This window comes from Streptomyces sp. NPDC037126, from assembly GCF_055605965.1.
This window is the reverse complement of sequence record NZ_JBVJTD010000022.1, coordinates 92,985-147,986: the sequence shown is the minus strand read 5'-3', so window position 1 is coordinate 147,986 and position 55,002 is coordinate 92,985. Positions and strand designations below refer to the sequence as shown.

The window sequence follows — 55,002 nt, the reverse complement described above, 5'->3', positions numbered from 1 at the left end:
CTGCGCGAGCAGGGCCGGACCGGCGGGCATCCGGGCCCGCTCACCGAAGAAGTCGACCTCGACGCCGGAGGCGGACAGGTCCCGGTCGGCGACCAGGCAGACCAGGCCGCCCTCGCGCAGCCGCCGGGCCAGGGTGCCGAAGGCGGAGCCGCCGCTGTGCGGCAGGACCTCCATGCCGAGGCCCTCGCGGTAGGCGACGAACCGGTCGTAGAGCGTCTCGGGCTTCAGCCGCTCGGCGACCGTCGTGAACGGCGTCTGCAGCTTGGTGGTGACCCAGGCCCCGGCCAGGTCCCAGTTGGCCAGGTGCGGCAGGGCCAGGATCACGCCCTGGCCGGAGGCGAGCCCGTCGGTCAGGAAGTGGATGTCCTTGGGGTCGAAGCCCGTCTTCACGCGCTCGGCGCTCCAGGCCGGCAGCCTGAAGGACTCCATCCAGTAGCGCAGGTACGAGCGCATGCCCGCCCGCGAGAGCTCGGCGAGGCGCTCGGGGCCGGCGCCGGGCACCACGCGCGCGTAGTTGGCCTCCAGGCGCTGCACACCCTTGCCGCGCCGCTTCCAGGCGAGGTCGGCGATGCCGCGGCCGAGGCGGACCGCGACGGGTTCGGGCAGCTTCTTGACGGTGCTCCAGCCGAGGCCGTAGAGCGCGTCGGTGAGCCGGTCGGCGGTGGTCACTTCGTCGCCTCGCTCCCCCGCGACGCGTCGTCCCGCGCGGCCGCGGCCTCCGCCTCCGCGGACTCGCGGCGCACGGTGACCACGCGCTGGACGAGCGTGACGAGACTGCCGGCGGCGACGATCCACAGGGCGACCGGCAGCAGCCACTGGATGCCCGGCACACCGAACTTGTGCAGGCCGGCGAAGCCCGCGGCGACCAGCGAGATCACCAGCCGCTCGGCGCGCTCGACGAGCCCGTTGACGGCGACCGGCAGCCCGATGGACTCGCCGCGCGCCTTGGTGTACGACACGACCTGGCCGCTGGCCAGGCAGAAGATGGAGACGGCGCACAGGGCGTTGTTGTCGCCGTTGCCCGCGTACCAGAGCGCGAAGCCGCCGAAGATGGCGCCGTCGGCGACCCGGTCCAGGGTGGAGTCCAGGAAGGCGCCCCAGCGGCTGGAGCGGCCCAGCTGGCGGGCCATGTTGCCGTCGACCAGGTCGGAGAAGACGAACAGCGTGATCACGACCGTGCCCCAGAAGAACTCGCCCATGGGGTAGAAGACCAGCGCGCCCGCCACCACACCGGCGGTGCCGATGAGCGTCACCGTGTCGGGGCTCACGCCCCGCCGGATGAGAAACGCGGCGAACGGTGTGAGGACACGCGTGAAGAATGCACGCGCGTACTTGTTCAGCATGGCCTTCCCGACGGTCGGTGTCGCCGCGGCCCCTGGTGGTCGCCGGCTGGCCCATCGTAGCCACGCGCGCGTGTGCGTGACGGGCGGGCACCCACAGGCCGTGCCGGGAACCGGTGCGCGCCCCTGTGCGCGGGGCGCACGTGGCGCGATCGGGTCCGTCGTATGGACGCAACGTGACGGGAGTGGAAAGCTCGAAGGACCGCGGGCGTCGCCGGAGCCGCCGCAGCACGCGGGTCCGCACGTCCGCCCCCAGTGACCTCACCGTGTACGGGAGGCAGGATCATGGGCGACAAGACACAGACACACCCCGGGGCCGCCGGCAGGGCTCTGGCGGCCGACCAACCCGCGTCCGTACGGAATGTGGTGCTGGTCGGCCACTCCGGATCGGGCAAGACGACCTTGGTGGAGGCCCTCGCGCTGACCGCGGGGGCGGTGAACCGGGCGGGCCGCGTCGAAGACGGCGGCACCGTCTCGGACTACGACGAGATCGAGCACCGGCAGCAACGCTCCGTACAGCTCTCCCTGGTGCCGGTCGAATGGGACGGCATCAAGATCAACCTCCTCGACACCCCCGGGTACGCGGACTTCGTCGGGGAACTGAGGGCCGGTCTGCGCGCGGCGGACGCGGCCCTCTTCGTCGTCTCGGCCTCGGACGGCGTGGACGGCTCGACCAGGATGGTGTGGGAGGAGTGCGCGGCCGTCGGCATGCCCCGGGCGATCGTGATCACGCACCTGGAGGCGGCGCGCGCGGACTTCGAGGAGATGACCCGGGTCTGCGCGGAGGCCTTCGGCGGCGACGACCCCGACGCGGTGCTGCCGCTGTACCTGCCATTGCGCGGGCCGGAAGGCCCTGACGGCCACGCGCCCGTGACCGGTCTCGTCGGGCTGCTGTCGCAGAAGCTGTTCGACTACTCGGCCGGGGAGCGCAAGGAGTCCGAGCCCGGCGAGGACCAGCTGCCGGACATCGAGGAGGCCCGCAACCGGCTCATCGAGGGGATCATCGCGGAGAGCGAGGACGAGACCCTCATGGACCGCTACCTCGGCGGTGAGCAGGTCGACGTCAAGACCCTGATCCAGGACCTGGAGCGGGCCGTGGCGCGCGGCAGCTTCTTCCCCGTCCTCGCGGCCGCCCCGGCCGGGGAGGGCGCACGGCAGGGTCTCGGCACCGTGGAGCTGCTGGAGCTGGTCACCGGCGGGTTCCCGACCCCGTTCGAGCACCCGATGCCCGGGGTCACCACGATCGACGGCAAGCAGCGCGAGCTGAAGCCGTGCGACACCGACGGCCCGCTGGTCGCCGAGGTCGTCAAGACCTCCTCCGACCCCTACGTCGGCCGGATCTCGCTGGTCCGGGTGTTCTCCGGCACGCTGCGCCCCGACCGGACGGTGCACGTCTCCGGGCACGGCATGACCGACCGGGGCCACGAGGACCACGACGTCGACGAGAAGGTCGGCGCGCTGTCCATGTCGTTCGGCAAACAGCAGCGGCCGGTCACGCACGCGGTCGCCGGCGACCTGGTGTGCGTGGCCAAGCTGGGCCGCGCGGAGACCGGGGACACCCTCTCGGCGAAGGAGGACCCGCTCCTGATGGAGCCCTGGCAGATGCCCGACCCGCTGCTGCCGCTCGCCATCCAGGCGCACAGCAAGGCCGACGAGGACAAGCTCTCCCAGGGCCTGTCCCGGCTGGTCGCCGAGGACCCGACGATGCGCCTGGAGCAGAACCAGGACACCCACCAGGTGGTCCTGTGGTGCCTGGGCGAGGCGCACGCGGACGTCGCCCTGGAACGGCTGCGCAGCCGCTACGGCGTCCAGGTCGACGTGGTGCCGCACCGGGTCTCGCTCCGCGAGACGTTCGCGACGAGGGCGGCCGGGCGCGGACGGCACGTGAAGCAGTCCGGCGGGCACGGCCAGTACGCGATCTGCGAGATCGAGGTGGAGCCGCTGCCGGGCGGTTCGGGCATCGAGTTCGTGGACAAGGTGGTCGGCGGCGCGGTGCCCCGGCAGTTCATCCCGTCCGTGGAGAAGGGCGTGCGGGCACAGGCCGCCAAGGGGGTGGCCGCCGGGTATCCGCTCGTGGACGTGCGGATCACGCTCCTGGACGGCAAGGCCCACTCGGTGGACTCCTCCGACGCCGCTTTCCAGACCGCGGGCGCGCTCGCGCTGCGCGAGGCCGCGACGGACGCCCGGATCCATCTGCTGGAGCCGGTCGCCGAGGTGACCGTGCTGGTCGGCGACGACTACGTGGGCGCCGTGATGAGCGACCTGTCGGGCCGGCGCGGCCGGCTGCTCGGCACCGAACAGGTCGGCTCCGGGCGGACCCTGATCCGCGCCGAGGTGCCCGAGTTCGAGATCGGACGGTACTCGGTCGACCTGCGCTCGCTGTCGCACGGCACGGCCCGCTTCGACCGGGCCTACGCCCGGCACGAGCCGATGCCCCCGCAGATCGCCGAACGCATTCGCGAACAGGCCGGGGACAACCCCTAGTTCCGCCGCTCCCGGGCGGGCGGCTTCGGCCGTCCGCCCGCGCACTGTCGGTGACGGCGGATACGCTGATCACCTGATCACGTCGTGCCGCAGCCGTCCGGTATCGGCACGACGACCGGTCCAACAGGTGTGCGGAGCAGGGAAGTCGGGAAGGCCGCAGGAGCGACGCGGGCGGCGATGGGGGCGGGAATGTCGTTTGGAACGGAGTGGGACGGGCCCCAGGTGCCCGTCTCGGGCGACGAGGGGCAGGCGGCGACCTCCGCGCTGGCGTCCGCCGCGTACCGGGACAACCCGATCGTGGAGATCAAGAAGGCCGACAACGAGTGGCACCAGTCCACCGTCAAGGCCGGCAAGATCGCCCTGTTCCGGCCCAACCTCGGTGAGGCGTTCGCCCGGGCCGTCGTCGACCGCATGCTCTCCCCCGGCCGCAAACCCCTCATCCAGTCCTTCGGCTCCGAGCCGCAGTTCGTGGTGGAGCACTGCATGGCGGCCAACAACATCCGCCGTGAGCGGGACAACCGCCTGACCATGGTGACGGTCCTGTGCGGCCTGCTCTTCCTGCCCGGACTCATCGTCTGGCTGCTCGTCTTCCAGCTGCGCACCTTCGTCGCCAAGCGGGACGACAAGCGGGCCGGGACGCTGGCCAGTGCCCTGCTCCTCGGCGTCGGCGTGCTCGCCGCGCTGTTCCTGATCAAGATGCCGTTCACCGGTTTCTGGGCCTGGTACGCGCGCGGGGCCGTGGTGCTGCCCGTGCTGGGCTGGTTCTGGGCCAAGCGGGTCTGCGAGCGGGCCGCGGTCGATCTGCGGGCCCGCTGGGACGGCCTGCTCTCGGGCACCAGCGTCGGCGCCAAGGTCCCCGAGGCCGTACCGCGCGGCCCCAACCAGACGGCGGCCGAGCAGCTGCGCCAGTCGCTGGCGCGGCTCAGCGCCGAACAGCAGTCCAACTCGGTCTTCTACGCCGGGCCCAAGGGCATACTCGGCATGGGCACCCGCTGGGGCTCCTGGCAGCTCGCCGAGGATCTGGTGCCCGCCGACCCCACCCGCGAGATCCACCCCTTCCGCAGCTGGGACGTCATCCGCGCGATCCACGACCAGCTCGCCCTGCTGGAGCGCGGCCCGCTGAACACCGGCGGCTTCCCCAAGCCGTCGATACGGCACTGGATCGTCACGCCGATCGGCGAGAAGGCCGGGGCCGTGTCCCGGCCGGAGGGCACCGACGTGGAGGCTTTCCAGGTCAAACCGCACGCCATACAGGAGATCTGCAACAAGCAGCAGTTCGGCAGCGGTGACCGGCACTACCTGGGCGTGCAGTGGACGCTGTGGGACGGGCAGCTGGTCATCACCATGCTGATCACGGTGACCGTGCTGCACGAGACGTTGCGCATCGAGGTCACGGGGCATGCGCTGGGGCCGGTGAACCCGCTGTTCACCACCAAGCCGGAGGCGCCGACCAAGGAGGTCTCCAAGTCCCTCAAGCCCTGGGAGACCCGCACGGTCAAGCTGCCCCTGGTCGGCACCGACGAGGTGGTGCGCCTCGCCGCGCGCGCCCCGCTGACCTGGTACCCGCCGCTGCTCAACTGGCTCGGCGGCTCGATCGCCCTGCCGGAGCCGTTCGGTCTGCGGCACGCGTGGGCCGACCAGCCGTGGCGGCACCGCTTCATGGCCGACGACGCGCTGCGCGCGGCCACGCCGGTGCTGCGGGTGGTGCACTCGTCCGCGATCCGGGTCCTCAAGGAGAACGGGGTGGACACGGAGAAGTTCGGCACCCGCTCCTCGTTCCTCAGCGGCGCGGTGCAGGACCCGACGCCGAGGAAGGCGGATCTGTACGACGCGTGAGGGGCGCCCCGAGCCGGGGGCGCCCGCCCGGGACCGTCACGCGGACCAGGCCTCGGCCAGCATCTTCCTCGTGTCGGCCAGGAGCTGCGGCAGCACCCTGGTGTGGCCGACGACCGGCATGAAGTTCGTGTCGCCGCCCCAGCGGGGGACGATGTGCTGGTGCAGGTGGGCGGCGATGCCGGCGCCCGCCACGGAGCCCTGGTTCATGCCGATGTTGAACCCCTGTGCGCCGGAGGCGGTGCGCAGGGCGGTCATCGCCTGCTTGGTCAGCTCGGCCAGTTCGGTGGTCTCCGCGGCGGTCAGGTCGGTGTAGTCGGCCACGTGCCGGTACGGCACGGTCATCAGATGGCCGCCGTTGTACGGGTAGAGGTTGAGGACCGCGTACACGTGCTCGCCGCGCCGGACGATCAGTCCGTCCTCGTCGGACTTGGCCGGTATCGAGCAGAAGGGGCAGCCGTCGTCGGCCCCCGGGCCGGTCGGCTTGTTCTCACCCTGGATGTAGGCCATCCGGTGGGGCGTCCACAGGCGCTGGAACGCGTCCTGCGTCCCCACTCCGATCTGCTGCTCCGGCTCACTCGTCATGCTAGGCAGCATATGGCTTGGCGCCCCCGTACAGGGCAGGGCCCCCGGCGCGAGGAACTCGCCGGGGGCCCTGCCGTGCGGTCGGCGCTCAGTCCCTGACCGTCACCGCTCAGACCTGGACCCGGTCCGCCACGACCTGCGCGATCTTCGCGATGGCCTCGTCGAACGGGATGCCGTTCTCCTGGGAGCCGTCGCGGTAGCGGAAGGACACCGAAGCGTTCGACATGTCCTCGTCGCCCGCGATGACCATGAAGGGCACCTTCTGCTTCTGGGCGTTGCGGATCTTCTTCTGCATGCGGTCCGAGGAGGAGTCCACCTCGACGCGCAGGCCCTGCTTCTTCGCCGCGGCGGCGAACTTCTCCAGGTACTCCACGTGCGCGTCGCCGATCGGGATGCCGAGCGCCTGCACCGGGGCCAGCCAGGCCGGGAAGGCCCCCGCGTAGTGCTCCAGCAGGACGGCGAAGAAGCGCTCGATGGAGCCGAACAGCGCGCGGTGGATCATGACCGGGCGCTGCTTGGAGCCGTCGGGGCCGGTGTACTCCAGGTTGAAGCGCTCGGGCAGGTTGAAGTCGAGCTGGATGGTCGACATCTGCCAGGTGCGGCCGATCGCGTCCTTGGTCTGGACGGAGATCTTCGGACCGTAGAAGGCGGCGCCGCCCGGATCCGGGACGAGGGGCAGGCCCTGCTTCTCGGCGACCTGGCGCAGCGTCTCGGTCGCCTCCTCCCAGACCTCGTCGGAGCCGACGAACTTCTCCGGGTCCTTGGTGGACAGCTCCAGGTAGAAGTCGGTCAGGCCGTAGTCGCGCAGCAGGCCGAGGACGAAGGTGAGCGTCTTGTCCAGTTCCTCGGACATCTGCTCACGGGTGCAGTAGATGTGCGCGTCGTCCTGGGTGAAGCCGCGGGCACGGGTCAGGCCGTGCACGACGCCGGACTTCTCGTACCGGTACACGGTCCCGAACTCGAAGAGGCGCAGCGGCAGTTCGCGGTAGGAGCGGCCGCGCGCGTCGAAGATCAGGTTGTGCATCGGGCAGTTCATGGGCTTGAGGTAGTAGTCCACGCCCTCGTCGAGCTGCATGGGCGGGTACATGCCGTCGGCGTACCAGTCCAGGTGCCCGGACGTCTCGAAGAGCTTCCCCTTCGTCGCGTGCGGGGTGTAGACGAACTCGTAGCCCTCCTCCTCGTGGCGGCGCCGCGAGTAGTCCTCCATGACCCGGCGGACGATGCCGCCCTTGGGGTGGAAGACGGCGAGGCCGGAGCCGATCTGCTCCGGGATGGAGAAGAGGTCCAGCTCGGAGCCGAGCTTGCGGTGGTCGCGCTTCTCGGCCTCGGCCAGGAAGTCCAGGTACGCCTTCAGCTCGTCCTTGGACGGCCAGGCGGTGCCGTAGATGCGCTGGAGCATGGGGTTCTTCTCGCTGCCGCGCCAGTAGGCGGCCGCGTTGCGCATCAGCTTGAACGCCGGGATGAGGCGGGTCGAGGGCAGGTGCGGACCCCGGCAGAGGTCCTTCCAGCACAGCTCGCCGGTCTTGGCGTCCAGGTTGTCGTAGATCGTCAGCTCGCCGGCGCCGACCTCGACGTCCGCGCCGTCGTCGTGCGACGCGGAGCCCTTGAGGCCGATCAGCTCCAGCTTGTACGGCTCGGCGGCTAGCTCCTCGCGGGCGGCGGCGTCGGTGACGACGCGGCGGGCGAACTTCTGCCCGCGCTTCTGGATCTCCTGCATCTTCTTCTCGATGGCCTTGAGATCCTCGGGCGTGAACGGCTTCTCGACGTCGAAGTCGTAGTAGAAGCCGTCCTTGACGGGCGGGCCGATGCCCAGCTTGGCCTCGGGGAACAGCTCCTGCACGGCCTGCGCCATGACGTGCGCGGTGGAGTGGCGCAGGATGTTCAGGCCGTCCTGGGACGAGATCTCGACACCCTCGACCTCATCGCCCTCGGCGAGCTCGTACGCGAGGTCCTTCAGCTCGCCGCTCACGCGCGCGGCCACGATCGAGCGCTCGCCCGCGAAGAGGTCGGCGGCCGTAGTGCCCGTCGTCACCACACGTTCTTCCCGCTCGGAATCGCGTTGGATGATCACACGGACGTCTGACACCGGTCTCTCCTGACTGAAGGTGGGGTGCGGCGCCATACCAGGAGCGCGCGCACAGGCGATCGTACCGACCCGACGGCTCCGACCGCGAAACGGTAACCCTCCGTCCCCGTCCCCCTACACCTTCAGTCCTCGTCGCCGTACGCCTCCTCGCAGGCCTCCTCGAAGAAGTCGAGGTTCTCCTGCAGGGACTTCATCAGCCGGTCCCGCTCGGCCTCGTCGACCTGCACGGGGACGACCCCGGAGGCGCCGGTGAGCCTGCGGAAGCCGCCCCGGCGCTCCAGCCTGCCGTGCACGCGCACGGGCAGGCCGACGAGGTGGGCGTGGCCGGCGATGCGGTAGTCCTCCTCGTCCAGGGTGACGCGCACGTGCGGGACCTCGGCGCCGGCGAGCACGCGCAGGCGCACGGTGCCCTCGCCGCCGGGGCCCGACCTGCGCATGCGGACGACGGCGCCGGTGACCCGGACCGGCACGGAGGGCTCCTCGTGCAGGTAGCGGACCGCGGCCTCCCGCAGGAAGGGAAGGTCGCCGGGCGAGAACTCGACGGGTTCGGCGGAGGGCGCGCAGCCCTCGGGGACGCCGGCGCCGGGTGCCCAGGCGACGGCGACGCGGGCGCCCTCGGTGCCCCGCACCAGCGCGCTGAGCGCCTCGGTCAGCTCGCGGCTGACGCCGGCCTCGACGGCCCCGTCGAAGGCGTCCATGCCCCCGGTGGCCCGCCGGTAGTCGATGGCCTCGCGGACGGCGTACAGGGCCTGGTGGAGGCGGACGGCGAGCGGGCGGCCGGTGGGCACGGGCACGAACGCGGTGAGCCGCCAGCCCTCGGCGGCGGGACCGACGAGGACGTCCTCGGTCAGCGCGGCGGCGGACCGGCGGTGCCGGGCGCCGTAGTAGCCGGCACGCGCGCGGGTGGCGAGCGCGGCGGCGAGCAGCATCCGCCGGGCGGCCCCGCGCAGTTGCTCGTCCCGGACCCAGGGCGCGGCGCCGACCGGACCGCTCGGGGTGTCGCGCCACCAGCGGATCTCGTCGCTGGGCACGGCGAGGGAGATCAGCACCTCGCGGGCGGCGGGGGTGTCGTTGCGGGCGAGCGCGTCGAGGGCCTCGCCGAGCAGGTCGTCGCTGTCGGGGAAGGCGCGGCTCTCCGGCACCAGCAGGCTGGTGCCGCCGCCCGGACCCGGTGGGGTCCAGCGGCCGTAGCGCCCGGGGGCTCCGCCGCGCCGCTGCCAGCCGTGCCGGCGCAGCAGGGCGCCGAGCACGGCGGGGTCGACCTCGGCGGGCCCGGGCGGCCGGTTCCAGGGCAGTTCGTCGGGGTGCGGCCGGACCTGGCGCACCGGCTCCTCGTACGGACGGCTCCTCATGGCCTGCCTCCCGTCCCGACCCGCGTCATGATCTCGCACAGCGCCCGGTCGTCGAAGATGCGCGAGGTCGGTATCCGCACGGTGGTCCGGTGCCGGCCGGTGACCGGCTGCCCGGCCAGGTTGACCCAGTAGCAGCAGTGCCTGAGGTCGAGCCGGTCGTGGCTGGCGCGCAGCCAGTCGTCCTGGGAGCGCGGGACCAGCATGACGACCAGGATCTTGTGCACCGAGACGGGCGTGCGGGCGAGCTTGCGCAGGTGGTCGTTGTCGAGGGTGAAGGAGAAGGAGCGGCCCGGCGGGCTGGGCGCGACCTGGTAGGTGCACTTCAGCTGCACCTTGATCGTGACCTCGTCGTCGACGGTGTGTCCGGGCGCGCTGTGGCTGACGTGCCAGTCGATGCCGTTGTCCGGGAAGGGCTGGGACAGCGAGCAGCCGGCCGCGGCGGCGACCGCGTGCAGGTAGCCGACCTGCAGTGTCTCCATGCAGGCGGTGGTGGCGAGCGTGCCGCGAAGAGGGCCCGTGCGATCGGGCAGCAGCCCGCCCCGCTCGGGCTGCGCTATGGCCATGACCAACAGCCTTCCAAGCCAAGAGTTTCCCCGCTGCGGGCTGCTGAACTGCAAAGACCCGCACTCCTGTTGTGTCCTTCCGGCGTACGGCGCAAACGGCCCGGGTATCACCAAACAGGCAGAAGACGGAACGTCACCTGCCGAAGGTGAACGAGGAGTTGGGTTGGGATGACGACCTGGTACGAGGGGCCGCTGGCCGCCTTCGACACGGAGACGACGGGCGTGGACGTCGAGACCGACCGGATCGTGTCGGCCGCCGTCGCCGTCCAGGATGCGCCGGGGACCCGGCCGCGGATCACCCGCTGGCTGGTGAACCCGGGCGTGCCGGTGCCCGAGGGCGCGACCGCGGTGCACGGTCTGACGGACGAGCACCTGCAGCACAACGGGCGCTGGCCGGCGCCGGTGGTGTACGAGATAGCCGAGCACCTCGCGGAGCACGCGGCGATGGGCCGCCCGCTGGTGGTGATGAACGCACCGTTCGATCTGACGCTGCTGGACCGGGAGTTGCGCCGGCACCGGGCGTCCTCGCTGGACCGCTGGTTCGAGTCGGTGCCGCTCAGGGTGCTGGACCCGCGGGTGCTCGACAAGCATCTGGACCGCTACCGCAAGGGCCGGCGCACGCTGACCGACCTGTGCGCGCACTACGGCGTGACGCTGGAGGGCGCGCACGACGCGGGTGCGGACGCGCTGGCCGCCCTGGAGGTCGTACGGGCGCTGGGCCGCCGGTTCGCGACCCGCCTGGAGCGCCTCTCGCCGGCCGAGTTGCACACGCTTCAGACCAACTGGCACGCGGCGCAGGCCCGCGGGCTCCAGGCCTGGTTCGCGCGCAGCGGCTCGGCGGAGATCGTCTCCACGGACTGGCCGCTGCGGCCGGAGCTGCCCGCGGCGGCGTAGGGACCGGGGGCGCCTGCCTCGACAGGCGCCCGGTGTCACGGGGCCGGCGTCACCAGGGGCCTCCACCCCGGCCCGATGCCGGTGGGGCCGGCGTCACCAAGAGCCTCCGCCCCCGCCACCGCCGCCCCCTCCGACAAGAGGCGGTCATCGGGCCGAGGGCGTAGCCGCAGGTGAAGGCCGCGGTGGCCGTGGAGCCGCGCCGGGCGGCGACGGTGGAGTCGGCGACGGCCCTGTCCCAGGCGTACGCCGCGTCCAGGGCCACCGCCCACGCGGTGTACAGCTCCATGCGGTCCGCATCGAGGGGCTCGTCGTCGCCCTGGCGGGCGGCCGGGTCCAGGAGGTGGCGCCGCAACGCCTCGGTCTGGAGCCACAGTTCGGTGCCGCGGGGGGTGCGGGCGTGCAGTTCCCAGGAGCGCAGCCACAGCGCGAGGCCGGCGCCGACGGCGATCGCGCCCGCGAGGAGCACCGGCCCGCCCGCCGCTTGGCGACCGCCGCCGAGCCAGGCTCCGACGGCCGTCGTGACGAAGCCGAGCAGGGTGACGCCGATACCGACGGCGCGTCCGGTGCGGGCGAGGCGCGCCGCGGTGGCGTCCCACAGGCCGCTGTTCTGAGGCGTCTTCGGCCCCTCGTCAGGGTCCGGACCGCCCTGGTTCTCGCGCTGTTCCCGGTCCTCACGGACATCGCCCCCTCGTGTCGCGGGAGCCTCCGCGGCCCCCGCGAAGATCGGCAGCGTATCCCGGTGCCAGGGGAACAAGAAGAGCCGGTCCGCGCGATGCGGACCGGCTCTTTGCCCGGTGGGCGATACTGGGTTCGAACCAGTGACCTCTTCGGTGTGAACGAAGCGCTCTCCCACTGAGCTAATCGCCCGGGAACGCACTGAACAATACAGGCCCCGGCACGGTTCCTTCAAACCGCTTCCAGGTGACGCAGCAGCCCGCGCCGTCCGGCCCGCATCATCAGCCCGTGGTTGGCGCGGAAGAGCGGGCGTCCAGGCACAGCGAGCCGCCTGAGCAGCGGCTTGAGCACGTCGACCTCCTGGTCGTAGCGGGCCAGGGTGCCACGGCCGCGGGGGGCGACCGTCCAGCGCGCCCAGCCCTCGATGTCTCCGGACATGACGACCTCCAGGATCCCGGCGGCAGGCTCGCGGCGGGTCTCCCGTGCGGTGAAGGTCATGGCGTAGGGCAGTACGGACCGGATGGTGAGCACGCCGGTGGAGTCGTCGAGCCGGGTGACCGAGCGCACCTGCGGCCACCAGAGCGGATATTCCTCGGCCCGCTCGAGCGCCGCGTACACGGCGGCCGGCGGGACGGGCAGGGACCACTCGGTGCGGAAGCGGTAGTGCGTCCAGTCCATGGGCAGAGTGTGCCCGGGCCGAGCGGCCGGTCTGAGTACGCGTACTCATGTGCCGTGCCGTGACCCGGGCCACACTCGGCGGGGGGAGCGCCACCGCCCGTGCGCCGGTGCTCCCCCACCCCATCCGCTGTCGTGATCGGCCGTCAGGTCCGTGGAGGGCCCGCCCGGGTGCGGCCGGAGCGCCGCGCCGCCACGAACGAACCGGAATTCCGAGCCACTCGCTTCCGGCCTCGGTGGCGGCGCCCGCCCGGAAGTGATGCGGACTCAGATTAGCTGTCCGCAGGCGAGTTGAGACCGAACGGAATTCCTCTCTTGTCGTACTTCCTGAGAAACCGGAAGGCATTCCGGTAAAACGTCCGGGGATTTCGCATGCGCCGGTACGCACGAGTTGCCGAGGCCCGGTGAGATGGCGATCGCCGACCGCGGATCGGGGCTCCGATCGGCCGGCCCGGCCGGTGCGCGCCCCACGGCCGGATACCGCCGCTCGACCGCCTCGTTCCGTCACCGCGGAAACGGGCCGGTCGGCCGCCCCGCGCACCGCTCCGCCACCGCGGCGAACCGACTCGGCGCGGGCTGCGCGATCCGCCCTCCCCCGCTGCCGCGGACCCGCGGAACGCCAACGGCCCACCTGCGTTCTCGCAGATGGGCCGTTGTCCGGGTGGGCGATACTGGGTTCGAACCAGTGACCTCTTCGGTGTGAACGAAGCGCTCTCCCACTGAGCTAATCGCCCGGGCGCAGGAAGAACATTACCCCATGTCAGGGGGTACCTCCGACCACGGGCCTGACGGGCGGGCGGACCTCGGGGCGTGGCTCACCGGTTCCCGATCCTCCAGGGCATGACCAGGCCGAACTTCGAGACGTAGATCGCGACCAGGACCACGACGATCACCAGGCCGATCACGGTCAGGGTGATGTTGCGGCGGCGCACCTCGGGGTCGAGGGCCCGCTCGGCGGCCTCGGTGACCTTGCGCTTGGTCCAGCGGAGCACGAGCTGGCCCCAGACGAACTCGGTCGCCCAGATCGCCATGCCGCCGAAGATCACCACCCAGCCGGGTCCCGGCAGCGGCAGCATGATCACGCCGGCGACGACGACCGCGAGACCGGCGACGAAGACGCCGACCTGCCAGCTCAGGTGCAGGAGCCGGCGCGCCTTGACGAATTCCGGCGCCCGGGAGCCGAGCCCGCGCCTGTCCTCGCGCCCGGGCCCACGGCGGGGGCCCGGCTGCTCGCCCGCTTCCGGCTCGCCCGCCGCCACGGCGCCCTCACCCGGCTCGTCACTCCCCGTATTCATACAGACAAACCCTACCGGAGTGAATCAGGTCACTGAAATGGTCGTAGATCCGGTACGAGTTCTCGGCCGGAAGAGTTACGTAAAGACACGCAAAACCCTCAGAGGGGTTTACAACGGCACCGTAGGTGGCATGTCGATTTCGCCGACGTGCGAATCCCCGAGCGCACACTGAGCGAAAGGCCCTGGCGCTTATGAACACCACGGTCAGCTGCGAGCTGCACCTGCGCCTCGTTGTGTCGAGCGAGTCCTCCCTGCCTGTCCCCGCAGGCCTGCGGTACGACACGGCCGACCCCTACGCCGTGCACGCCACCTTCCACACCGGAGCCGAGGAGACCGTCGAGTGGGTGTTCGCCCGCGACCTCCTCGCCGAAGGGCTGCACAGGCCCACCGGCACCGGCGACGTCCGCGTCTGGCCATCGCGCAGCCATGGTCAGGGCGTCGTCTGCATCGCCCTCAGCTCCCCGGAGGGGGAGGCCCTGCTGGAGGCCCCCGCGCGGGCCCTGGAGTCCTTCCTGAAGCGAACCGACGCCGCCGTGCCACCCGGCACGGAACACCGGCACTTCGATCTGGATCAGGAGCTCTCCCACATCCTGGCGGAGAGCTAGGCCGCGGCCCTTTGGAGCAGCCCGGCGCCGTCCACTCGGGGAGACGGCTCGGGCCAAGACAACCGCATAAGGCACAGGCCGGCGCCGTCACCGTGAGCGCTCACGGGACGGCTTCGGTCTGTCCGTGTGAGCACCGGGGCGTCCGGGGCCCTCCGTCGGCTTCGGGAACCGCGCGGCGCACGGAGGCGTTCTAAGGGTTGCGGCGGTCGGGCAGGGGCCGGTGCGCTGGGCGCGGTTGTCGCTACCATCGGCCAGCATCGGCGGGCGCCCGCCCGACCCTCAGGCCAGGGAGCGAAACGTGCTGATCACCCACGACACCCGGTGCGCCCTCGACACCGTGGTGGATCTGGTGAACACCGCGCCGGAGGACGAGACGGCGGCGGACGGACTGTCCGATGTCCCGGCTCTGATGGATTTCGTAGGAACGCACGAGATCAGCGATGTCGGGATGCTGTCGGAGCTCGACCTCTCGGCGGTGCGCCGGATCCGGGGACGGTTCGCGGCGATCTTCGCGGCCCCCGATGCCCGGTTCGCGGCCGGTCTGATCAACGAGCTGGTCGCCGCGGCGGGCACCACCCCCCGCCTCACCGACCACGACGGCTACGACTGGCACGTGCACTACTTCGCGCCCGGTGCCTCCGTGGCGGACCATCTCGCCGCCGACTGCGGGATGGCGCTGGCCTTCTTCGTGGTGGCCGGGGAGCAGGAGCGGCTGCGGCGCTGCGAGGCCCCGGACTGCCGGCGCGCCTTCGTGGACCTCTCCCGCAACCGCTCGCGCCGCTACTGCGACAGCCGCACCTGCGGCAACCGGCTGCACGTGGCCGCCTACCGGGCCCGGCGCAAGGAAGCCACGGGCTGAGCGGGGGACACCGGGGCGACGCCGGTCCCGGCGGGTGGCGCCGGGACGGACGTGTACGGCTCACAGCAACAGCAGGTCGTGCAGCGCAGCCATGAGCAGCAGACACCCGATCACCGCAAGGAAGATCATCAGCGGTGGCTGGGAAAGGGCGAAGAGGCATCCGCGCGGCTCGTCCTTCGGCGGCGCGGCCTCGCTCTGTTTCGTGTCCAGCATCTCGCGGCCGATGATGGCGCACCCCGCACCCCGTCCGCGATCAACACACTCGGATCTTGCGGGAGTTCGCCGAATCCGCGAGGTCTCGTCCGGGTGGTGATCGATTCGGGACGTCCGCGGACTCCCTGTGTCGTTTCAGCCAGTCATGTGATCGTCATATGCCGTGCTTCTTGAGGATGGCCTCGATGTCGCTGAAGTCCTCGCCGGAACCGGCGGAGCCGGTGGAGCGGGGTCCGGCGGCGGGCCGGGTCGCGGGGGCGGCGGAACCTCTGGTCGCGGGGGCCGGGGCCGGCCGCAGCGACGGCGCCGGGGCCGCGGGGGCCACCGCGTCCGGCCGCGTCTTCCCGGCCGCCCCGCCCTCGGAGCCGGCGCGGGCACGGCGGCGCTCCACGGCGCGGGTGCCGGCGAACAGCAGCCAGGCCGCGCCGAGCACCCCGAAGCCCGCCCAGGCGGTGGGGCTGAAGGCCGTGTCCGCCAGCCAGCCGACCACGCCGGTCATCACCAGGCCGATCGGCACCAGCGAGTAGGCGGCGATACGGGCCGCCGACAGGAAACGCCTGCGGTAGGCCGTCACCACGGCTATACCCAGGCCCGCCGCGGACACGGCGGAGCAGACGGTCTCGGCAATCATCCGGTCCTCCTGGCGGCCTCGGTCGGGTGGGCGGGAGCGGGAACCCGCGGAGCACAGCACACCCGGCCGGGGCCGAGGTGCGGCACTTCGTCCCTTCCATCCTGCACCGCCCGGACCACGCGAGGCCATGCCCGGAGCGGGACATCAGGGAGATCTCCGGGTCGCCTCCTCCCGAGGTGCCGGCCCGAGGTCCCGATTGGGTCACCCGCCTGCGGCCTGGAAGACTGGGGGCATGAACGACTCCTCCCCCGCGGCCGCCGACGCCCTCGTCCTCGACATCTGGTGCGAACTGCAGTGCCCCGACTGCCGCACCGCCCTGGACGACGTCCGCGCCCTGCGCGCCCGCTACGGCGACCGGCTGGAGCTGCGACTGCGGCACTTCCCGCTGGAGAAGCACAAGCACGCCTTCGCCGCCGCCCAGGCCGCCGAGGAGGCGCTGACGCAGGGCAGGGGCTGGCCGTACGTGGAGGCCGTGCTGGAGCGGGTCGGGGAGCTGGACCGTCAGGGAGAACCCCTCCTGGTGGAGGTGGCCCGCGAACTCGGTCTGGACGCCGAGGAGTTCGACACCGCGCTGATCGACGGCCGGCACATCCTGATCGTCGACGCCGACCAGGCCGAGGGCAAGGCGATCGGCGTCACCGGCACGCCGACGTACGTCATCGGCGGTGAGCGCCTGGACGGCGGCAAGAGCCAGGAGGGCCTGCGCGGGCGCATCGAGGAGATCGCCGACCGGCTGCTGGGCGGGCAGGACGCCTGAGCCGGGCGACCGGGACGCCCTACAGGAGGGGCTTGGCGAGCGCGTGGGTCACCGTCTCGTAGCCGAGTGACTCGTACAGCCGCTCGGCCGCGGTGTTGCCCGCGAACACGTTGAGGCCGAGGACCGGCCGGCCCGCCTCGACGGCCTGGCGCTCCGCAAGCAGCATGAGCGTACGGCCGTGCCCCCGGCCGCGGTGGGCCGTGTCGGCCTCGACGTCGAACACGTACGCCTTGGCGTCCTCCAGGGCCACCCACAGGGTGCCGACCGGGGTTCCCTCGTGTTCCAGGACACTGAAGAGCATGCCCTCGGTCGCGACTCCCGCGGGCAGCAGCCGCGCGTGGTCGCCGCGGGACTTGGCGCGGGCGGCCTCCTCCGGGACGCCCCGCTCCATCCACACGCGCGCGTACCGCTCGCTCTCCCGCTCCTCCCACGCGTCGTACTCGGCGGGGCTCATGGGCCGCGCGTGACTGCCCGGCGGCAGCTCGGGCGGGGTGGGTCCGAGGCTCTTCCGCATGCCGCGGTTGCGCGGGACGTAGCCGAGGGCGGCGAACAGCCGCAGCGCGGCCTGGGCCGAGGCGGGGACGACGGTCTCGATCTGCCGGCAGCCCCAGCCGCGGGCCACCTCCTCGGCGGCGAGCGCGGCGACCGTGCCCCGGCCGCGTCGCCGGTCGGGCTCGGCGATCCGCAGGTCGTGGATGCGGGCCACCGAGCCGCCGAGGGACGGCGACGTGCCGAGCCGGATCTCGCCGACGGGACGGCTGTTCACACACACCTGGAACCGGCGCGAGCGGGTCCCGTCGGGCTGCTGCTGAAGCGGCTCGGCCGGCCGCAGGGTCGTGGTCATCACTGGAGTTCTACCCCCGCCGACCGGCCCAGTCAGCCCGTTTTCCGGGCTCAGGGATCCAGGTCCCGACCGAAGTGCTCGTCGAAGATCCGCATCGCCTTGGCGGTCACCGGGCCCGGGGCGCCGGGCAGTTCGCGTTCGTCGACCCGGTGCACGGCCTGGACGTCGCGCAGCGTGGAGGTCAGGAAGATCTCGTCCGCCCCCGCCAGCACGTCCAGGGGCAGGTCGGTCTCCTTGGCGCCGGTCCACTCGACGGTGAGGGCACGCGTGATGCCGGGGAGGCAGCCGGAGGCGACCGGCGGGGTGTGGATCTCGCCGTCGAGGACGACGAAGACGTTCGAGCCGGTGCCCTCGCAGAGCCGGCCCACCGTGTTGCCGAACAGGGCCTCGGACGCGCCGTGTTCGTAGGCGCGGGCCAGGGCGACCACGTTCTCGGCGTACGAGGTCGTCTTCAGGCCGGTGAGCGCGCCGCGCTCGTTGCGGGTCCAGGGCACGGTGATCACCGCGGTGGTGTCCGGGCGGCGGGCCGTCTCCCCGAGGGCGACCACGAGGGTCGGGCCGTGCTCGCCACGGTCGGAGCCGAGCGGGCCGTGGCCGCCGGTGTAGGTGACGCGCAGCCGGCCGAGCGGCATCGGATTGGCCTCCAGGACCGCGGCGCAGGCCTCGCGGACCTCGTCGTGGTCGGGGTCGGGCAGGCCGAGGCCCCGGGCCGAGCGGGTCAGCCGGTCCAGGTGCCGGGTGAGCGCGAAGGCCCTGCCGCCGACCGCCTTCAAGGTCTCGAAGATTCCGTCGCCGACGGTCAGCCCGTGGTCGAAGACGGAGACCCGGGCCGACTCCACGTCCCGCAGCCCGCCGTCCAGCCAGATCTTCATGTGAGCGCCCCTTCGTCGCTGTCCGTCCCACCGGCCTCGTGTTCCCCGTACGTCCCCGACGCTACCGCGAGCAGCCGGGACGCCTTCAGCTCGGTCTCCCGCCACTCCCCCTCGGGGTCCGAGCCCCAGGTGATGCCGGCGCCGGTGCCGAAGCGCAGGGCGCCCGCGGCGCGGTCGATCCAGAAGGTGCGGATGCCCACGGCCAGCTCGCCGGTGCCCCGGTCGGCGTCGACCCAGCCGATGCCACCGCAGTACGGGCCGCGCGGTGCCGTCTCCAGTGCCTCGATGATCCGCAGGGCGCTCGACTTCGGCGCGCCGGTGACGGAACCGGGCGGGAAGGCGGCCGCCAGCAGGTCCGGCCAGCCGGCGCCGGGGCGCAGCTCGCCGCGGACCGTGGAGACGAGGTGGACCAGACCGGGGTGCTTCTCCACGGCGCACAGGTCCGGGACGGACACGCTGCCGGTGGCGCAGACGCGCCCGAGGTCGTTGCGGACCAGGTCCACGATCATCACGTTCTCGGCGTAGTCCTTCTCCAGGAGGTCCGCCTCGGTGCGCCCGGTGCCCTTGATGGGGCCGGACTCCACGCTCCGGCCGGAGCGGCGCAGGAACAGTTCCGGGGAGGCGGTGGCGATCTCCACGCCGTGCTCCGGCAGCCGGATCGTTCCCGCGTACGGCGCCGGGTTGCCGCGGGCCAGCAGGGCGGTCAGGGCGTCCACGTCGGCGTCCGGGGGCACCGGCGCGCCGAGCACCCGGCAGAGGTTGGCCTGGTAGACCTCGCCGGCCGCGATGTGGTCGCGGATCCGGCGGACGGCCGCCGTGTACGCGGCCCGGTCCAGGGAGGACGTCCAGTCCCCCACGGCGGGGCCCCGCCAGGCGCCGGGCACGGGGGCGGGCACCGGCGCCCGGCGCACGTCAGCGAAGCGGGCGCAGGTCAGGCGGCCCTCGAAGTCGGCGCACACGGCCCAGAAGCCGGTGGAGTCCAGGGCGGCCGGATCGCCGGTGACGTCGAGGAGGCCGGTGGCGAGACGGTCGCCGAAGCGGGCCAGGGGAGGCAGGCCGTGAGGGTGGTGGAGCACGTGGTCGAGTCTAGGTCGGGTGTCCGGGAGGTGGCCCGGGGATGTCCCGGCGGCGGCCCCGGCCGGGAGGTCCGCCGGGTGCACCGCAGCACGCTGCGCAAACGCGTTTTTGTACTGGCCGGGGAATCCGCTAGAGTTCAACACGTCGCCGGGACGCGGAAGCGGACCGAAACGACAGGCGGACGTAGCTCAGTTGGTAGAGCGCAACCTTGCCAAGGTTGAGGTCGCGAGTTCGAGCCTCGTCGTCCGCTCGAAGGAAGAAGGGGTCGTCCCGATCCCCTACACTCCTGGTGGAGTGGCCGAGAGGCGAGGCAACGGCCTGCAAAGCCGTCTACACGGGTTCAAATCCCGTCTCCACCTCCAAGGACGATTAGCTCAGCGGGAGAGCGCTTCCCTGACACGGAAGAGGTCACTGGTTCAATCCCAGTATCGTCCACTGGATCTTCTCGAAGATCCACGGGTCTCGTAGCAGATCCACACCCGCGCGATTAGCTCAGCGGGAGAGCGCTTCCCTGACACGGAAGAGGTCACTGGTTCAATCCCAGTATCGCGCACTGTCTGTGATTCGTGGATCACAGCCGCGGACGATTAGCTCAGCGGGAGAGCGCTTCCCTGACACGGAAGAGGTCACTGGTTCAATCCCAGTATCGTCCACACACCGAAGCCCCCGGTCCTGCGACCGGGGGCTTCTTCGTGCCGTCTCAGCTGGAGAAGAGCATGTGGGTGAAGCTCCGGTGGCCGTGGTGACCGTGGCCGTGGCCGCCGTGGTGACCGCCGTGCGGGGCGCCCCAGGCGGGCGCGGGCGGCGCGGGGTACGCCTGCGGGGCGGGGTACGCCTGCGGGGCGGGCTTGGACCACTGGGACTCCAGCTGGGTCAGCGCCTCCAGCTCGCCGTAGTCGAGGAAGATGCCCCGGCAGCCACTGCACTGCTCGATCTGGATGCCGTTGCGGTTGTAGGTGTGCATGGGCGCATGGCACTTCGGACAATGCATCGTCGGCTCAACTCCTCGCCGGTCGGTCCTGCTTCGTGTTTCCCCAGGACAGACTCCGTCCCGGGGCGGGCGGTTGCACACGGAGGCCGGAAACCCTGATTCAACTGGCGGGCGACGGCACGGACGTCATCCGGGCGCAGGCGTCGACGACGGCCTGCTCGACCTCGTCCAGCGGGCGGTCGCCGGCGAGCGCCTTGGTGAGCGCCAGGGCGGCCGTCTGCACGGTGAGCGCGCGGGCCGCGACGTCCAGGGCGGGCCAGGGGTCGCCGTCCCCGGGGACGGCCGGTCCGCCGGCCCGCCGGTAGGCGGCCAGAAAGCGGGTCCACTCGTCGGGCGGGAGGAGCCCGCAGGCGAACCACGCGGCGGGGCGCGCGAGGTCCCAGGCCGGGACGCCCACCCCCAGGTCGTCCACGTCGATCAGCTTCCACGGGCCCTCGGGCGCCGGGTGCCGGACGAGCTGGCCCAGATGCAGATCGCCGTGGCAGAGGGTCCCCGGGCCGGGCATCGGGGCCTGCCCGCGAGCCCAGGCGGGGAGGGCGGCCCACGCCCGGCGGACCGGCCGGGCCGCCTCGTGGGGCCGGACCACCATGGCCTCGTCGAGCCGCCGCACGGCACGGGCGGCCTTGGCGGGGCCGCGCATCGGGGGCAGGCCGGGGGGCGGGGCCGTGCGGTGCAGCCGGGCGAGCAGCGTGCCGGCGGCCTCCCAGGGCGCCGCGTCCGGGTCGTCCGGGTCCACGGGGGTGCCGTGCGGCCACAGGGTCACCAGGCGGCCGTGCAGCGGGACGGGGGTGGGGTCGAGCGGGGGCAGGAGGATGCCCGGGAGCCGGGCGGCCGTGCCGAGACGGAGGGCCAGGCCGGCCGGGTCGGTGCCGGGGGCGTGGGCCTTCGCGACGGTGTCCGCGTGACGTACGACGGTGGCGTCGGGGCGGTCGGCGAGGGTGGTGTCACCGCAGTCGCAGGGGGCTGCGGTGACGCGTCGCGGGTGGGCCGCGGCGGCGGCCTTCGCGGCCAGCGCGGGGAGGAGGGTCACGGGGGCCTCGGTGGTCGGGGTGTCCGGAGGAGCGTACGCCTGGGCGGTGGGGCTGGGGGCGGGGGCGGGAGCGGGGCGGCGGTGCGGGGACCCGGGGGGTCAGGGGTGCGCGGTGTGGTGGCTGGACGGGGGTGGGGGCGCGGGGAACCGGGGTTGCGGTGGTGCGCGGTGCGGTCGCTGGACGGGGGTGGGTGTCGCTTGCCCGCGCTCGCGGGGTGCCGCAGCGCCCACCCGTGCCGCCCCCGCGGCACGAGTGCCCGCAGTGCGGGCGGGCACTGTGTTGTCGGGTGGGCGCCGCTCCAGCCGCAGGACCGGCCGCAACGAGGGCTGACCCTGTGCTGCCGGGTGGGCGCTGCTCCGGCGGCGGGACCGGCCGCGGCGAGGGCCGGCACTGTGTCGTCGGGTGAGCGCCGCTCCAGCCGCAGGACCGGCCGCAACGAGGGCTGACCCTGTGCTGCCGGGTGGGCGCTGCTCCGGCGGCGGGACCGGCCGCGGCGAGGGCCGGCACTGTGTTGTCGGGTGAGCGCCGTTCCAGCGGGGGGCCGGGGGCTTGCGGGACGCTGCGGCGGGCGGGCTGGAACGGGGCAATGCCGGCGCAGCTCCCCAGCTGCGCCGGCATTTGTGCCGTCCGCCGTACCCCCGTCCCCACGGGGTTTCATGGATGGATGTCCCCGCCCGGACCGCTCTTCCGGGCCTGGGGTCGCCGCTCAGCGCCCCAGCATCGCACCCACGGACGACGCCTGTGTGGCCACCGTCTCCCAGCCGTCGAAGACGAGCAGGAGCAGGGCCGCCAGGGGAAGGGCCATGAGCGTCGCCACCAAGGGGTGGCGGCGACCCGTGCGGCGGGGGGCGAACGCGGTGCGTCGCGGTGCCGTGTGGGCCATGGTCCCTCTCCTGACCGTTCGGTTGTCGTCTGCAGCGGCAGGTGCCTGACCTCGGGGGACGAGTGCTGCACCCGCCGCTTGACCTCAAATCTAGGCGTGCGGGCGGCGACGGTCGTCATGCCTTCGTACCGATTGCCGGGCCTCCCGGAGGATGAGCCATGACCTGCGGAGTACTCCCCAGGGTGGAGACACGGTCCCGGGTCTCAGGGACATCCCCGAGGGGCCGTCCGCCGTGTCCGTCATTTCCGAACCATCCGGCGGTCCGGACCGAGTGACTTCGATCACTCAGCCGGGGCCCGGGACGGTGGCCGGGCGCGCTTCCGGAGCCCCCCGGCGCGGGGTGCCGCGGGCCGTCCGGGAGGGCCCCGCGGGAGGACGGTGCGGTCGCGGTCGTACGGCCATGGCGAGATCAACCCCCCTGTGTGGTCGGCGGGTTGAGGGCGACGGTGCGTCAAAGACACCGCCTGGGGTGGCTTCCTGACCGTGTTTCACCTCGTTCGGGCGGTGCGCACAATCCATCCGGCCGAGAGGGCGCGGCCTCTGCGCGCAGGCGGCTCGGGAAACGTAAGCTGTGCCCCGTCACAGGGACCGGGCAGCGGGGATGAACATGGCGATGATGCGCCTGAGGCGCGAGGACCCGCGCGTCGTCGGCTCGTTCAGGCTTCACCGACGGCTCGGCGCGGGCGGGATGGGCGTGGTCTACCTCGGCTCCGACAAGAAGGGCCAGCGGGTCGCGCTGAAGGTGATCCGCCCCGACCTCGCCGAGGACCAGGAGTTCCGGTCCCGTTTCGCGCGCGAGGTCTCGGCGGCCCGGCGCATCCGGGGCGGCTGCACGGCCCGGCTCGTGGCGGCGGACCTGGAGGCCGACCGGCCCTGGTTCGCCACGCAGTACGTGCCCGGCCCCTCCCTGCACGACAAGGTCGCCGACGAGGGCCCGCTCGGCGCGGCCGACACCGCGGCGGTCGGCGCGGCCCTGTCCGAGGGGCTGGTCGCGGTGCACGAGGCCGGTGTCGTCCACCGGGACCTGAAGCCCTCGAACATCCTGCTGTCCCCCAAGGGGCCACGGATCATCGACTTCGGCATCGCCTGGTCCACCGGCGCCTCCACGCTCACCCACGTGGGCACCGCCGTCGGCTCCCCCGGCTTCCTCGCCCCCGAGCAGGTGCGCGGCGCCACGGTCACCCCGGCGACGGACGTCTTCTCGCTGGGCGCGACCCTGGCCTACGCCTCGACCGGCGACTCCCCCTTCGGGCACGGCAGTTCCGAGGTGATGCTGTACCGGGTGGTGCACGAGGAGCCGCAGCTGTACGGCGTGCCCGACGCGCTCGCGCCACTGATCCGGGCCTGCCTGGCGAAGGACCCCGAGAACCGGCCGAGCACCCTGCAACTGTCGCTGCGGCTCAAGGAGATCGCCGCCCGCGAGGCGCAGGGGCTGGCCGACGTACGGCCGCCCGCGCCGCGGGTGTCGGAGGCGGACCGGCCCACCGGGCGGCTGGTCGACACCTACCCCGATCAGCAGCGCGTCCAGCGGCGCACCTCCCCCGGCACCCCGGTGCCGCGCTCCGGTGTTCCGTCCCGGGGCGGTGTGCCCTCGCGGGGCGGCAGTTCCTCGCGCGGCGGGGGTGTCCCTTCGCGCCCGGGTGGGGCGCGCTCCGGCAGCGGCAGTCGTCCCGCCCCGCGCGGCGGTGCCCGTCGGCCGGCGCCGCGCACGACGGGGGGCGGGCGACGCCCGGCCAATCCGCGGCTGTTGCGGCAGCGGCTGTTCGTGTTCGTGGTGGTGACGCTGCTCGTGGCGCTCGGCATCGCGGTGGCGCAGGGCTGCCAGGGCCCGGCCCGCGGCCTCGGCGGCGACGGTGTGCAGAGGCAGCAGCAGACGCGGGTGGGTCACCGCGCGGAGGCGGCCGAGGCGGCCCGGGCGCAGGTGTCCGGCCGGTCCGCACCGGCGCGGGGTCCCGGCGCCGAGGGGTAGGAGCCCCTCCGGGGTTCAGGGCTGGGGCCGGCCTCCGGCGACGGCGTAGAAGGCGACCGCGGCGGCCGCGCCCACGTTGAGCGAGTCGACGCCGTGGGACATCGGGATGCGCACCCATTCGTCGGCGGCGACCAGGGCCTGGGTGGACAGCCCGTCACCCTCGGCGCCGAGCATGAGCGCCACCCGGTCCATCCGGTGCGGGGCGGCCTCGTCCAGGGTGCGTGCCTTCTCGTCCGGGGTGAGTGCGAGGAGGGTGAAGCCGGCCTCGCGGACCTGCTCAAGACCCTTGGGCCAGGTGTCCAGGCGGGCGTACGGCACCGAGAACACCGCCCCCATCGAGACCTTGACGCTCCGCCGGTACAGCGGGTCGGCGCAGTCGGGCGACAGCAGCACCGCGTCCATGCCGAGGGCCGCAGCCGAGCGGAAGATGGCGCCGATGTTGGTGTGGTCGTTGACGGACTCCATGACCACCACCCGGCGGGCGGAGCGCAGCAGTTCGGTGGCGGTCGGCAGCGGCTTGCGCTGCATGGAGGCCAGGGCGCCGCGGTGGACGTGGTAGCCCGTGACCCGCTCGGCGAGCTCCGGGGTGACGGCGTACACCGGGGCCGGGAGTTCGTCGATGACGTCGCGCATGACGTCGAGCCACTTGGCCGAGAGCAGCATGGAGCGCATCTCGTAGCCGGCTTCCTTGGCCCTGCGGATGACCTTCTCGCCCTCGGCGATGAACAGGCCCTCGGCCGGCTCGCGCTTGCGGCGCAGGTCGACGTCGGTCAGGCCCGTGTAGTCACGCAGGCGGGGGTCGTCGGGATCCTCGACGGTGATGAGATCGGCCACAGGGTGATACTGCCTTGTCCTGGGTGTGGTGCCAACGGCTGGGTACGGGTGCGTTACCCCGGGTTACGCGTGATCAAGGGGTGGGCTCGGGGCCTGCCTTCACGACCTCGCCGATGACGATGACGGCAGGGGGCCGCACGTCCTCGGCGCGCACGGTCTCGGCGACCGTGGCGAGGGTGGCGTCGACGCGGCGCTGTGCGGCCGTCGTGCCCTCCTGCACCAGGGCGACCGGGGTCGCGGGCGGCCTGCCGTGTGCGACGAGCGTGTCGGCGATCTTCCCGATCTTGTCGACGCCCATCAGGACCACGAGCGTGCCGGTGAGCTTCGCCAGCGAGGGCCAGTCGACCAGCGAGCGCTCGTCGTCGGGCGCGACATGGCCGCTGACGACGGTGAACTCGTGTGCGACGCCCCGGTGGGTGACCGGGATGCCGGCGGCGCCCGGCACCGAGATCGAGCTGGAGATGCCCGGGACGACCGTGCAGGGGATGCCGGCCTCGGCGAGCGCCTGGACCTCCTCCATGCCGCGGCCGAAGACGAACGGGTCGCCGCCCTTGAGCCGGACGACCGACTTGCCCTGCTTGGCGTGCTCGATCAGCGCGTTGTTGATGGCCTCCTGGGCCATGTAGCGCCCGTACGGGATCTTCGCCGCGTCGATCACCTCGACGTGCGGCGGGAGTTCGGCGAGCAGGTCGCGCGGGCCGAGCCGGTCGGCGATGACGACGTCCGCCTCGGCGAGGAGCCGGCGGCCGCGGACCGTGATCAGATCCGGGTCGCCGGGGCCGCCGCCGACGAGGGCGACGCCGGGGGTGCGGGTGCGGTGGTGCGGGGCGACGAGGGTGCCGTCGCGCAGCCCCTCGACGACCGCGTCGCGGATGGCCGCCGTGTGGCGGGGGTCGCGGCCACGCGCCTCGGTGGTGAGGACGGCGACCGTGACGCCCGCGCTGGTGCCGGTGGCCGGGGTCCACGCGGTGGCCCGGTCGGCGTCGTCGGAGCGGACGCACCAGACCCGGTGGCGCTCGGCCTCGGCGGAGGCGGCGATGTTGGCCTCGGCGTCGCTGGTGGCGATGAGGGCGTACCAGGCCTCGGCGAGGTCGCCGTCCTGGTACGGACGCCTGACCCAGGTGATCTCGCCCGCGTCCGCCATGGCCTCCACCGAGGGGGTCGCCCCGGGGGACACGAGCACGACCTCCGCGCCGGCCGCGATCAGCGCCGGGAGACGGCGCTGGGCCACCTGGCCGCCGCCGACGACGACCACACGGCGGCCGGAGAGGCGGAGGCCTACGGGGTAGGCGGGGTGTTCGGCCATGGCTCCTCCGGGGGCGTTGTGGTGGCCCTGACGTGCGGATTTTACGTGGGCGTCGGTGCGGACGGGGCGGGTGGTCGCGGGCTGAGACGGGTGGCCGGGTGCACGCCGCCGGGTGGTCGCGCCCACCCGACGGTGCGCACGACCACCCACGGTGCCGGTGCGGCGCCGATGCCCCCGGCGCCTACTTCTCCGTGACGCCCGCCGAGTCGAACGTGGCCACCTCGTGCATCGCTCTGGCCGTGCTCTGCACCAGCGGCAGGGCCAGGAGTGCGCCGGTGCCCTCGCCGAGGCGGAGGTCGAGGTCGACCAGGGGGCGCAGGCCCAGCTTGTTGAGGGCCGCCACGTGCCCCGGCTCGGCGCTGCGGTGGCCGGCGATGCAGGCCGCGAGCACCTCGGGGGCGATGGCGCGCGCGACGAGGGCCGCGGCACCGGCGCTGACGCCGTCCAGGATCACCGGGGTGCGCAGGGAGGCGCCACCCAGCAGCAGGCCCACCATCGCCGCGTGCTCGAAGCCGCCGATCGCGGCCAGGACGCCGATGGGGTCGGCCGGGTCCGGCTGGTGGAACTCCAGGGCGCGGCGGACCACGTCGGTCTTGCGGGCCAGCGTCTCGTCGTTGATGCCCGTGCCGCGGCCGGTCACCTCGGCCGGGTCGGCGCCGGTGAAGACGGAGATAAGCGCCGCGGACGCCGTGGTGTTGGCGATGCCCATCTCACCCGTGAGCAGCGCCTTGTTGCCGGCCGCCACCAGGTCGCGGGCGGTCTCGATGCCGACCTCGATGGCCGCCTTGGCCTCCTCGCGGGTCATCGCGGGGCCGGTGGTCATGTCGGAGGTGCCGCCGCGGATCTTGCGGGGCAGCAGGCCGGGGGTGGCGGGCAGGTCGGAGGCGACGCCGACGTCCACGACGCACACCTCGGCGCCGACCTGGTTGGCGAAGGCGTTGCAGACCGCTCCCCCGCCGAGGAAGTTGGCCACCATCTGGGCGGTGACCTCCTGCGGCCACGGGGTGACGCCCTGGGCGTGGACGCCGTGGTCGCCCGCGAAGATCGCGACCGCGGCGGGCTCCGGGATCGGCGGCGGGCACTGCCGGGACAGCCCGGACAGCTGCGCGGAGATGATCTCCAGCATGCCGAGCGCGCCGGCCGGCTTGGTCATGCGCTTCTGGCGCTCCCAGGCCTCGCCGAGGGCCTTGGCGTCGAGCGGGCGGATCTGTGCGACGGTCTCGGCAAGCAGGTCGTGGGGTTCCTCTCCGGGCAGGGCGCGGCGGCCGTACGTCTCCTCGTGCACCACCCAGGACAGGGGGCGCCGCTTGGACCAGCCGGCCTGCATCAGCTCGGGCTCGTCGGGGAATTCGTCGACGTACCCGACGCACAGGTAGGCGATGACCTCCAGGTGCTCGGGCAGGCCGAGGGCGCGGACCATCTCGCGCTCGTCGAAGAAGCTGACCCAGCCGACGCCGAGGCCTTCGGCGCGGGCGGCGAGCCAGAGGTTCTCGACCGCGAGCGCGGCGGAGTACGGCGCCATCTGCGGCTGGGTGTGGCGGCCCAGGGTGTGCCGGCCGCCGCGGGTGGGGTCGGCGGTGACGACGATGTTGACCGGGGTGTCGAGGATGGCCTCGATCTTCAGTTCCTTGAACTGCTTCGCCCGGCCCTTGGGCAGCGACTTCGCGTAGGCGTCACGCTGGCGCATGGCCAGTTCGTGCATGGCGCGCCGGGTGTCGGCGGACCGGATGACCACGAAGTCCCAGGGCTGCGAGTGGCCGACGGAGGGCGCCGTGTGGGCGGCCTCCAGGACGCGGAGCAGCACCTCGTGCGGGATGGGGTCGCCCCGGAAGCCGTTGCGGATGTCGCGGCGCTCGCGCATCACCTTCAGGACGGCCTCGCGCTCGGCGTCGTCGTAGCCGGGCGCGGCCGGGCCGGCGGGCTGTCGTGCTTCTGCCACTGCGGCCGTGCTCTCTTCCTGGTCGGCGGCCCTGGTCTGCAGGTCCTCCGCGTGCTGTACGACATCGGGTGCGGGCTCGGCGTCCGGCGCGGCCGGTGCGGCGACCGCCTCGGCCTCGCGGGGCGCGGGCACCGTGGCCACCGGCTCCTGGACGCCGTGCGGCTCCTGCGGGCCCTGGGGGTCCAGCGCCTGCGCGGGCAGGACGAGGGGGTACGGCGGGGTCGGCGCCAGGTGCGGGGTGGTCGGCACCTGGCCGTCCACGGGCACGAACTGCCCGAGCGGCTGCTCCGGGTGGGGCTCCAGCGGCACGTTGGTGGGCAGCGTCTCACCGGAACCGGTGCGCACCGCCTGCGCGGGAATCTCCGGCTGCGCGACGGCCTCGGCGGGCAGGGGCTGCGGTTGCTCGGTGACCTCCGCCGCCTCCTCTGCCTCCGCGACCTCCGTGGGCGCGGCGGACTCCGGCTGTACGACGGCGTCGGCCGGAACGGACTCCGGATGCGCCACGGCGTCGGCCGGGACGGACTCGGGATGCACGGCCTGCTCGGCGGGGACCGGGACCTCCGCGGCGACCGGAACGGGCGTGCCGGTGGCCGGTGTGCCGGTGACCTCGACGGCGGCCGGTGCGGGCGTGTCCTCGACGGGCTGGATCTGGGGAGCGCCGAGTACGACGTCGTCGCCGGCCGGAACCGGCCCGGCGGCGGGAGCGGCCTGCTGGAGGGCGTCCAGGGCCGACTGATGGGGCTGGAGCAGGACCTGCGGGTGCTCCGGCTGCTGGAGCTGCTGCGGCACGCCGACCGCGGCCTCGGCCTCGGGGGCCACGGGTTCGGCCAGCTGCGGACCCTGGGCCTGGTAGAGGTCCGGCGCGGGCACCTCGCCCACCCCGGCCTCCGGTGCGGGGGCCACGGCGACGGACTCCGGCGCGGGTGCCTGGGCGGGGACCGGTTCGGGCGCCTGGGCGGCGTCGGTGACGGGCGCGGCCTCGACCGCGACGGCGGCGGGCTGCCCGTCGGCGGCCGGCACGTCGGTGTGCGGCACGGGGGCGACGGCCTCCGGCGCAACCTCCGCCGCAGCGGTGGCTGCCTCGGCGACCGCCGGTGCCTGCGCCGCGTCGGCGGGCTGCGCACCCTCGACCAGCGGGGCGGGGCCGTCCGTGACCTGTCCGCCCACGGGCCCCTGGGCGAACAGGGCCTCGCCCGAAGCCTCCTGACCGGCCGTCTCCGTCTCCTGGGCGTGCTCCGCCAGAACCTGCCCGGTGGCCGGGTCGGCCTCAGGAGCGACCACCGGCACCACGACCTCGTCCGGCACCGTGGCCTCGTCCGGTGCGACGGCGGCGGCCGGGGAGGCCGCGACCGGCGCGGGCTCCGCGGCATCGGGGATCTCGGGCGCGTCGGCGGGCTCCCCGGTCCGCGCGGCCGCGGCGTTCTCCGCGCCGTCGGCCTGCTGCCCGGGCTGGGCCACGGGCGCGTGGTCCGCGACGAGGCCGCCGTTCACGGCGGCCGTGGCGTCGGCCGGTGCGCCGGGGACGTCCGGGGCGCCGGGGGCGTTCTCGGGGCCCTGGTCGGCGGAAGGCGTGTACACGCCGTCGTGACCGTGCGCGGGCTGCGCGCCGTCGTGGCCGTGCACCATCTGGGCGGGGGCCGGTGCCTGCGCGGCCGCCTGGGTGGCGAGACGCGCCACGGCGGCCTGTGCGGCCCCGGACTGCTCGACCGGCTCGGCGGAGGCGTCCGCCTCGGGGGCGACGGCCGGGTCAACCGTTTCGGCAGCCGGTGCCTGTGCGGCGACCTCGGCCACCGCGGCGGGAACGACGCCCGGGGCCGCCTCGGCGGGCACGGCGCCCCAGGGGGCCGCGCTCTGCGGGGCCATCTCGCGCAGCGGCTGGCCGTCGAGGTACTCGGGACCGGCCGGAACCGGACCGGGCTGCCGCACCGGGGCGCCCGCGGGGCCGCGGTCGGCCAGGGAGCGCACCGGGCTCGCGGAGGCGTCCGGGATCGGCGGGCCGAGGTGCAGGGGTCGGCGCGGCGGCTGCGCGGCGGCCGGCGGCTCCTGCGGCGCGGCGAGGACGGGCGACGGCGGCACGGACGCCGGGGCCGGGTCGGGAAGGCGGACGCCGCTGAGGTCGACGGAGCCGCTGTCGCGGCCCGACGCCTCGTGCGGGCCCGGCTCGTGGACGGCCTCGACCACCGGCTCCGGGGCGGGCGGCGGCACTTCGTTGCCCCACGCGCCCTGGGCGCCCGGCAGCAGCAGGTCTTCGTCCTCGGCGGGAGCCTCGGAGAGGTAGGTGTACGAACCGTGCGCGGGGACGCCCGGCTGCTCCACCATGCCTGCGCTCTCCGGCTGTCCCTCGCCCGGGACCTGGCCGGTGTCGGTCATGCGTACCCCTCGCCCAATCGGTTAGTGCTCCTACGACCAGCTCACCCGGAACGGCGCACCGACCGCCCCGTAGTGAAGAACGAGCGTCCGTGCCCAGCGGCACGAACGACCCGCCGGAAAAGGCGACAAAGCCATTCAGTGGCATTGTCCCGGCCGTTCCGCCGTCGCGACAGCATGATCCGCGACAGCCCGCTGTGGACTACGCCACGTTGCGCGTCCTCGGGTTCCGCCGTACCACACCCAAACCGGGCGTGCGTTCCGGACATTGGCGAACGAAGTTCCGGGCGCCCGGTGCGGTACAACGATCGGCCAGCCTACCGCGCGCGGTACGACAACAGGATCACGGGGCGCGATCGGGCAGAACCCCGCTGAGCAGGAACGCGACGCTCCGCTCGGTCTCGGTCCAGGCGCGGGTGTCGAGCTCGACGGACTGGAGCAGGGCGCACTCGACGCGGTATCCGTGCTCGGTCAGGTCCCGGCCCACGAGTTCGGCCTCGTCGCGGGTCGCCGCGTGCGTGACGATGCGCTGGGGGCGCCGGTCGGCGACCGCCGAGACGACGGCCGCTGCCCCGCCGCCGACCCGTACGACGTCCGGTTCGGGCAGGTTCTCCAGGACGTGCGGGGCGCTGCCGGACACCACCTGGAGCTGGACACCGAGGCGGCGCGCGACCCCCTCGGTGCGGGCGCAGGCCGCCGGGTCGCGGTCGACGGCGATGACGGCCGCCCCGGCGCGCGCGGCGTCGGCGGCGAACGCGCCGCTGCCGCAGCCGATGTCCCAGACGAGGTCGCCGACCCGGGGGCCGAGCCGGGCGAGTTGGGCGGCGCGGAGCAGTTCCGTCTCGCCCTCCCCGAGGCCGTGGCCGTAGGTCTCGTCGGGCTGCACCCAGCCGCGCGGGCCGGCGCCCGGGTCGCGCCCGGCGATCCAGCCGCCGCCCTCCCCGGCACCGGCCGGACCGCCGATGACGATGACGACGTTGGGGTCGCGCCAGGTGTGGTCGGCGGCGTTGTCGGAGGTGACGACGCTGACCTGCTCGCGTTCGGTGCCCAGTTCCTCGCAGATGACGAAGGTCCGGTGGACCCCCTCCAGGAGCAGGCCGAGTTCGGCGGGTCCGGCGCCCGGTGCGGTGAGGACGGCCACCTTGGTGTGGGCGCGGCAGACGTTCACGGCGCGGCGCAGGGTGCGCGGGTGGGCGACGACCACCTGGGCGTCGGACCAGGGCATGCCGGCCCGGGCGAAGGCGGCGGCCACGGAGGAGACGGCGGGGACGACCTCCACCTCCAGGCCGAACTCCGGTGCGCGCAGAGTGCGTACGACGCCGAAGAAGCCGGGATCGCCGTCGGCGAGCACCACGGCGCTGCCGCGGTGGGCGGCGATGCGGCGGGCGGCGAGCGCGGGGCTGCCGAGGCGGATGCGCTCGGCGGCGGGCGGAACCTCGGGCAGCGCCAGGTGGTGGGCCGCGCCCGCCACGAGCGTGGCGGCGCCGAGGGCGGAGCGTGCCGCGTCGGTCAGTGGCGAGCCGTCCCAGCCGATCACCGTGACCCGGTCGGCCATCGTCGTGTGTCTCCAGGTTTTCGCAGGTCGTCAGGGTACGGGCCTGTGGGCAGGCTCCGTGAGGGTACCTGGTGGAACTGTCGGGCGCGCGGCGGGGCGCGGTCGGCCCCGGTGGTCAGTTCCAGTCGGAGTAGGTGGTGAAGCCACCGGTGTCGGCGAGCTGGTCGTCCGCGCCTTCCAGGTCCTCCGGCAGCAGGCTCCACACGATGTAGTCGGTGCGCACGTCGGTCCACGTGCCGTCCTCGGCGCGGTGGCGCACTATGCAGGCGTTGCGCAGGACGCCCTCGCTGATGCAGCCGATCTTCTGGGCGACCTGCTGGGCGGCGGTGTTGTCGGCGGCCGTGCGGATCTCGATGCGCTCGAACTTCTGGTCGCCGAACAGCCATTGGGCGGTGGCGAGGGCGGCCTCGGAGGCGTAGCCCTCGCCGCGGGCCCAGGGCGCGACGACGTACGACAGCTCGGTGGCCCGGATCTTCCAGTTCGTCCTGGTGAGCTGGACGACGCCGACCAGGCGCTGGGTGAGGAACTCGGTGACGGCGAGGTCCAGGCCGTTGCCCACGGTGCGCTCGGCGGGCGCGCGCTCGGTGATCCAGTGCCGCGCGTCGCCCTCGGTGAACGGCTGGGGCACGTCGCTGCAGGCGGCGATCTGCTCGTCGTTCATCATCTCGGCCAGTGCGCGCAGATCGTCCTCGTCGAGGGGGCGCAGCACCAACCGCTCCGTGCTGATGGAGATGTTGGGGAAGGTGCTAGTCATGCGCCGCTCCGTAACCTTCGGAAAAACCTCGAGAGACCGGCAGGACGGGGACACCGGCCTGCTGAACTGCCCAGCATGCAGCATGAAACCAGTGAACCGCACAACGGGGTCCACACCCGGTGAGGGAGTGGACCCCGTGCGTCACGAAACGCCGTATACGTGCAGTGGGCCTCGGAGCAGGAGGATCAGAGGGTCATAAGGATCAGAAGGAGGGGATGACCGAACCCTGGTACTTGTCCTCGATGAACTTCTTGACCTCGGGCGAGGTGAGGAGCTTGGCGAGCTTCTTCACCCGCGGGTCCTTCTCGTTGCCCTTCTTCACCGCGAGGAAGTTGCCGTAGGGGTTGTTCTTCGCGGACTCCAGAACGATGGCGTCCTTGGCGGGCTTGAGGCCCGAGGAGATGGCGTAGTTGCCGTTGACGACCGCCGCGTCCACGTCGTCCAGGGAGCGCGGGGTCTGGGCCGCCTCGACCTCCTTGAACTGGAGGTGCTTGGGGTTCTTGGTGATGTCCTGCGGGGTGGCCTCGTTGCCGACGCCGGACTTGAGGGTGATGAGCCCGTTGTCGGCGAGCAGCTTCAGGGCGCGGGCCTCGTTGACGGCGTCGTTGGGGACGGCGATGGTCGCACCGCTCTTGAGGGCGCCGGCCTTCTTGACCTTGTGGGAGTACAGGCCGAGCGGCTCCAGGTGCACCGTGACGACGGGCACGATGTCCGTGCCGCGCTTCTTGTTGAAGTCGTCCAGGTACGGCTTGTTCTGGAAGTAGTTGGCGTCCACCGAGCCGTCCTCGGTCGCCGTGTTCGGCGTGATGTAGTCGGTGAACTCCTTGACCTCCAGGTCGAGTCCCGCCTTCTTCGCCAGGTTCTTCTTGACGAAGTCGAGGATCTCGGCGTGCGGGGTCGGGCTGGCGGCGACGACCAGCGGGCCGCTGTAGTCGGCGGAGCCGGAGGACTTGCCGGAGCCGCAGGCGGTCAGCCCGAAGGTGAGGGCTCCGGCGGCGAGGACGGCGGTGGTGAGCTTGGCGGTGTTACGCACGAAAAGTGCCTTTCCTTATGGGTGGTGCGACCCCGTGAGCGGGGCTGGCGGCGCGAAGCGCCGTCGTCGAGGGGTGGTGGGCGGGGAGCCCGGGGAGCGTCAGGCGGCCTTGCCGACGTCAGCGGCGGCGGGTTCCCCGGCCTTGAGCAGGCGGAGCTTCGGCGCCGGGCCGGAGCGGCCGCCGCGGCTGTGCAGGGAGCGTGCCGCGAGGTCGCCGGCGAACTGGATGAGGGAGATCACGACCGCGAGGATCGCGACGGTGATCCACATCAGCTCGGTCTCGAAGCGCTGGTAGCCGTAGCGGACGGCGAGGTCGCCGAGGCCGCCGCCGCCGACCGTGCCGGCCATGGCGGAGTAGCCGATGAGGGCGATGACCGTGGTGGTGGTGCTGGCGATCAGCGAGGGCAGGGACTCGGGGACGAGCACCTTGCGGACGATCGTCCAGGTGTTGCCGCCCATGGACTGCACGGCCTCCACGAGACCGTTGTCCACTTCGCGGACGGCCGTCTCGACCAGGCGGGCGAAGAACGGGATGCCGCCGATGGCGAGCGGCACGATCGCGGCGGTCGTGCCGATCGTCGTCCCGGTGACCCAGCGGGTGAAGGTCATCAGGGCGACCATCAGGATGATGAACGGCATGGAGCGGCCGATGTTCACGATCTGGCCGATCACCTTGTTGGCGACGACGTTCTGCAGCAGGCCCCCCCGGTCCGTGAGGACGAGGAGCAGGCCGAGGGGGAGGCCGACGGCGACGGCGACGAGGGTGGACCACAGGACCATCGAGAACGTCTCGGAACACGCCTGCGACAGCAGCGGCTGCATCTCGGACCAGGTCACTTGGCACCTTCCTTCACCAGCAGGGCCTCCTGGCCCAGCACGTCGATCTGCAGTCCCTGTTCGCGCAGGAAGCCGATGGGCACCACGTTGTCCTCGTAGTGGCCGGGCAGTTCGATGCGCATGCGGCCGATCTGGAGACCGCCGACGGTGTCGATGGCGGCGCCGAGGATGGAGATGTCGACGTTGTAGGTGCGTGAGACCTGGGAGATGACGGGCTGGGTGGCGGCCTCGCCGTGGAAGGTCACGTCGAGGACGGTCCGCTCGGCGCCGGTGCGCTCGCCGCTCACCGGGAAGAGAGCGGCGGCCAGTTCGGAGCCGGGGGTGGCGAGCAGCTCGCTGACCGTGCCGGACTCCACGATCCGGCCGTTCTCCATGAGGGCGGCGGAGTCGCAGATCGACTTCACGACGTCCATCTCGTGGGTGATGAGCAGGACGGTCAGGCCCAGTTGCCGGTTCAGGTCGCGCAGCAGCTGGAGGATGGAGCGGGTGGTCTCCGGGTCGAGGGCGCTGGTGGCCTCGTCGGAGAGCAGCACCTTGGGGTCGCCGGCCAGGGCGCGGGCGATGCCGACGCGCTGCTTCTGGCCGCCGGAGAGCTGGGCGGGGTGGGCCTTGGCCTTGTCGGCGAGGCCCACCAGGTCGAGCAGTTCGAGTGCCTTGCGGGAACGTTCCTTCCCCGACTTGCCGAGGATCTCCAGCGGCAGCTCGACGTTGTCCTGCACGGTCCGCGAGGACAGCAGGTTGAAGTGCTGGAAGACCATGCCGATCCGGCTGCGCGCCCGGCGCAGTTCCTTCCCGGCGCGCTGTCCCCGGCCGGCGAGGGCGGTGAGGTCCTGCCCGGCGACGGTCACGGTGCCGGAGGTGGGGCGCTCCAGCAGGTTGACGCAGCGGATCAGGGAGGACTTGCCGGCTCCGGACTGGCCGATGACGCCGTAGACCTCGCCTTCGCGGACGTGGAGATCGACGCCGTCGAGGGCGGTGACTTCACGGCCACGGGAGCGGTAGACCTTGGTCAGGCCCGATGTGGTGATCACAGGATTTCCGTCACTGTCGAGTGTCCGGGCGTGGGTGTGCCCGGGCACGGTGCGTTTCGTGCGTTCTGGCGGGGGACGCGGCACGGTTCCCGGACAACGGTCGGCCGGGGAGAACGTCGTGTGGCGTGGGGCGGCCTCGGGTCACGGACGACCGGAATCGGACGTCGGACAGGCCAAGGCTCTCGCTTCGGGGCGCGAGGCTCAGGTGGTGCGGGGGCCCTCTAGAAGGCGCACATTCGACACGGACACATACAACGAGCACCGGGCGTCGTGGTCGCCTCGGTCGCAGGGATGCGGCAGCTCGTCGTGGTCATGGGAGCCAGTAAAGCAGACCTGCGCTGCTGACCGGTCACCGCCGTCCGCATAGTGGACAGTGGCGGACAGCCCCGGCGCGCGCGTCAGCCGCGAACGGAGATCTCCAGGCCCCGGTGGGTGACCAGTGCCGACAGGGCCGACAGGTTCTCCACCACGAGGTCGGCCTCCAGCTCCTCGGCGCGGTGGGTTGTGGCCAACGCCACCGTGGTCATGCCGGCCGCGCGGCCGGCCCGGAGCCCGGCGGGGGCGTCCTCGAAGACCACGCAGTGGGCCGGGTCGACGCCCAGCTGCCGGGCGGCGAGCAGATAGGGCTCGGGGTCGGGCTTGCCTCGGGTGACGTCGTCCGCGCTGACCAGGACCTTCGGCGAGATGCCGACAGCGGAGAGGCGGGCGTCGGCGAGGCGGCCGGTGGCGGAGGTGACCACGGCCCAGCGGTCGGCGGGCAGGGCGTCCAGGAAGTCCCGGGTGCCGGGCAGCAGGCGCACGCCCCCGTTCGGCACGTCCTCCACCTCCAGTTGCTCGACCCTCGCGACGGCCTGGGGCACGAGGCGGGCGGGCAGCAGGTCGCCGACTATCTCCACCGCCGTGCGCCCGTGCAGCTCCACGCGCCCGAACTGCTCGGCCGTGATCCCGTACTCCCGGGCCCAGCGGGTCCAGCAGCGCTCGACGGAGTCGAGGGAGGAGACGAGGGTGCCGTCGTTGTCGAACAGGAGGGCGTGTGCGTGGATCGTCATGGTCTAGACCCTACGGCGTACGGCGGGGTCGGCGACGGTGGCCCATTTCCGCCGTAATAAGGTCACCGCATGCTCAATGCCCTGACGCTGGCGACCGGTGTCGCCGCGCTGCTGCTCGCCGCCTGGTGCGGCTGGGCCGCCTACCGTGATCAGCCGACCAAGGACTGGCACTTCATCGGCATGGCCGTGGTGTCGCTGCTGGCCGTCGTCCAGCTGGTGGTCGGCATCGTGCAGCTGGCGCGGGGCGAGAAGGCGGAGCAGGGCACGACGATCTTCGTGGCCTATCTGCTGGGCGCGTTCGCGTGTGTTCCGGCGGCCGGGTTCATGTCGCTGGCCGAGCGGACCCGCTGGGGTTCGGTGACGGTCGCGGCGGGCGGCGTGGTGCTGGCCGTGCTCGAGGTGCGGCTCTTCGACATCTGGGGAGGCTGAGATGACGGCGGTGGAGGAGAAGCCGACCCGGCTGATCAGCGGGCCGGGCCTGCTGCTCGTCTGGTTCTACGGCGTGATGGTGGTCGGCGCGGTCTCGCGCTCCGCGTACCAGATCGCGACGGACTTCGAGCGGGCGCCGCTCGCCTATGTGCTGTCGGCCGTGGCCGGCGTGGTGTACGGATTCATCACATACACGCTGGTCCGCGGCGGGGAGACGGCCCGGCGGGCGGCCCTGGTGTGCTGCGCCGCCGAGCTCGCGGGTGTGCTGATCGTGGGCACGTGGACCCTGGTCGAGCCCTCCGCCTTCCCCGACGCGACCGTGTGGTCGCAGTACGGCATGGGGTACGTCTTCATCCCCGTGCTGCTGCCCCTGTCCGCGATGTACTGGCTGCGGAAGCCGCGGAGCACCGTCACGCCGTAGTGGCGTAGGCCCCCGCCCGCTTCTCCAGGATGATCAGCTCCACTCCGTCCGCGCCGGTGGACCGGCCCACGGTCTCGTAGCCGGAGCGGCGGTACAGGCGCAGGTTGCCCTCGCTGCGGTGACCGGTGTGGAGGCGGAACGTGGTGGCGCCCCGCTCCTGCGACAGCGCCGCCTCCGCCGCGCGCAGCAGCCGCGCGCCGATGCCGTGCCCCTGCAGGCGCGGGTGGACGCAGAGCTTGCCGATGGCGGCCGCGCCGTCCTCGGTCACCTTGCCGCGGACGGAGCCGACCACCTCCTCGCCGAGCCGCGCGACGAACACGCAGTCGGAGGCGACCTCCTGACGGACGGAGTCCAGGGTCTGGACGAGCGGGTCGATGCGGTAGTTGCCGTACAGCGCCGCCTCGCCCTGGAAGCACAGGTACTGGAGCCTGAAGATCTGCTCCGCGTCCCGTTCGGTCGCCACCGAGATGGTCACGCTCATGCCCATGTGCGCATGCCTCCCGCTCACCTGATCACCTGTCGTTCCCCACTCCTATCCCCGCGCTTCGAGGGAAGCAACCTCCGGCGTGAGCAATCGCCGCAGACATCCCAGACATCTGGAGCGTTCCGGGCCGAGACTGCCCTGTGAGATACCCAACTCCCCCGCGATCTCCCGGTATGTGAGGTCCTTCGGGGAGAGCAGGGCCTCGATGAGCCGGGGACAGCGGCCGGGCAGCCGGCGGACCGCGTCGCGCAGGGCGCGGTACCGGGCGGCCGCGAGGACGTGCTGTTCGGGACCGGCGCCGAGGTCGTCGGCCGGCTCGGCGTCGTACGGCCGCTCCAGCCGGGTGGTGCGGCGGCTGCGGCGCGCCTCGGCACGGACGGCGCCGCGCAGCCAGCGCTGGGGGTCCGGCGGCGGCCCGTCGGTCCGCAGCCGCTCCAGCAGACGCAGCCAGACGGCCTGTTCCAGGTCGGCCGGCTCACCCCCGTTGGCATATGCCTCAGCCGAGGCCTCGGCGGTGAGCAGCGGATGCAGGGCGGCTACCAGGTCGTGCGTCATATGCGGAACGACGCGCCGCCCCGGGCCCGGGTTTCCGGGGCGGCGCACAGTCAGCCCGAACGGGTGCGCCCGCGGGCGCGGGTTGACGCCGGGCTCAGCCGCCCAGGAAGTCGGCCCGGGCGAGGACGCCGGTGTCGGCGTTGTCGGTGAACACGCCGTCGATGCCGGTCGCGAAGTACGTCCGGAAGGCGCCGAAGGGGTCGCCGTAGCCGTCGGCCGCGCCGCCCTTGCGGTACTCAGCCGGCAGGAAGGGGTTCTCGTTGCGCATGGTGTAGGGGTGCAGCACCAGGCCCACCCGGTGCGCGTCGGAGACCAGCGTGGTGGGCTCGGCCAGGGTCCCGTCCGCGTTCTTGGGGATGACGAGGTCCAGGGTGGGGCCGATGCCCTGCGCGTAGCCGGCGATCTCCCGCAGGCCGCGGGGCGTGATCAGGTCGGCGACCGTGCGCGGGTCGCCCGCCTCGACGAAGTCGTAGGGCCGGCTGTCGGCCGTGGAGAGCAGGACGACGAGGGGGTTGTCGACGAGCCGGTTGAGCCGCTGGATGCTGCCGGGCTCGAACGACTGCAGGATCACCGGGGAGTTGCGGCCGTCCTTGCCGTACTTCTGCAGCAGCTTGGCCACCCGCTCCTCCAGGCCGAGGCCCAGCTTGCGGAAGTAGGTGGGGTGCTTGGTCTCCGGGTAGATCCAGACCTGCCTGCCGCGCCTGCGGGTCTGCTCGTCCTGCCATCTGAGGACCTCTTCGAAGGTCGGGATCTCCCAGCGGCCGTCGTAGAGGGTGTTGTGCGGCCGGTTGGCCGGGATGCGCTCGATCGCGCGGAGCGTCTTCAGCTCGGCGAGCGTGAAGTCCTCGGTGAACCAGCCGGTGGTGGGGACCCCGTCCACGATCTTGGTGGTCCTCCGGTCCGCGAACCCGGGGTGGTCGGCGACGTCCGTGGTGCCGCCGATCTCCGGCTCGTGCCGGCAGACGAGATGACCGTCCCTGGTGGGCACCAGGTCACCCGCCTCGACCACGTCGGCGCCCAGGTCCAGGGCCAGTTCGTACGAGCCGAAGGTGTGCTCGGGGCGGTATCCGCTCGCTCCCCGGTGGCCGATGATCGTCGGCACCGGCAGGCTCTTCAGGCCGCGCCCGGCGCGCCCGGCTGTGCGGGCCCCGGTGGCTCGGGCCGTGCCGGGCAGTCCGAGGACCGCTCCGCCCGCGCCGAGCACCGCGGCGCCGAGCAGTGCCCGCCGTCCCGTTCCCTGCGTCTGTTCGTTCGCCCGGTCACTTCCCATGAGCGCCTCCTGCCGCCTTTGCCTGGGGTGCGGCCGATCGTAGGTGCACGCACATGACGGCCGGGAGGCCCCGGACCGAACACCCGGGTGACGTGGTGTGGCCGGTGTGCGGCGAGTGGTGACGGTCCGTCGGCATTGGCGGGCTTGGTCCGGGTAACCGTACGGGTGAGGGGTCCGCGCGATCTCCGTCACATCGCCGCAGGCGCGTCACACGGCGCCCCGGGACGTCACCGCAGGTAAACGCACGTCAACACTTCGTAAGACCTCGGTGAACCGGCCCAGCCCGATGTGCGCTTCCCACGGACCCGCGAGTAATGTCCTCACCTGCACAGACACATATCGTTCCCTCGACATCGGAGGACCCGTTGTCCCGCTTCGCGCTCATCAAGGCAGTGCTCGGACCGATCATGCGTCTGATGTTCCGCCCACAGGTGGAGGGCGTGGAGCACATCCCCGGGGACGGTCCGGTGATCCTGGCGGGCAACCACCTCACGTTCATCGACTCGATCGTGCTGCCCGTCGTCACGAAGCGTCAGGTGCACTTCATCGGCAAGGACGAGTACGTCACGGGCAAGGGCGTCAAGGGCCGGCTGATGGCCTGGTTCTTCACCGGCGTCGGCATGGTCCCGGTGGACCGGGACGGCGCGAACGGCGGGGTGGCCGCGCTGATGACCGGGCGGCGGATCCTGGAGGAGGGGCGGATCTTCGGGATCTACCCCGAGGGCACCCGCTCGCCCGACGGCCGGCTGTACCGGGGGCGCACCGGCATCGCGCGGCTGACCCTGATGACCGGCGCCCCGGTCGTCCCCTTCGCCATGATCGGCACCGACAAGCTGCAGCCCGGCGGCCGGGGCATCCCGCGGCCCGGCAAGGTCACCGTCCGGTTCGGCGAGGCCATGGAGTTCTCCCGGTACGAGGGCATGGACCGCGACCGTTATGTGCTGCGGGCGGTGACGGACTCCGTGATGGCCGAGGTCATGCGGCTGTCGGGCCAGGAGTACGTGGACATGTACGCCACGAAGGCGAAGGCCGCCTAGGACGCCCCCCGGTGGCGGGCGCGGCCCGCCGCCGTCCGCCTGCCGGTGGAATCTGCCCTCGACACACGGGACGCTCCGCCTAGCCTCCCGCACATATGAGCACACAACATGTCTTATTCAGACATGGATACACCTTCGCGGCGAACCCTGCTCCGTGCTTCCATCGCAGCCGCCGGTGCGGGCCTCCTGGAGGCCTGCAGCTCCGGCTCCGAGCCCCGCTCCGGCCCCCACGGCGCGCGCACCGAGGGAATCTTCGTTCCGCCGGGGCCCCGGGGGTACGTCAACCCGTCGGACCCGCAGGTGCTCGCCGCCGAGCGCAGACGCGGGGCCGGCCGGGTGCGCACGTACCGGTTCACCGCCGCCGAGGCCAGGCTGGACCTGGGCGGGCGGACCGTCCGGACCTGGGCGTACAACGAGGCGGTGCCGGGCCCGCTGGTCCGCGTCACCGCCGGCGACGTGCTCGACCTGACGCTCGCCAACCGGTTGCGCGACACCACGACGCTGCACTCCCACGGGGTGCGGCTGCGCTGCGACATGGACGGCGTCCCGGACCTGACCCAGCGGCCCATCCAGTCCGGGAACGACTTCGTCTACCGGTTCACCGTGAAGCATCCGGGCACCTACCTGCTCCACTCGCACGTCGGGATGCAGCCCGACCGCGCGCTGTACGCGCCGCTCATCGTGGACGACCCCAAGGAGCCGCTCCACTACGACCGGGAGTGGATCGTCGTGCTCGACGACTGGCTCGACGGCGTGGGCGGCTCCACGCCCGACAAGGTGCTCGAACAGCTCAAACCGGGCGCGGGCGACGCGGACATGGGCGGCATGGCCATGGGTCCCGAGCACACCCACCCGAGCCCGAGCAGGTCGGCCCGCGCGAAGGCGTCGCCGTCGAGGAAGCCGACGGGCCCCTCACGGGTGCTGCGCGACTCCCACAGCCGCATGCTCCACGGCGAGGGCGGCAGCGTCGACTACCCGTACTACCTCGCCAACGGCCGCCTGCCCACCGCCCCCTCGGTGTTCCGCTGCCGCAAGGGCGAGCGCATCCGGCTGCGCATCATCAACGCGGGTTCGGAGACCGCGTTCCGGGTCGCGCTCGGCGGCCACACCATGACCGTCACGCACACCGACGGCTATCCCGTGCAGCACAAGGACACCGACGCCCTGCTCGTCGGCATGGCCGAGCGGTACGACGTCCTCGTCACCGCCGAGGACGGCTTCTTCCCGCTCGTCGCCCTCGCCGAGGGCAAGAAGGGCGGCGCGCTCGCCGTGCTCCGCACCGACAAGGGCAGAAACCTTCCGGCGCCGGATGTGCGCCCGGACGAGCTGGACGGCGAGATCGTCCTGGCGCGGCGGCTGCAGCCGGACGACTCCGTGGCCCTGCCCCAGCGCAAGATCGACCGCCAGATGCGCATCCGCATCACCGGCGGCATGAAGAAGTTCGACTGGGGCTTCGACCACCAGGCGTACTCCGTGCGCCAGCGGCACGAGGTGCACTCCGGCGAGCGGGTACGGCTCACCCTCATCAACGCCACCGACATGTGGCACCCGATGCACCTGCACGGGCACACGTTCGCGCTCACCGGGCTGGACTCGGTGGGCGCCCGCAAGGACACCGCGATGGTGCTGCCGCACCGCAAGCTGGTGCTCGACTTCGACGCGGACAACCCCGGCCTGTGGATGCTGCACTGCCACAACCAGTACCACTCGGAGAGCGGGATGATGACCGTGCTCGGCTACAAGAAGTGACGCCCCGCCCGGCCCGCCCCCCGGACAGGGGGCGGGCCCGCTCACTCGGCGTGCTCAGGGTTCTCCAGCCGCTGTCCCCGCAGCAGGAACCAGGCCGCCAGCGCGGTTCCCAGCAGGACCGCCGCTCCCGCCCCCGAGGCCAGCTGGAGTCCGTGGACGAAGGAGTCGCGGGCCGCGCCGAGCAGGGCGTCCGCGCTGTGCGAGGGCATGTGGGCCGATGCCTCCACCGCGGCGCCCAGGGACTCGTGGGCCGCCGGCGGGGTGCCGGCCGGGCCCGTGAAGCCGCGGTAGACGCCGGTCACGATGGTGCCGAGGAGGGCGATGCCCAGGGCCGCGCCCAGTTCGTACGCCGTCTCGGAGACCGCGGAGGCGGCCCCGGCCTCGTCCTTGGGCACGCTGGACAGGATCACGTCCGCGGTCACCGTGAAGGAGAGACCCGCGCCGACGCCCACGACCAGGAGGGCGGCGCCCAGCACCGGATATCCGGTGGTCCTGCCGAGCATCGTCAGCGCGGCGAGGGCCAGGCCGACGGCGGCGAGACCGCCCGATACCACCGCGCGGACCGAGAAGCGACGGGCCGCGCGTCCCGCGACCAGGCCGGCCGCCACGGCGCCGACCGCGGCGGGCAGTTCGGCGAGACCCGCCTCGAACGGGCGCCTGCCCTGGACGAGTTGCAGGTACTGGGACAGGAAGAACACCAGGCCGGACATGCCGAGGACGGTCAGCAGGTCGGCGAGCACGGCTCCGCTGAACCCCCGGCGCCTGAACAGGCGCATGTCGAGCAGCGGGGACGGCATGGTCAGCTGACGGCGGACGAAGCCGGACAGGGCACCGGCCCCCAGCAGCCCGGCGGCGAGCGTCGGCCAGGTGAGCCCGTGGGTGGCGGCCTCCTTGACGGAGTAGACGACGCCGATCATGCCGACGAGCGACAGCACGACACTGAGCAGGTCCCACGGACCGGGACTCGGGTTCCGGGACTCGGGCAGCGTGCGGATGCCGACCAGCACGAGGACGACCATCACCGGCAGGTTGATCAGGAAGACCGAGCCCCACCAGAAGTGCTCCAGCAGGAAGCCGCCCGTGATGGGGCCGACGGCCGTGCCGGCCGAGGCGGTGGCGCCCCAGATGCCGACGGCGAGGCTGCGCTCGCGCGGGTCGTGGAAGAGGTTGCGGATCAGGGCGAGGGTCGCCGGCATCAGGGTCGCGCCGGCGACGCCGAGCAGCGCCCGCGCCAGGATCATCAACTCGGGCGTGGTCGCGTAGGCGTTGAGCACGGATATCGCGCCGAACGCCGTCGCGCCGCAGAGCAGGATCCGCTTGCGGCCGATGCGGTCGCCGAGGCTGCCCATGGAGACCAGCAGGCCGGCGATGACGAAGGAGTAGACGTCACCGATCCACAGGAGCTGGGTGCCCGAGGGGTCGAGGTCTTCGCTGATGTAGGGGGTCGCCAGGCCGAGGACGGTGGCGTCGACGGCCACCAGCAGCACGGCCAGGACGAGGACGGACAGCGCGAGCCAGCGGCCCGGGCGCCTCTCCGTCTCCGCCGCGCGAGCCGGCTGCAGGGTGCTGGTCATGATTCCTCTCTTCGTCACGCGTGGATGTCGTCAGACCTGGATGTCGTCACGCCTGGGTGCGTCGTGCGCCGCCGAGCAGCAGCTCGACGATCATGTAGGTGAAGTCCTTAGCGGCGACCCGGCCCTCGGCCACCGCCCAGGCACCGGAGGCCAGCAGGCCGTACAGCGCCTCGGTGAGCCAGGCGGGGGTCAGGTCGATGCGGAACTCGCCGCTCTCCTGGCCGCGCCGGAAGAGTGCGGTGAGGCGTTCGTCTATCCGGGTCCAGCCCTCGTTCTGCTGCTCGCCCTCGAAGAGCTGGTTCTCGGTGTAGAGGAAGGCGAGCAGGCCGGCCGCGGGCTCGATGGCGCGGACCAGGCGGTGGACGACCTCCGAGGCCGGGCCCTCGTCCAGCCGCGCCGCCTCCAGCGCGGCCTCGCACTCGGCGATGCCGAGCGCCTCCAGGGCCCGGACGAGCGCGTCGCGCCCGGCGAAGTGGCGGTGCAGCGTGGCCCGGCTGATCCCGGCGGCCTTGGCGACCTCGTCCATGGTCGCGGTGGACTTGCGGGTCAGCAGGGCCGCGGCGCTGCGCAGCACGTGGTCACGATCCAAGGCCATGAGACAAGCATAGCCCATGTGAGACACTAATGTCTCATCATGGGCATGTGTGACTCATAGGCGCTGGTCGGCGGAGGTGTCCGTCAGTGCCAGGGCAGCTGTCCGCGCCGCTCCCAGTAGGCGCGCGGGTCCTCCTTGAGGGTGGCGAGGCGGGTCAGCTGGTCCACGTCGAGGTCGACGACGGGCGCGTGCAGGTTGGAGACCAACTGGGTCACGGTGGCCGCGCCGGAGAGGACGACCCCGGCCCACGGCTGGCGCAGGACGACCGCGAGGGCCACGGCGTCGCAGCCGAGCCCGGCCTCGGCGGCCACGGCCTTCAGGGCGTCGGGGGCGTGCGGCTCGGCGAGCCGGCCGTTGGCCATGCCCTCCTTGACGATCACGGTCAGCCCGGCGTCGTGCGCCTCGGCGAGGGCGGGCCCCGCCGAGGTCTCCAGCGCGTTGAACGTCGACTGGACGGTACGGAAGAGGGGCTCGCCGTCGACCGTCACCGCGAGCGCGGCGCGGATCGCGTCGGCCTGGGCGGGGCCGCTGGTGGAGAAGCCGACCGTCAGCCCGCCCGCGGCGGCCTCGGCCAGCCTGGCGTGCAGTTCCTTGTCGGTGAGCGCCGGGCTGTCCGGGGTCACCGAGTGGATCTGGTAGAGATCGAGCCGCTCCCCGAGCAGGGCGTCGGACTCGGCGCGCTGCCGCTCGTAGGTGGCGAGGCCGTGGTCCTTGACCTCGTGCTGCTCGGCGTCGGTGGACCAGCCGGCGGTGTACGTGTAGCCCCACTTGCTGCCGACGACCACGTCATCGAGGTCCGGGCGCGCGTTCAGCCAGTCGGCGAGGAACTCCTCCGAACGGCCGTAGGAGCGGGCCACGTCGAAATAGCGGACACCCTGCGCGTAGGCGGCGTCCAGGAGTTCATGGGTCCGCTCGCGGAGCGCGTCGGCACTGCGGTTCTCCCCGAGGTCCCGGTCCCGGCCGAGGTTGATGTAGCCGGGGCGTCCGACGGCGGCCAGACCCAGGCCGATGTGGCAGGTGGGGGTGGTGGCGGTGGCGAGGCGGGAGAAGGGCATCGCTGGTTCCGTTCGGTCGGCTCCGTGCAGCTTGCGACCAACGTAACCCGCGATGCCCTCGGGGTCCGCCCAAAAGCCGGGCGGCGCTGCGCTCAGCCCTGCTTCCGGGCCGACGCCCACTCGTGCTGGGCCGCCACGTCCGCCTTCAGTTCCGTCAGCTGGACGGCGACGGCGCTCGGGGCCGTGCCGCCGCGGCCGTCGCGGGAGGCCAGGGCGCCGGGCACGTTGAGGACCGTGCGCACCTCGCGGGTGAGATGCGCGGAGATCTTGGCGAACTGCTCGTCCGTGAGGCCGTCCAGCTCCTTGCCCTCGGCCTCGGCGACCTTCACGCACTCCCCCGCGACCTCGTGCGCCACACGGAACGGCACGCCCTGCTTGACCAGCCACTCGGCGATGTCGGTGGCGAGCGAGAACCCGGCCGGGGCCAGCTCCTCCATGCGCTCGCGGTGGACCGTGAGGGTGGCGATCATGCCGGTGAAGGCCGGGAGCAGCACCTCCAGCTGGTCGCAGGAGTCGAAGACCGGCTCCTTGTCCTCCTGAAGGTCGCGGTTGTACGCGAGGGGCAGGGCCTTCAGCGTGGCCAGCAGGCCCGTCAGATTGCCGATCAGGCGACCGGACTTGCCGCGGGCCAGCTCGGCGATGTCCGGGTTCTTCTTCTGCGGCATGATCGACGAGCCGGTGGAGAACGCGTCGTGCAGGGTGACGAAGGAGAACTCCTTCGTGTTCCAGATGATGATCTCCTCGGCGATCCGGGAGAGGTTCACGCCGGTCATCGCGGTGATGAAGGCGAACTCGGCGACGAAGTCCCGGGAGGCCGTGCCGTCGATCGAGTTGCCGACGCTGCCGCGCTCGAAGCCGAGGTCCTGGGCGACCGCCTCCGGGTCGAGGCCCAGCGAGGAGCCCGCGAGGGCGCCCGAGCCGTACGGCGACACCGCCGTGCGCTCGTCCCACTGGCGCAGCCGCTCGGCGTCCCGGGACAGGGCCTGCACATGGGCGAGGACGTGGTGGGCGAAGAGCACCGGCTGGGCATGCTGGAGGTGGGTGCGGCCGGGCATCGCCACGCCCGGGTGGGCCTCGGCCAGGCCGATCAGGGCGTCCTGGAGCTCGGCGACGAGGCCGCCGATGATCCGGGCGTGGTCCCGCAGGTACATCCGGAAGAGGGTCGCGACCTGGTCGTTCCTGGAGCGGCCGGCACGCAGCTTGCCGCCGAGGTCGGGGCCGAGCCGCTCCAGCAGGCCGCGCTCCAGGGCGGTGTGGACGTCCTCGTCGGCGATGGTGCCGACGAAGGAGCCGTCGGCGACGTCGGCCTCCAGCCGGTCGAGTCCGGCGATCATGCGGTTCAGCTCGTCCTCGGTGAGCAGGCCCGCCTTGTGCAGCACGCGCGCGTGGGCACGCGAACCGGCGATGTCGTAGGGCGCGAGCCGCCAGTCGAAGTGGACGGACGCGGACAGCTTCGCCAGGGCCTCGGCGGGGCCGTCGGCGAACCGGCCGCCCCAGAGCCGTACGTCACCGCTGTTGCTGCTCACTTGCGTTGCTCCTCGAAGCTGTGGATGTGCAGGCTCTTGATGTGCCGCCGCCTCCCCACCCTTCCAGGCGGGGAGGCGGTTGTCAGGCGGATGCGTGTGAGGTGGACCCGCGCGTGTGACCGGCCGGGGTTACGCCAGGTCCCGCTTGGCGGCGATCTTCGACGACAGGCTGTAGATGTCGATGAAGCCCTTGGCCGCGGCCTGGTCGAAGGTGTCGCCGGTGTCGTAGGTGGCGAGGTTGAAGTCGTACAGGGACGACTCCGAGCGCCGGCCGGTGACGACGGCGCGGCCGCCGTGCAGGGTCATCCGGACGTCGCCGGAGACGTGCTGGTTGGCCTCGTCGATGAAGCCGTCCAGGGCGCGCTTGAGCGGGGAGAACCACTGGCCGTCGTAGACCAGCTCGCCCCAGCGCTGCTCGACCTGCCGCTTGTAACGGGCCAGCTCGCGCTCGACGGTGACGTTCTCCAGCTCCTGGTGGGCGGTGATCAGGGCGATCGCGCCGGGGGCCTCGTACACCTCGCGGGACTTGATGCCGACGAGGCGGTCCTCGACCATGTCGATCCGGCCGATGCCCTGGGCGCCGGCGCGCTCGTTGAGCTGCTGAATGGCCTGCAGGACGGTGACGGGACGGCCGTCGATGCCGACCGGGACGCCCTCCTTGAAGGTGATGATCACCTCGTCGGCCTCGCGCGGGGTGGCGGGGTTGGAGGTGTACTCGTAGATGTCCTCGATCGGGGCGTTCCAGATGTCCTCCAGGAAGCCCGTCTCGACGGCGCGCCCGAAGACGTTCTGGTCGATGGAGTACGGGGACTTCTTGGTGGTGGCGATCGGGAGCTGCTTCGCCTCGCAGAAGGCGATCGCCTTGTCCCGGGTCATCGCGTAGTCGCGGACCGGGGCGATGCACTTCAGGTCGGGGGCGAGGGCGACGATGCCGGCCTCGAAGCGGACCTGGTCGTTGCCCTTGCCGGTGCAGCCGTGGGCGACGGTGGTGGCGCCGTGCTTCTGGGCGGCGGCGACGAGGTGCTTGACGATCGTCGGCCGGGAGAGGGCGGAGACCAGCGGGTAGCGGTCCATGTAGAGGGCGTTGGCCTTGATCGCCGGGAGGCAGTACTCGTCGGCGAACTCGTCCTTGGCGTCGGCGACCTCGGCCTCGACGGCACCGCAGGCGAGCGCGCGCTTGCGGATGACGTCCAGGTCCTCGCCGCCCTGGCCGACGTCGACCGCAACGGCGATGACCTCGGCGCCCGTCTCCTCGGCGATCCAGCCGATGGCGACGGAGGTGTCCAGACCGCCTGAGTAGGCGAGTACGACGCGCTCGGTCACGGGTTTCTCCTCACAGTGCATTCGCTGACATGCATGAGTATGCAGAACTCTGCATGATTCGTCAATCTCCGGGGCCGGGAGGGGTACGGCGCCTCGGGAAACGGCAAATCGTTAGACGGACGAACTAGTTCCGTCGATAATCGTTAGACATGGGAAAGACCTATGAGCGCATCGAGGGCAGGCTCCGCACCTTCATCGAGGAGCAGCCCCTCTTCTTCACGGCGACCGCCCCGCTCTCCGGCGAGGGCACGGTCAACCTCTCCCCCAAGGGCCTCAAGGGATCCTGGGCGGTCCTCGACGAACTCACCGTCGCCTACCTGGACTTCGCCGGTTCCAACGCGGAGACCATCGCGCACCTGCGGGAGAACGGGCGCATCACGCTGATGTGGTGCGCCTTCCAGGGCCCGCCGAACATCGTGCGCGTGCACGGCCGGGGCGAGCCGGTCTTCCGCGACGACCCGCGCTTCGGGCGGCTGCTCGCCCACTTCCCGGACATCGACCCGGGCACCCACGGCCTGCGGGCGGTCATCGTCGTACGCGCCGAACTGGTGCGCGACACCTGCGGGTACGCCGTCCCCTACATGGCCTACGAGGAGGACCGCGACCTGCACGGAAAGCGCTTCGGACGGGAGGACGACGCCTCGCTGAGCGTGTACTTCGAGAAGAAGGAACACGTCGCGACGAGCCTGGACGGACTACCCGGGCTGCCGTTGCCGCTCCCGCCCTCTAGCGTCTGAGCCATGCGCCCCGCTGCCGTCCTCGCCCTCGTCTCCGTCTCCTCGCTCGCCCTGCTCGGCGCCTCGCCGGCCGCCGGGCCCGCGCCGGCGCCGCTGCCCGCGCGGATGGCGGACACGGGCGGGGGCGGCCAGCTGATCACCGCGCAGGCACCGGGCACCGGCTCGACCTCGGGCACGCTCACCTGGTGGGACCTGCGGGACGGGCAGTGGGTGCAGGCCGGGTCCGCGCCGGCCCGCTTCGGGGCGAACGGGCTCGCCGAGGGCGGCTCGCGCAAGCAGGGCACGAACACCACCCCGACCGGGCTCTACGCCCTTCCGTTCGCCTTCGGGATCAAGGCGGCGCCGGCCGGGACGAAGGTCGCCTACCGCCCCGTGCGGGAGAGTTCCTGGTGGTGCCAGGACAACGACTCCACCGCGTACAACCGCTGGACCGACCCCCTTCCGGCCGACTGCCGTGCCACCGAGTCCGAGCACCTGATCACCTACAGCGCCCAGTACGCGTACGGCCTCGTCATCGGCTTCAACTACGACCGGCCGGTGCGGGGGCGCGGCGCCGGGATCTTCCTCCATGTGAACGGGCTTGCCGCCACGGCCGGTTGTGTCTCCGTGCCCGAGGACGCCATGCTGCGGCTCCTGCGGTGGGCGGATCCCGGGAAGAAGCCGCACATCGCCATCGGCACGGACGACGGGGTCACCGCCGTCACCCGGTACTGAGCCCCGGCGCCCTCAGGTGGGCAGCCGCACCGTGAGGGTCGTGTCCCCCGGCCGGCTCTCCAGTCCCACGCCGCCCCCGTGCGCCTCCACCACGGCCGCGACGATCGACAGGCCGAGCCCCGCCCCGGTGCCCGTGGCGCCGGGGCGGCGGCGGTGCTCGGCCCGGGTGAAGCGTTCGAAGACGCCGGGCCTGACCTCCTCGGGCACCCCGGGACCGTCGTCGTGGACGGACAGCAGGGCCGCGTCGTCCCCGGTCTCCAGGGTCACCGTGACCTTCGTGCCCTCGGGGGTGTGCAGGCGGGCGTTGGCCAGCAGGTTGGCCACCACCTGGTGCAGGCGGTGGGCGTCGCCCGTGATCGTGACCGGGTCCTCCGGCAGGTCCAGGGTCCAGCGGTGCCCGGGGCCGGCGGCCCGGGCGTCGGTGACGGCGTCCAGGACGAGGTGGGTCAGGTCGACCGGACGGCGCTCCAGCGGGCGGCCGGCGTCGAGGCGGGCCAGCAGCAGCAGGTCGTCGACCATCAGGCCCATGCGGGAGGACTCGGCGGCGATGCGCTCCAGGGCGCGGGTGACGTCCGGCGGCACCGGGCCCGGGTGCAGCAGGGCCAGCTCCGCGTGGCCGCGGACCGAGGCGACCGGGGTGCGCAGCTCGTGGCTGGCGTCGGCGGCGAAGCGGCGCAGCCGTTCCTCGCTGGCGTGCCGTTTGGTGAGCGCGCCCTCGACATGGCCGAGCATGCGGTCCAGGGCCGCGGCGACCTGGCCGACCTCGCTGTGCGGGTCGGCGTCGGGGGCCCGCGGGGGCAGCGCGACCTCGCCGCTGGCGAGCGGCAGCTCGCTGACCCGGGTGGCGGTCGCGGTGACCTGGCCGAGGGGGCGCAGCGACCAGCGGACCCAGAGGGCGCCCGCCACGCCGGTGATCACGAGCGCCAGGCCGAAGACGACCCCGGCGACCAGTTCGAGACGGTGGACCGTGGCCTCGACCGGCCCCAGCGGGAGGCCGACGAGCAGCACGTCCCCGTCCCGGCCGGGGGTGGCGACGACCCGGTAGTCGCCGAGGGCGGAGAGTTCGACGGTGTGCGGCCGGTCGTCGGCCGGCACCCGGGCCAGCCGTCCGGCGTCCCGCGCGGGCAGGGCCACGCCCAGGTCCGCGGAGAGGTCGCCGGAGCGGATGAGGCCCTTGTTGGTGACCCTGCCGTCGAGCAGGCGGGCGCCGAAGGTGCCGGTGGCGATCCGGCGGGTGTCGCCGTACTCGTCCCCGTCGTGGTCGTCGGGCAGCTTCCCGTTGTGCTCCAGGCTCTCCGGGAACCGGGTCCCCATCTGGGCGACCTGTTCGTCCAGCCGCTGGGTGAGGAAGCCGTTCAGCTCGACGACGGCGGCCAGACCGACGGCGGCGCAGCTCACGGCCAGCAGGACCACCAGGCCGAAGGTGAGCCGGGCACGCAGGGTGCGGGGGCGGGGCAGGCGGCGCGGGCGGTTCACCCGGACACCGGCTTCAGCACGTAGCCCGACCCGCGCACCGTGTGGATCATGGGTGCCCGGCCCGCGTCGATCTTCTTGCGCAGGTAGGAGACGTACAGCTCGACCACGTGAGCCCGGCCGCCGAAGTCGTAGGACCAGACCCGGTCGAGGATCTGCGCCTTGCTGAGGACGCGGCGCGGGTTGCGCATCAGGAAGCGCAGCAGCTCGAACTCGGTCGGCGAGAGTTCGACCAGCTCGCCGGCCCGGGTCACCTCGCGGGCCTCCTCGTCCATCACCAGGTCGCCCACGATCAGCCGCGGGCCGTCCTCCTGCTGGCGGGCCATGCCGGCACGGCGCAGCAGTCCGCGCAGCCGGGCGACGACCTCCTCCAGGCTGAAGGGCTTGGTGACGTAGTCGTCGCCGCCGGCGGTGATGCCCGCGATGCGGTCCTCGACCGCGTCCCGTGCCGTGAGGAAGAGCACACACACGTCGGGCTTCACCTCGTGCAGCCGGCGCAGCACGGCGAAGCCGTCGGTGTCCGGGAGCATCACGTCCAGGACCACGGCGTCGGGCAGCAGCTCCTGCGCGGCGGCGAGCGCGGTGGCGCCGTCGCCGGCGGCGCGGACCTGCCAGCCCTCGTAGCGCAGGGCGCCGGTGAGCACCTCCGCGAGGTCGGGGTCGTCGTCGACGACGAGGACGCGCAGCGGGGTGCCGTCGGGGCGGGTGAGGGCCGGGCGGCCGGAACGGGTCGTGTTCATCGCGTCTACCAGCATCGCTCCTCCGCGGGGCGACCGGCCGCCCGCCCCCCTCTGAGTTTCCTCTGAGCGGCCGGGCCGGTCGGTGAGATCTCTCTGAGAAAGCGCTCCGAGACCCCTCTCAGAGGGCCCTTTTCAGAGGTCCCTCAGAGCTTCGGCCCGCACAGTGGCATGGCCGACGGACGAAGGGAACGGCTCTGATGACCAGCGTGGATACGAGGCGGAAGGCCCCGCCCCTGCCGGGGACCGCGCGGCGTTCCCCGGCGGGGCCCGTGCTGGCCGTGCTGTGGGCGGGGGCGGCGGCCGTGGTCGCGCTCTGGTGGGCGGACACCGGGTCCGTGGTCGGCACGGCGGGCTGGCTGACCGGGGCCGGGCGCATCGCCGGGCTGCTGTGCGGGTACGCCTGCGCGGTGCTGGTCGGCCTGATGGCACGGGTGCCGCTGCTGGAGACCCGGGTGGGCTCGGACCGGGTGGCCCGCTGGCACGCGATGGCCGGCCGGTACACGGTCTGCCTGCTCGTCGCGCATGTCGCGCTGATCCTCACCGGGTACGCCGCCCAGGACCGGGCCTCGCTGTGGCACGAGGTGGTCACCGTGGTGCTGGACTACCCGGACATGCTGAAGGCCACCGCGGGCACGGTGATCCTGTTCGCGGTCGGCATCACCTCGGTGCGGGCCGCCCGCCGCCGCACCAGCTACGAGTTCTGGTACTACGTCCACCTGCTCACCTACGCGGCCGTCTTCCTGGCCTTCTTCCACCAGCTGACGCTCGGCGAGGAGTTCAACGGCAAGCCGGTCGCGACGGCCGTCTGGTACGCGCTGTACCTGGGGGTCGCGGCGCTGGTGGTGTGGTTCCGGGTGCTCGCCCCCTTCCGGCTCAACCGGCGCCACCGGCTGCGCGTGGACTCGGTCCACCAGGAGGCGCCGGGCGTGTACTCGGTCGTCGTGCGCGGGCGGCACCTGGACGAGCTGGGCGCGCGGCCCGGGCAGTTCTTCCGCTGGCGCTTCCTCGGCGAGGGCATGGGCTGGACGTCGACGCCGTACTCCCTGTCGGCGCCGCCGCGCCCGGACCTGATGCGCATCACGGTGAAGGCGCTCGGCGACCACAGCGCGGCCGTGTCGCTGCTCCGCCCCGGCACCCGGGTGTGGGCGGAGGGCCCCTACGGCTCGCTGACCGCCGACCGGTCCACCAGCCACCACTCCCTGCTGATCGCGGCCGGGGTCGGCGTCACCCCGCTGCGGGCCCTGTTCGAGACGCTGCCCGGCGAGGCCACCCTGCTCTACCGGGCCCGGTCCGCCGAGGAGCTGGCGCTCGGCAGCGAGCTGGAGGCGATCGCCCGCTGGCGCGGCGGCCGGGTGCTGTACGCGCTGAACGGGCCGCAGGGCGAGCGCCCGAACATCACGGCGGAATCCCTGCGGGCGACCTTCCCCGGACTGCCCGGACACGATGTCTACATATGCGGGCCGCACGGGTTCGCGCAGGACGTGTACGAGGCGCTGCGGGCGGCCGGGGTCCCGGACCGCCGTATCCACCACGAGTCGTTCGAGCTGTGAGGCCGTAGAAGTGCACGCGCTGAAGAAGAACCGCCCGCTGCGCCGGGTCGTGCTGGCCAGTGCCGCCACCGTCTCCGGGATGGTGCTGCTGCTGTCGCTGAAGCCGCACGCGAGTCCCGGGCTCACCGTGGGCGCCTCCTCCCCCGCACCGCGGAGCGCCGCGAGCGCGCCGGCCCAGCCCGGCGCCTCGTCGGGCGGGGCGTCGAGCGGGTCGTCCGGCGGGGCGTCGAGCGGCTCCTCGGGCAGCTCCTCCGGCTCCGGCGCCGGCGTCTCCAAGACGGTCACCGGTGACACGGTGCAGACCCGCTGGGGGCCGGTCCAGGTGCGGGTGACCATCAAGAGCGGCAGGCTCACCGAGGTGTCGGCGGTTCAGTACCCGCAGGACAATCCGCGCGACCAGGAGATCAACAGCTACGCGCTGCCGCAGCTGCGGCGCGAGGCGCTGGCCGCGCAGAGCGCGAACATCGACATGGTCTCGGGCGCCTCGTACACCAGCACCGGTTACAGGCAGTCCCTCCAGTCCGCACTGGACTCCGCGGGCCTCTGAACAC

General features: G+C 72.7%; 51 protein-coding genes and 7 tRNA genes (1 of these 58 cut by a window edge). 20 read left to right on the top strand and 38 right to left on the bottom strand.

The window, feature by feature from the left end; all coding sequences use genetic code 11:
- A protein-coding gene (locus tag ACZ7FF_RS35825; RefSeq protein ID WP_470817759.1) for a phosphatidylinositol mannoside acyltransferase crosses the window boundary here: on the bottom strand, positions 1 to 669 show its 5' portion. 240 nt of this gene lie to the left of the window's left edge; only the first 669 of its 909 coding nucleotides appear in the window; its start codon is at positions 667 to 669; the stop codon falls past the left edge of the window.
- A complete protein-coding gene (gene pgsA / locus ACZ7FF_RS35820) occupies positions 666 to 1,343 on the bottom strand; it encodes a phosphatidylinositol phosphate synthase (protein ID WP_470817757.1) in 678 nt (225 codons plus the stop codon). The genes ACZ7FF_RS35825 and pgsA overlap by 4 nt, the downstream gene beginning before the upstream one ends.
- Positions 1,344 to 1,625: 282 nt before the next feature.
- Between pgsA and ACZ7FF_RS35815 the strand changes: the two genes are divergently transcribed.
- Positions 1,626 to 3,824 (top strand): elongation factor G-like protein EF-G2, encoded by a 2,199-nt coding sequence (locus ACZ7FF_RS35815; RefSeq protein ID WP_470817755.1) that lies wholly within the window; start codon positions 1,626 to 1,628, stop codon positions 3,822 to 3,824.
- Positions 3,825 to 4,013: 189 nt separating this feature from the next.
- On the top strand, positions 4,014 to 5,660 hold the full coding sequence (locus ACZ7FF_RS35810; protein ID WP_470817753.1) for a hypothetical protein: 1,647 nt from the start codon (positions 4,014 to 4,016) through the stop codon (positions 5,658 to 5,660).
- Between the two features lie 36 nt (positions 5,661 to 5,696).
- Here ACZ7FF_RS35810 and ACZ7FF_RS35805 read toward each other — a convergent pair whose 3' ends face one another.
- The 4 genes from ACZ7FF_RS35805 to ACZ7FF_RS35790 form a co-directional block, all read right to left on the bottom strand.
- Positions 5,697 to 6,254 (bottom strand): HIT family protein, encoded by a 558-nt coding sequence (locus ACZ7FF_RS35805; RefSeq protein WP_470817752.1) that lies wholly within the window; start codon positions 6,252 to 6,254, stop codon positions 5,697 to 5,699.
- Positions 6,255 to 6,351: 97 nt separating this feature from the next.
- Positions 6,352 to 8,328, bottom strand: a complete 1,977-nt coding sequence (gene thrS, locus ACZ7FF_RS35800; RefSeq protein WP_470817751.1) for a threonine--tRNA ligase — start codon at positions 8,326 to 8,328, stop codon at positions 6,352 to 6,354.
- Between the two features lie 122 nt (positions 8,329 to 8,450).
- The gene (locus tag ACZ7FF_RS35795) at positions 8,451 to 9,680 is read right to left on the bottom strand and encodes a hypothetical protein (RefSeq protein ID WP_470817749.1); all 1,230 of its coding nucleotides are present in this window, start codon (positions 9,678 to 9,680) and stop codon (positions 8,451 to 8,453) included.
- The gene (locus ACZ7FF_RS35790; protein WP_470817747.1) at positions 9,677 to 10,243 is read right to left on the bottom strand and encodes a DUF4365 domain-containing protein; all 567 of its coding nucleotides are present in this window, start codon (positions 10,241 to 10,243) and stop codon (positions 9,677 to 9,679) included. Before ACZ7FF_RS35790 ends, ACZ7FF_RS35795 begins: the two co-directional genes overlap by 4 nt.
- Positions 10,244 to 10,411: 168 nt before the next feature.
- Between ACZ7FF_RS35790 and ACZ7FF_RS35785 the strand changes: the two genes are divergently transcribed.
- On the top strand, positions 10,412 to 11,137 hold the full coding sequence (locus tag ACZ7FF_RS35785; RefSeq protein WP_470817745.1) for an exonuclease domain-containing protein: 726 nt from the start codon (positions 10,412 to 10,414) through the stop codon (positions 11,135 to 11,137).
- Between the two features lie 49 nt (positions 11,138 to 11,186).
- On the opposite strand, the gene ACZ7FF_RS35780 is transcribed toward ACZ7FF_RS35785, so the two are convergent.
- The 5 genes from ACZ7FF_RS35780 to ACZ7FF_RS35760 all read right to left on the bottom strand — a co-directional run bounded on the left by ACZ7FF_RS35780 (position 11,187) and on the right by ACZ7FF_RS35760 (position 13,782).
- Positions 11,187 to 11,891 (bottom strand): DUF2207 family protein, encoded by a 705-nt coding sequence (locus tag ACZ7FF_RS35780; RefSeq protein WP_470817744.1) that lies wholly within the window; start codon positions 11,889 to 11,891, stop codon positions 11,187 to 11,189.
- A gap of 41 nt (positions 11,892 to 11,932) precedes the next feature.
- A tRNA-Val gene (locus ACZ7FF_RS35775) sits at positions 11,933 to 12,004 on the bottom strand.
- A 39-nt stretch (positions 12,005 to 12,043) separates the two neighbouring features.
- Complete coding sequence (locus tag ACZ7FF_RS35770) at positions 12,044 to 12,490, bottom strand: SRPBCC family protein (RefSeq protein ID WP_470817742.1); 447 nt, start codon at positions 12,488 to 12,490, stop codon at positions 12,044 to 12,046.
- A gap of 659 nt (positions 12,491 to 13,149) precedes the next feature.
- Positions 13,150 to 13,221: transfer RNA gene (locus tag ACZ7FF_RS35765), tRNA-Val, on the bottom strand.
- A gap of 81 nt (positions 13,222 to 13,302) precedes the next feature.
- On the bottom strand, positions 13,303 to 13,782 hold the full coding sequence (locus ACZ7FF_RS35760; protein WP_470817740.1) for a TIGR02611 family protein: 480 nt from the start codon (positions 13,780 to 13,782) through the stop codon (positions 13,303 to 13,305).
- A 191-nt stretch (positions 13,783 to 13,973) separates the two neighbouring features.
- Here ACZ7FF_RS35760 and ACZ7FF_RS35755 point away from each other — a divergent pair, with 191 nt between their 5' ends.
- Entirely contained in the window at positions 13,974 to 14,387 is a 414-nt protein-coding gene (locus ACZ7FF_RS35755; protein WP_004002642.1) for an SsgA family sporulation/cell division regulator, read from the top strand.
- A 298-nt stretch (positions 14,388 to 14,685) separates the two neighbouring features.
- Positions 14,686 to 15,246 carry a CGNR zinc finger domain-containing protein gene (locus tag ACZ7FF_RS35750; RefSeq protein WP_470817739.1) on the top strand — a complete coding sequence of 187 codons (561 nt, stop codon included), beginning with the start codon at positions 14,686 to 14,688 and terminating at the stop codon, positions 15,244 to 15,246.
- Positions 15,247 to 15,306: 60 nt separating this feature from the next.
- On the opposite strand, the gene ACZ7FF_RS35745 is transcribed toward ACZ7FF_RS35750, so the two are convergent.
- Positions 15,307 to 15,459: a hypothetical protein gene (locus ACZ7FF_RS35745; protein WP_358903611.1), complete on the bottom strand. Its 153-nt coding sequence runs from the start codon at positions 15,457 to 15,459 to the stop codon at positions 15,307 to 15,309.
- Between the two features lie 154 nt (positions 15,460 to 15,613).
- Positions 15,614 to 16,090: a hypothetical protein gene (locus ACZ7FF_RS35740; RefSeq protein ID WP_470817738.1), complete on the bottom strand. Its 477-nt coding sequence runs from the start codon at positions 16,088 to 16,090 to the stop codon at positions 15,614 to 15,616.
- Positions 16,091 to 16,322: 232 nt separating this feature from the next.
- On the opposite strand from ACZ7FF_RS35740, the gene ACZ7FF_RS35735 reads away from it, so the two are divergent.
- Entirely contained in the window at positions 16,323 to 16,847 is a 525-nt protein-coding gene (locus ACZ7FF_RS35735; RefSeq protein WP_470817737.1) for a DsbA family protein, read from the top strand.
- Between the two features lie 19 nt (positions 16,848 to 16,866).
- On the opposite strand, the gene ACZ7FF_RS35730 is transcribed toward ACZ7FF_RS35735, so the two are convergent.
- The 3 genes from ACZ7FF_RS35730 to ACZ7FF_RS35720 are packed head-to-tail and all read right to left on the bottom strand — an operon-like array spanning position 16,867 to position 19,639.
- The gene (locus ACZ7FF_RS35730; RefSeq protein ID WP_470817736.1) at positions 16,867 to 17,691 is read right to left on the bottom strand and encodes a GNAT family N-acetyltransferase; all 825 of its coding nucleotides are present in this window, start codon (positions 17,689 to 17,691) and stop codon (positions 16,867 to 16,869) included.
- A 50-nt stretch (positions 17,692 to 17,741) separates the two neighbouring features.
- Complete coding sequence (locus tag ACZ7FF_RS35725; RefSeq protein WP_470817734.1) at positions 17,742 to 18,563, bottom strand: aminotransferase class IV; 822 nt, start codon at positions 18,561 to 18,563, stop codon at positions 17,742 to 17,744.
- Complete coding sequence (locus tag ACZ7FF_RS35720; protein WP_470817733.1) at positions 18,560 to 19,639, bottom strand: chorismate-binding protein; 1,080 nt, start codon at positions 19,637 to 19,639, stop codon at positions 18,560 to 18,562. Before ACZ7FF_RS35720 ends, ACZ7FF_RS35725 begins: the two co-directional genes overlap by 4 nt.
- Before the next feature lie 178 nt (positions 19,640 to 19,817).
- Here ACZ7FF_RS35720 and ACZ7FF_RS35715 point away from each other — a divergent pair.
- From ACZ7FF_RS35715 to ACZ7FF_RS35695, 5 genes are all read left to right on the top strand, one after another.
- Positions 19,818 to 19,890: transfer RNA gene (locus tag ACZ7FF_RS35715), tRNA-Gly, on the top strand.
- A 38-nt stretch (positions 19,891 to 19,928) separates the two neighbouring features.
- Positions 19,929 to 20,002, top strand: a tRNA-Cys gene (locus tag ACZ7FF_RS35710).
- Between the two features lies 1 nt (position 20,003).
- Positions 20,004 to 20,075: transfer RNA gene (locus tag ACZ7FF_RS35705), tRNA-Val, on the top strand.
- A gap of 46 nt (positions 20,076 to 20,121) precedes the next feature.
- A tRNA-Val gene (locus ACZ7FF_RS35700) sits at positions 20,122 to 20,193 on the top strand.
- A 28-nt stretch (positions 20,194 to 20,221) separates the two neighbouring features.
- Positions 20,222 to 20,293, top strand: a tRNA-Val gene (locus tag ACZ7FF_RS35695).
- Between the two features lie 47 nt (positions 20,294 to 20,340).
- On the opposite strand, the gene ACZ7FF_RS35690 is transcribed toward ACZ7FF_RS35695, so the two are convergent.
- The 3 genes from ACZ7FF_RS35690 to ACZ7FF_RS35680 all read right to left on the bottom strand — a co-directional run bounded on the left by ACZ7FF_RS35690 (position 20,341) and on the right by ACZ7FF_RS35680 (position 22,545).
- The gene (locus ACZ7FF_RS35690; protein ID WP_470817731.1) at positions 20,341 to 20,631 is read right to left on the bottom strand and encodes a TFIIB-type zinc ribbon-containing protein; all 291 of its coding nucleotides are present in this window, start codon (positions 20,629 to 20,631) and stop codon (positions 20,341 to 20,343) included.
- Positions 20,632 to 20,731: 100 nt separating this feature from the next.
- Complete coding sequence (locus tag ACZ7FF_RS35685; protein ID WP_470817730.1) at positions 20,732 to 21,661, bottom strand: phosphotransferase family protein; 930 nt, start codon at positions 21,659 to 21,661, stop codon at positions 20,732 to 20,734.
- Between the two features lie 707 nt (positions 21,662 to 22,368).
- Entirely contained in the window at positions 22,369 to 22,545 is a 177-nt protein-coding gene (locus ACZ7FF_RS35680; RefSeq protein ID WP_014671580.1) for a hypothetical protein, read from the bottom strand.
- A 601-nt stretch (positions 22,546 to 23,146) separates the two neighbouring features.
- On the opposite strand from ACZ7FF_RS35680, the gene ACZ7FF_RS35675 reads away from it, so the two are divergent.
- The gene (locus ACZ7FF_RS35675) at positions 23,147 to 24,514 is read left to right on the top strand and encodes a serine/threonine-protein kinase (protein WP_470817728.1); all 1,368 of its coding nucleotides are present in this window, start codon (positions 23,147 to 23,149) and stop codon (positions 24,512 to 24,514) included.
- 15 nt (positions 24,515 to 24,529) lie between these two features.
- Here ACZ7FF_RS35675 and ACZ7FF_RS35670 read toward each other — a convergent pair whose 3' ends face one another.
- From ACZ7FF_RS35670 to ACZ7FF_RS35630, 9 genes are all read right to left on the bottom strand, one after another.
- Positions 24,530 to 25,348 (bottom strand): TrmH family RNA methyltransferase, encoded by an 819-nt coding sequence (locus tag ACZ7FF_RS35670; protein WP_470817727.1) that lies wholly within the window; start codon positions 25,346 to 25,348, stop codon positions 24,530 to 24,532.
- Positions 25,349 to 25,421: 73 nt separating this feature from the next.
- Complete coding sequence (gene cobA / locus ACZ7FF_RS35665) at positions 25,422 to 26,654, bottom strand: uroporphyrinogen-III C-methyltransferase (protein WP_470817725.1); 1,233 nt, start codon at positions 26,652 to 26,654, stop codon at positions 25,422 to 25,424.
- Positions 26,655 to 26,835: 181 nt separating this feature from the next.
- Positions 26,836 to 30,963, bottom strand: coding sequence for a nicotinate-nucleotide--dimethylbenzimidazole phosphoribosyltransferase (gene cobT, locus ACZ7FF_RS35660; RefSeq protein WP_470817724.1), 4,128 nt, complete (start codon positions 30,961 to 30,963; stop codon positions 26,836 to 26,838).
- Between the two features lie 340 nt (positions 30,964 to 31,303).
- The gene (cbiE, locus tag ACZ7FF_RS35655; protein WP_470817722.1) at positions 31,304 to 32,515 is read right to left on the bottom strand and encodes a precorrin-6y C5,15-methyltransferase (decarboxylating) subunit CbiE; all 1,212 of its coding nucleotides are present in this window, start codon (positions 32,513 to 32,515) and stop codon (positions 31,304 to 31,306) included.
- 115 nt (positions 32,516 to 32,630) lie between these two features.
- Positions 32,631 to 33,269 carry a GNAT family N-acetyltransferase gene (locus tag ACZ7FF_RS35650; RefSeq protein WP_470817720.1) on the bottom strand — a complete coding sequence of 213 codons (639 nt, stop codon included), beginning with the start codon at positions 33,267 to 33,269 and terminating at the stop codon, positions 32,631 to 32,633.
- Positions 33,270 to 33,471: 202 nt separating this feature from the next.
- Positions 33,472 to 34,302, bottom strand: a complete 831-nt coding sequence (locus ACZ7FF_RS35645) for a MetQ/NlpA family ABC transporter substrate-binding protein (protein ID WP_470817718.1) — start codon at positions 34,300 to 34,302, stop codon at positions 33,472 to 33,474.
- 99 nt (positions 34,303 to 34,401) lie between these two features.
- Positions 34,402 to 35,139, bottom strand: coding sequence for a methionine ABC transporter permease (locus tag ACZ7FF_RS35640; protein ID WP_470817716.1), 738 nt, complete (start codon positions 35,137 to 35,139; stop codon positions 34,402 to 34,404).
- Complete coding sequence (locus ACZ7FF_RS35635; protein WP_470817714.1) at positions 35,136 to 36,170, bottom strand: methionine ABC transporter ATP-binding protein; 1,035 nt, start codon at positions 36,168 to 36,170, stop codon at positions 35,136 to 35,138. The genes ACZ7FF_RS35640 and ACZ7FF_RS35635 overlap by 4 nt, the downstream gene beginning before the upstream one ends.
- Positions 36,171 to 36,568: 398 nt before the next feature.
- Positions 36,569 to 37,219: an HAD family hydrolase gene (locus tag ACZ7FF_RS35630; RefSeq protein ID WP_470817713.1), complete on the bottom strand. Its 651-nt coding sequence runs from the start codon at positions 37,217 to 37,219 to the stop codon at positions 36,569 to 36,571.
- A 69-nt stretch (positions 37,220 to 37,288) separates the two neighbouring features.
- Between ACZ7FF_RS35630 and ACZ7FF_RS35625 the strand changes: the two genes are divergently transcribed.
- Positions 37,289 to 37,648 carry a hypothetical protein gene (locus ACZ7FF_RS35625; protein WP_470817712.1) on the top strand — a complete coding sequence of 120 codons (360 nt, stop codon included), beginning with the start codon at positions 37,289 to 37,291 and terminating at the stop codon, positions 37,646 to 37,648.
- Position 37,649: 1 nt separating this feature from the next.
- Entirely contained in the window at positions 37,650 to 38,069 is a 420-nt protein-coding gene (locus tag ACZ7FF_RS35620) for a hypothetical protein (protein ID WP_470817710.1), read from the top strand.
- Here the strand turns inward: ACZ7FF_RS35620 and ACZ7FF_RS35615 are convergent.
- The 3 genes from ACZ7FF_RS35615 to ACZ7FF_RS35605 form a co-directional block, all read right to left on the bottom strand.
- Positions 38,059 to 38,556 (bottom strand): GNAT family N-acetyltransferase, encoded by a 498-nt coding sequence (locus ACZ7FF_RS35615; protein WP_470817768.1) that lies wholly within the window; start codon positions 38,554 to 38,556, stop codon positions 38,059 to 38,061. The genes ACZ7FF_RS35620 and ACZ7FF_RS35615 overlap by 11 nt on opposite strands.
- 45 nt (positions 38,557 to 38,601) lie before the next feature.
- Entirely contained in the window at positions 38,602 to 39,108 is a 507-nt protein-coding gene (locus ACZ7FF_RS35610) for an RNA polymerase sigma factor (RefSeq protein ID WP_470817709.1), read from the bottom strand.
- Between the two features lie 94 nt (positions 39,109 to 39,202).
- Entirely contained in the window at positions 39,203 to 40,378 is a 1,176-nt protein-coding gene (locus ACZ7FF_RS35605) for a glycerophosphodiester phosphodiesterase (RefSeq protein ID WP_470817708.1), read from the bottom strand.
- A gap of 365 nt (positions 40,379 to 40,743) precedes the next feature.
- On the opposite strand from ACZ7FF_RS35605, the gene ACZ7FF_RS35600 reads away from it, so the two are divergent.
- A complete protein-coding gene (locus ACZ7FF_RS35600; RefSeq protein ID WP_470817706.1) occupies positions 40,744 to 41,415 on the top strand; it encodes a lysophospholipid acyltransferase family protein in 672 nt (223 codons plus the stop codon).
- A 123-nt stretch (positions 41,416 to 41,538) separates the two neighbouring features.
- Entirely contained in the window at positions 41,539 to 43,164 is a 1,626-nt protein-coding gene (locus ACZ7FF_RS35595) for a multicopper oxidase family protein (protein ID WP_470817704.1), read from the top strand.
- 41 nt (positions 43,165 to 43,205) lie between these two features.
- Here the strand turns inward: ACZ7FF_RS35595 and ACZ7FF_RS35590 are convergent, their stop codons facing one another.
- The 5 genes from ACZ7FF_RS35590 to ACZ7FF_RS35570 all read right to left on the bottom strand — a co-directional run bounded on the left by ACZ7FF_RS35590 (position 43,206) and on the right by ACZ7FF_RS35570 (position 49,237).
- Entirely contained in the window at positions 43,206 to 44,738 is a 1,533-nt protein-coding gene (locus ACZ7FF_RS35590) for an MFS transporter (RefSeq protein WP_470817702.1), read from the bottom strand.
- Positions 44,739 to 44,784: 46 nt separating this feature from the next.
- Positions 44,785 to 45,333 (bottom strand): TetR/AcrR family transcriptional regulator, encoded by a 549-nt coding sequence (locus ACZ7FF_RS35585; RefSeq protein WP_470817700.1) that lies wholly within the window; start codon positions 45,331 to 45,333, stop codon positions 44,785 to 44,787.
- 83 nt (positions 45,334 to 45,416) lie between these two features.
- Complete coding sequence (locus tag ACZ7FF_RS35580; protein ID WP_470817699.1) at positions 45,417 to 46,388, bottom strand: aldo/keto reductase; 972 nt, start codon at positions 46,386 to 46,388, stop codon at positions 45,417 to 45,419.
- A 92-nt stretch (positions 46,389 to 46,480) separates the two neighbouring features.
- The gene (argH, locus tag ACZ7FF_RS35575) at positions 46,481 to 47,914 is read right to left on the bottom strand and encodes an argininosuccinate lyase (RefSeq protein ID WP_470817697.1); all 1,434 of its coding nucleotides are present in this window, start codon (positions 47,912 to 47,914) and stop codon (positions 46,481 to 46,483) included.
- A gap of 129 nt (positions 47,915 to 48,043) precedes the next feature.
- The gene (locus tag ACZ7FF_RS35570; RefSeq protein WP_470817696.1) at positions 48,044 to 49,237 is read right to left on the bottom strand and encodes an argininosuccinate synthase; all 1,194 of its coding nucleotides are present in this window, start codon (positions 49,235 to 49,237) and stop codon (positions 48,044 to 48,046) included.
- A 149-nt stretch (positions 49,238 to 49,386) separates the two neighbouring features.
- On the opposite strand from ACZ7FF_RS35570, the gene ACZ7FF_RS35565 reads away from it, so the two are divergent.
- Both ACZ7FF_RS35565 and ACZ7FF_RS35560 read left to right on the top strand, forming a co-directional pair.
- Positions 49,387 to 49,974 carry a pyridoxamine 5'-phosphate oxidase family protein gene (locus tag ACZ7FF_RS35565; RefSeq protein WP_470817694.1) on the top strand — a complete coding sequence of 196 codons (588 nt, stop codon included), beginning with the start codon at positions 49,387 to 49,389 and terminating at the stop codon, positions 49,972 to 49,974.
- A gap of 3 nt (positions 49,975 to 49,977) precedes the next feature.
- Positions 49,978 to 50,688 (top strand): L,D-transpeptidase family protein, encoded by a 711-nt coding sequence (locus tag ACZ7FF_RS35560; protein WP_470817693.1) that lies wholly within the window; start codon positions 49,978 to 49,980, stop codon positions 50,686 to 50,688.
- Positions 50,689 to 50,700: 12 nt separating this feature from the next.
- Here ACZ7FF_RS35560 and ACZ7FF_RS35555 read toward each other — a convergent pair whose 3' ends face one another.
- Positions 50,701 to 52,164, bottom strand: a complete 1,464-nt coding sequence (locus tag ACZ7FF_RS35555; protein ID WP_470817691.1) for a sensor histidine kinase — start codon at positions 52,162 to 52,164, stop codon at positions 50,701 to 50,703.
- Positions 52,161 to 52,901, bottom strand: coding sequence for a response regulator transcription factor (locus tag ACZ7FF_RS35550; RefSeq protein WP_470817766.1), 741 nt, complete (start codon positions 52,899 to 52,901; stop codon positions 52,161 to 52,163). The genes ACZ7FF_RS35555 and ACZ7FF_RS35550 overlap by 4 nt, the downstream gene beginning before the upstream one ends.
- Positions 52,902 to 53,098: 197 nt before the next feature.
- On the opposite strand from ACZ7FF_RS35550, the gene ACZ7FF_RS35545 reads away from it, so the two are divergent.
- Positions 53,099 to 54,451, top strand: a complete 1,353-nt coding sequence (locus tag ACZ7FF_RS35545; protein ID WP_470817689.1) for a ferredoxin reductase family protein — start codon at positions 53,099 to 53,101, stop codon at positions 54,449 to 54,451.
- Between the two features lie 10 nt (positions 54,452 to 54,461).
- Entirely contained in the window at positions 54,462 to 54,998 is a 537-nt protein-coding gene (locus ACZ7FF_RS35540; protein WP_470817688.1) for an FMN-binding protein, read from the top strand.
- Positions 54,999 to 55,002 lie beyond the last annotated feature (4 nt).

Coding starts and splice junctions, on each gene's coding strand:
- pgsA (WP_470817757.1), bottom strand. CDS start 1,343: ATGCTGAACAAGTACGCGCGTGCATTCTTCACGCGTGTCCTCACACCG.
- ACZ7FF_RS35815 (WP_470817755.1), top strand. CDS start 1,626: ATGGGCGACAAGACACAGACACACCCCGGGGCCGCCGGCAGGGCTCTG.
- ACZ7FF_RS35810 (WP_470817753.1), top strand. CDS start 4,014: ATGTCGTTTGGAACGGAGTGGGACGGGCCCCAGGTGCCCGTCTCGGGC.
- ACZ7FF_RS35805 (WP_470817752.1), bottom strand. CDS start 6,254: ATGCTGCCTAGCATGACGAGTGAGCCGGAGCAGCAGATCGGAGTGGGG.
- ACZ7FF_RS35795 (WP_470817749.1), bottom strand. CDS start 9,680: ATGAGGAGCCGTCCGTACGAGGAGCCGGTGCGCCAGGTCCGGCCGCAC.
- ACZ7FF_RS35790 (WP_470817747.1), bottom strand. CDS start 10,243: ATGGCCATAGCGCAGCCCGAGCGGGGCGGGCTGCTGCCCGATCGCACG.
- ACZ7FF_RS35785 (WP_470817745.1), top strand. CDS start 10,412: ATGACGACCTGGTACGAGGGGCCGCTGGCCGCCTTCGACACGGAGACG.
- ACZ7FF_RS35770 (WP_470817742.1), bottom strand. CDS start 12,490: ATGGACTGGACGCACTACCGCTTCCGCACCGAGTGGTCCCTGCCCGTC.
- ACZ7FF_RS35760 (WP_470817740.1), bottom strand. CDS start 13,782: ATGAATACGGGGAGTGACGAGCCGGGTGAGGGCGCCGTGGCGGCGGGC.
- ACZ7FF_RS35755 (WP_004002642.1), top strand. CDS start 13,974: ATGAACACCACGGTCAGCTGCGAGCTGCACCTGCGCCTCGTTGTGTCG.
- ACZ7FF_RS35745 (WP_358903611.1), bottom strand. CDS start 15,459: ATGCTGGACACGAAACAGAGCGAGGCCGCGCCGCCGAAGGACGAGCCG.
- ACZ7FF_RS35740 (WP_470817738.1), bottom strand. CDS start 16,090: ATGATTGCCGAGACCGTCTGCTCCGCCGTGTCCGCGGCGGGCCTGGGT.
- ACZ7FF_RS35735 (WP_470817737.1), top strand. CDS start 16,323: ATGAACGACTCCTCCCCCGCGGCCGCCGACGCCCTCGTCCTCGACATC.
- ACZ7FF_RS35730 (WP_470817736.1), bottom strand. CDS start 17,691: ATGACCACGACCCTGCGGCCGGCCGAGCCGCTTCAGCAGCAGCCCGAC.
- ACZ7FF_RS35725 (WP_470817734.1), bottom strand. CDS start 18,563: ATGAAGATCTGGCTGGACGGCGGGCTGCGGGACGTGGAGTCGGCCCGG.
- ACZ7FF_RS35690 (WP_470817731.1), bottom strand. CDS start 20,631: ATGCATTGTCCGAAGTGCCATGCGCCCATGCACACCTACAACCGCAAC.
- ACZ7FF_RS35680 (WP_014671580.1), bottom strand. CDS start 22,545: ATGGCCCACACGGCACCGCGACGCACCGCGTTCGCCCCCCGCCGCACG.
- ACZ7FF_RS35675 (WP_470817728.1), top strand. CDS start 23,147: ATGAACATGGCGATGATGCGCCTGAGGCGCGAGGACCCGCGCGTCGTC.
- cobA (WP_470817725.1), bottom strand. CDS start 26,654: ATGGCCGAACACCCCGCCTACCCCGTAGGCCTCCGCCTCTCCGGCCGC.
- cobT (WP_470817724.1), bottom strand. CDS start 30,963: ATGACCGACACCGGCCAGGTCCCGGGCGAGGGACAGCCGGAGAGCGCA.
- cbiE (WP_470817722.1), bottom strand. CDS start 32,515: ATGGCCGACCGGGTCACGGTGATCGGCTGGGACGGCTCGCCACTGACC.
- ACZ7FF_RS35650 (WP_470817720.1), bottom strand. CDS start 33,269: ATGACTAGCACCTTCCCCAACATCTCCATCAGCACGGAGCGGTTGGTG.
- ACZ7FF_RS35630 (WP_470817713.1), bottom strand. CDS start 37,219: ATGACGATCCACGCACACGCCCTCCTGTTCGACAACGACGGCACCCTC.
- ACZ7FF_RS35625 (WP_470817712.1), top strand. CDS start 37,289: ATGCTCAATGCCCTGACGCTGGCGACCGGTGTCGCCGCGCTGCTGCTC.
- ACZ7FF_RS35620 (WP_470817710.1), top strand. CDS start 37,650: ATGACGGCGGTGGAGGAGAAGCCGACCCGGCTGATCAGCGGGCCGGGC.
- ACZ7FF_RS35615 (WP_470817768.1), bottom strand. CDS start 38,556: ATGGGCATGAGCGTGACCATCTCGGTGGCGACCGAACGGGACGCGGAG.
- ACZ7FF_RS35610 (WP_470817709.1), bottom strand. CDS start 39,108: ATGACGCACGACCTGGTAGCCGCCCTGCATCCGCTGCTCACCGCCGAG.
- ACZ7FF_RS35605 (WP_470817708.1), bottom strand. CDS start 40,378: ATGGGAAGTGACCGGGCGAACGAACAGACGCAGGGAACGGGACGGCGG.
- ACZ7FF_RS35595 (WP_470817704.1), top strand. CDS start 41,539: ATGGATACACCTTCGCGGCGAACCCTGCTCCGTGCTTCCATCGCAGCC.
- ACZ7FF_RS35590 (WP_470817702.1), bottom strand. CDS start 44,738: ATGACCAGCACCCTGCAGCCGGCTCGCGCGGCGGAGACGGAGAGGCGC.
- ACZ7FF_RS35585 (WP_470817700.1), bottom strand. CDS start 45,333: ATGGCCTTGGATCGTGACCACGTGCTGCGCAGCGCCGCGGCCCTGCTG.
- ACZ7FF_RS35580 (WP_470817699.1), bottom strand. CDS start 46,388: ATGCCCTTCTCCCGCCTCGCCACCGCCACCACCCCCACCTGCCACATC.
- ACZ7FF_RS35565 (WP_470817694.1), top strand. CDS start 49,387: ATGGGAAAGACCTATGAGCGCATCGAGGGCAGGCTCCGCACCTTCATC.
- ACZ7FF_RS35560 (WP_470817693.1), top strand. CDS start 49,978: ATGCGCCCCGCTGCCGTCCTCGCCCTCGTCTCCGTCTCCTCGCTCGCC.
- ACZ7FF_RS35550 (WP_470817766.1), bottom strand. CDS start 52,901: ATGAACACGACCCGTTCCGGCCGCCCGGCCCTCACCCGCCCCGACGGC.
- ACZ7FF_RS35545 (WP_470817689.1), top strand. CDS start 53,099: ATGACCAGCGTGGATACGAGGCGGAAGGCCCCGCCCCTGCCGGGGACC.